We start from the raw sequence: 57,671 nt of genomic DNA, 5'->3' as shown, positions 1-57,671 counted from the left end.
CTACCTGACCCTGGCGGTGGTGTTCATCGCCCACGCCACCGGCACGCCGCTGGCCATCAGCGACCTGCTGACCATCCTGCTGGTGTCGCTGGTAACCTCCAAGGGCGCCCACGGCATCCCCGGCTCGGCCCTGGTGATCCTCGCCGCCACCCTCGCCGCGGTACCGGCCATCCCCGCCGCCGGCCTGGTGCTGGTGCTCTCGGTGGACTGGTTCATGGGCATCGGCCGGGCGCTGACCAACCTGATCGGCAACTGCGTCGCCACCGTGGTCATCGCCCGCTGGGAAAACGACATCGACCTGCAACGCACCCGGGCGGTACTGACTGGCGAACCCGGCGCCACCCAGAATGCGACGCCCGCCTCGAGCAAGGGCGAACTGCGCGGCTGACCACAGCCGCCACGCGTACCGCGCCCCTGGGTGCGGTGCGCAATGGTGGGGCCGGATGGGCCCCTCCTACTTACTGCCTCAGGAGTCACCATGTTTTCCTCATCCAAGCTGGTCAATTCAGTGGTTCAGAAACTGCTAGACACCATCGAACAGGGGCGCTGGGCGGCCGGCCAGATGCTGCCGGGCCAGCGCGAACTGGCCGAGCAGCTGGAAATCAGCCGGCCGAGCCTGCGCGAAGCCATCACCGTGCTGGAGACCCTCGGCGTGGTCCGTTCGCTGCCCGGCAAGGGGGTGATGGTGCTGGAGCGCGAGGAAGGCGCCCTGCGCGAGATCCGCGCCCCGGCCACCGCCACCCTGGAGGACGTGCTGCAACTGCGCTACGCCCTGGAGCCCTTCATCGCCGGGCTGGTGGCGCAGAGCATCGACAGCGATTCCCTCGGCCGCCTGCGCCTGCTGCTGCTGGACATGCGCGAAGCGGTGGAGGACGGCCGCACCGCCGCCCTGGTCGAGGCCTACAACGCCTTCCACCGCAAGCTGGTGGCGCTGACCTCCAACCCGATCTTCCTCAGCGTCTCGCAGCAGATCGGCGGCGCCCTGGAGCAGAGCGACCACCTCATCCAGCGCAACGCCGCCCACGCCGAGGAACTGCTGGCCGAGCACGAGGCCATCGTCCGCGCCATCCGCCAGCACGACAGCGAAGGCGCCAGCCAGGCCATGCGCCAGCACATTCTCAACGAAGGCCTGCGCCTGAACCTGGTGCTGCGCGTGCCGGAAGCGGGGACGGGGCGATGAACGGCGAAACGGGCCCGCGCCGCCGGGGCCAGGCCCAGCGGATCTACGAGGACCTGCACGCGGCCATCCTCTCGCGGCGCCTGCGCCCCGCCGCGCCGCTCAGCCAGGAAACCCTCGGGCGGATCTTCCATGCCGGCCCCAGCAGCGTGCGCCGCGCCCTGCAGCGCCTGGCCCGGGAAGGCGCGGTGGAACTGGCGCCACGGCGCATCGCCAGCGTCGCCCGCCCCGACCCGCAGCACCTGCGGCAACTGCTGGAAACCCGCCTGCTGCTGGAAAGCGACATGCTCCGGCGCCTGGCCGGGAACCTGGACGGCGAGCGCCTGGCGGAACTGCGCGACCTGCTCGCCGCCCAGCGCCGGTGCCTGGCCGCAGGCGACGCGCTGGGCGCGCAGGACCTGGCCCAGCACCTGCACCTGCGCCTGGCGCAGCTGTCCGCCAACCCCCTGCTGCCCGACCTGCTGGGCCCACTGCTGGAGCGCCTGGCGGTGAGCATCGCCCTCGGTCGCGGCCAGGCCCACACCCTGGACAGCTGCCGGCAACAGGGGGAAATGCTCGAAGCCCTCGGCGAAGGTGATGCACAGCGCGCCTGTGCCTGCCTGGAGAGTTACCTGCGCGGCATGGGCGAGCGCCTGCGCTTCGCCCCGCCGCCGACCACCGACCTGCGCGCGGCCTTCGCCGGGAAGCTGGCTACTCCTTGACCACCGCGAAGTTCGGCAGGGTGCCCACCGGCTGGGCGAAGTCGTAGGGGATGGATTCCAGCGCCAGGCCGACGTTGCGCTGCACCACGAAGTGCAGGTGCGGGCCGCTGCTGTTGCCGGTGTTGCCCGAGCGCGCCAGGGGCGTGCCGACGCCGACGCGCTGGCCCTCGCTGACCAGCACCGAGCCACGCATCAGGTGCAGGTAGACGCCCATGGTGCCGTCATCGTGGAGGATGCGCACGAAGTTGCCGGAGGGGTTGTTGCCACGGCCGCTCTGGGCGTTCTCCACCTTCACCACGGTACCGCCGCGGGCGGCCACGATGGGCGTGCCCTCGGGCATGGCGATGTCCAGCGCGTAGCGGCTCTTGGGGGTGAAGTGGCTGTACTTGCCATTGGCGCCCTGGCTCAGGCGGAAGGGCCCGCCGCGCCAGGGCAGCGGATAGTCGTAGGGCACCGGCTGCAAGCGCGGGTCGCCCAGGGCGTAACGCAGCCTGGGCTTGTACTGCATCGGCCGCGACGCATCGCGCGGGCTCAGCGTGGCCAGGCGGATGGCGCTGCGCGGCGCCAGCACCCAGCGGATCGGCCGCTCCGGCGCGCCCACGGCGTTCTGCGCGGCGTTCACGCTCAGCTCCACCTCCACCGGCGCGTAGAGGTCATTGCGCACCTGCAGGGTCTCGAAGCCGTCGTGCCTGAGCGTCTGCAGCTTCACCTGCTGCTCCAGGTGCTCGACCATGCGGTCGCGGAAGACGAACACCTGCGCACCCGCCACGGCCTTGTCCGTGTAGGTGACCACGCCATTGGCGTCGACGTATTTGTAGATGGTCACGGCCGCAGCCGGCCCCGTGGCCATCCATAGGCCACAAAGGAAGAAAAGGCGCCCTAGCATGTCGACTCTGGTTATAGGTATTCGACGCCAGCAAGACTAGCAGCCGCGCCCGGCAGCGGCGAGCCGCCGGCCGTCGGGCTGTGAAGCAGGCCTCAGGCGCCGGGGACGTAGTGCTTCTGGGTGCTGCCGCGGGCGATCAGCCGCGACAGGTAGTCGAGCTTCTGCGGGTCCTGGTCGACGAAGCGCAGCAACAGCAGCAGCCACTCGCTGTCGGGCTTGGGCTCCAGCGCCGCCACCGAGTGCAGGTAGCCGTTCAGGCGCGCCACCTCGTTGTCTTCCTCAAGGTCCAGCACCGCGGTTTCCAGCACCTGCGGCAGCACCTGGCCGCGCTTCACCACCAGTTGCGCCTCCTTCAGGCTGAGCCCGCGGATCACGCAGGGCAGGCTGGCGTTGGGCAGGCGCAACTGGCCCTGGCCCTTGCCCCGCGCAGAGGCGGCGGCGGCCGGTGCGGCAGCAGGCGCCGGGCGTGCCGGAGCCGGGGCTGCAGCCGGCGCGGCCGTGGGGCGCACCACCTCGGCCTTGCCGCCGGTGAGGGCGGCGAGGGAGTCGTTCGGCGGGCCGCCGGCCAGGCTCCGCTGCGGCGCCGAGGCCAGCAGCGTGTCGAGCTTGCCGCTGCGGCTCAGGGCCTTGCGCACCTTGCTCACCAGCTGGTCGTTGGAGAAGGGCTTGCCGATGTAGTCCGACACCCCGGCCTGGATGGCCTGGACCACGTTCTCCTTGTCGCCGCGGCTGGTCACCATGATGAAGGGCACGTCCTTCAGCGGCGCCTGGGCGCGGCACCAGCCGAGCAGTTCGATGCCGGACATCTCCGGCATCTCCCAGTCGCAGAGGATCAGGTCGACCGCGTGGCGGGCGAGGTGCTGCTGGGCCTTGCGGCCGTTCACCGCCTCCTCTATGCGCAACCCCGGAAAATGGTCGCGCAACCCCTTCTTCACCAGGTCGCGGATGAAGGGTGCATCATCCACCACCAGAACACTGACCTTGCTCATCGTCGACTCCCTGGAACGCCAAGGCGAAGGATAGCCTCGGGCGCTGGCAGGATGCCATGCCGGCGTGACCGGTCGGACACGTCCGTCACTCAATCCAGCGTTCGCCCGGCGGTTTCCGGCGCCATGCGCAACCCGGCCAGGCACAGCAGGATGGCCCCGACCATGTACCAGGCCGGCGCGTTCGGGCTACCGGTCAGGCCGATCAGCCCGGCGGCGAAGAATTGCGCGAAGCCGCCGAACAGCGCCACGCCCACGCAGTAGGTGACCGACAGCCCGGTGGCGCGGATCGCCGCCGGGAACAGCTCGGGCAGGATCGCCAGGGAAGCCACCATGCAGTAGGTCAGCGGGATGTTGAGCAGCCCCACGATCAGCAGCAGCGTAGCGAGGCTCGGGGAGTGGTTGAGCAGCAGGAACGCCGGGTAGATCGCCAGCAGCAGGATCGGCAGCGGCCAGAAGATCGAGCGGCGCCGGCCGATGCGGTCGCTCAGGCGCCCGGCATGGGGCGCCAGCAGCAGCGACGGCAGGCAGCTCACCACCGCCGCCCAGGTAGCGACGCCCAGCGGCATGCCGAGCACGCCGATGGCGTGGTTGGCCAGGTAGAACTGGGTGATGTAGACCGGCACCGAGACGCCGGTCACCAGCAGCACGCCGGTCACCAGTTGGCGCGGGTGCCGGCACAGCAACGCCAGGCCCTGGCTGGCCGGCGCCGGCTGGCGGTCGCCCTGCGCCTGGGCGGGCAGGGTTTCCTCCAGGCGGTGGCGGATGTATTCGCTGATCGGGATGGCCAGGATGCCCACCGCGAAGACCGCCCGCCAGCCCCAGGCGTCCATGGCCTCGGCGCTGAGCAGGTTGCTCAGGGCCAGCACCACCAGTGCGCCCATGAGCACGCCCAGGCTCTGGCTGAACACCTGCCAGCTGCAGTAGAAGGCCCGCGAGCCGGCCCCGGCGTACTCCATCAGGATGGTGGTGGCGGTCCCCACCTGGCCGCCGACGGCGAAGCCCTGCAGCAGCCGCGCGAGTATGACCACCAGCGGCCCGAACAGCCCGGCCTGGGCGTAGGTCGGCGCCACTGTGAACAGCAGCGCGCCCAGGGCCATCAGCCACAGCGTCAGGCGCATCGCCGCCTTGCGCCCGACACGGTCGGCGTACAGGCCGATCACCAGGCCGCCCAGCGGGCGCATGACGAAGCCGGTGCCGAACACCGCGAAGGACAGCAGCAGGGACGTCAGCGGGTTTTCCCCGAAGGGGAAGAACAGCCGCGCCATCAGCGTGGCGAGCAGGCTGTAGACGAGGAAGTCGTAGAACTCCAGGGCGTTGCCCAGGCATACCGCGGCGATGGCGCGGGTGCGCCCGGCGCGGGAGGGTTCGGCACTCACAGCGAAGGAAGTCGTTCTTGTTGTCATGTCGGTATTCCCTGCTCGGCTGGAGGGTTCAGGCCAGGAAGCGCTGCGCCAGGCGCACCCAGAGGGTCGCGCCCAGCGGCAGGATGCGGTCGTTGAAGTCGTACCCGGGGTTGTGCACCGCGCAGCCGCCCTCGCCGTCGCCATTACCGATCATCAGGTAGCAGCCGGGCACCTGCTCCAGCCAGAAGGCGAAGTCCTCGCTGGCATGGATCGGCCGCGGGTCGGGCACCAGGCCGTCCTCGCCGAGCCAGTCGAGGACCAGTTGGCGGACCAGTTCCGCGCACTCGACGTCGTTGACCAGCACCGGGTAGCCGTCCGCCTCGACCTCGATTTCGGCGCGGGCGCCGAAACTGCCCGCCTGCTGCCGCGCCAGCTCGCCGATGCGCCGCAGCAGCAGTTCGCGCACCTGCGGGCTCAGGGCGCGCACGCTCAGGCGCAGCTCGGCGCTGTCGGGGATCACGTTGCTGGCGTCGCCGGCCAGGAAGGCGCCGACGGTGAGCACCGCCGCCTCGGACGGCGGCACGTTGCGCGACACCAGGCTCTGCAGGGCGGTGACCAGCGCCGCGCCGGCCAGGATCGGGTCCACCGTCTGCTGGGGCATGGCGCCGTGGCCGCCGCGGCCGTGGATGAGGATCGTCAGGCTGTCGGCCGAAGCCATGCACGGCCCCGGCATGACCATGAAGCGCCCCTCGGCCAGGCCGGGCAGGTTGTGCATGGCGAACAGGGCGTCGCAGGGGAAGCGCTGCAGCACGCCCTCGTCGAGCATGCGCTTGGCCCCGGAGCCGCCATGGCCTTCCTCGGCGGGCTGGAAGAACAGGTGCAGGGTGCCGCGCCAGCTGCGCTCGCGGGCCAGCTCGCAGGCCGCGGCCAGGAGCATGGCGGTGTGCCCGTCGTGGCCGCAGGCGTGCATCTTGCCGGGCACCTGGCTGCTCCAGGGCAAACCGCTCTGTTCCTGGATGGGCAGCGCGTCCAGCTCCGCGCGCAGGCCCAGCGCCGGGCCGGGGCCGTTGCGCAGGGTGCCGATCACCGCGGTGCCGGCCATCTCGGCCACCTCGTAGCCCCAGGCGCGCAGCCGCTCGATGACCCGCTCGCGGGTGGAGTACTCTTCGAAACCCAGTTCGGGTTCGGCATGGATGGCCCGGCGCAGTTCGACCATTTCCGGGACGATAGCGGCTATGCCCGGCGCGATGCAGGCTTTGTTCATCGGCTCGCTCCTGTTTTCTTGTGGGATTGGACTGGATCGATGCCTGGACCGGCCGGTGCGCTAGGCGTGAATTACCCTAGCGCTGGCGCCCGCTGCGCATAAGCCAAAAAAATGTTGTCGTGACGATCTCCGGTGTTCGGAGGGGGGACCCACCTTGAAACTGCATCAGTTGCAGGCCCTGGTAGCGGTGGCGGACGGCGGCGGCATCCGCGCCGCGGCCCGTGGCCTGGGCCTCAGCCAGGCCGCGGTGACCCGCGCCCTGCGCGAGCTGGAGGAGGAACAGGGGCTGCCGTTGCTGATGCGGCACGCCGGCGGCGCCCGCCTGACCACCGCCGGGCAGGTGCTGCTGCCCCGCGCCCGGCAGATCGCCACCCAGCTGGAAAGCGCCCGCCAGGAGCTGGCCAGCCTGCGCGGCGAAGGCGCGGCGTCGCTCTGCGTCGGCGTCACCCCCTGGTTCGGCCAGACCCTGCTGGGCGAGGCCCTGCAGGCCTTCCGCAAGGACATGCCGCACGTCCAGCTGGAGCTGTACGAGGGGTTGCAGGCGCTGATCCTGCCGCTGCTGCGCACGGGCCGCATGCAGTTCGTCCTGGGCCCGGCGTGCATCCTCCAGGGCGCGGAGTTCGTGCACCAGCCCCTGGCGTACTACCGCATGCAGGTGGTGGCCCGCAACGACCACCCGCTGGTCGCGGCGCGCTCGCTGAAGCAGCTGCTGGACCACGACTGGACGATGAACTTCACCGACGACCGCTACGCCGAGACCACCTACGAGCTCTTCGGCCAGCACGGCCTGCAGATCGCCCGCGAGCGCATCGTCTGCGCCCATTCCTCGGGCATGCTCAGCAGCCTGATCGTGGATGCCGGCCTGCTCGGCTACGCCCCGCAGCCGATGCTGCTCTGCGAACCGTTGCGCAGCGGTGCACGGGCCCTGGAGCTAGAGGAGCCGTTGCCGGATGGGGATATCAGCATCATCCGCCTGCGCGACCAGGGGCTGGACGCGACCTCGCGGCACTTCATCCATTGCCTGCAGCAGGCGCTGAAACACAACAGCCGCGCCCGCGATCCGCAGGGACGGCGGTTGGCGGAGATGCTGACGTTGAATTTCTGAGGCGGCCAAGACTACGGCGCGCTTCGCAGGAGCGGACTCCGTCCGCGATTTCGCGCGCAGAGCGCGCTCCTACAAGGGCCTACCGCGACTACGTTGGCGTTCGGCGAGCACGGCTTTCGTAGGAGCGAGCTTGCTCGCGAATGAGCCCCGCTGCGGAGTCTGTTCGCGAGCAAGCTCGCTCCTACGAAGAGCACCTGGCGCTGCCGGCTAGGCAGTTCCCACCCATACAGCGATGAACACCTCGCCGCCGCCATGGGCGTAGGTGTGGCTCAGCTATCGGACTTGCCCTGCACTTCTTCCTTCATGCGCGTCAGGCCGATGTGGCGGACGTCGGTGCCGCGCACCAGGTAGATCACCAGTTCGGCGATGTTGCGCGCGTGGTCGCCGATGCGCTCCAGCGAGCGCAGGGCCCAGATGACGTTGAGCACGCGGGAGATGGCCCGCGGGTCTTCCATCATGTAGGTCACCAGCTCGCGCAGGGCGGTCTTGTACTCGCGGTCGACGGTCTTGTCGTACTGCGCCACCGACAGCGCCAGGTCGGCGTCGAAACGGGCGAAGGCGTCCAGCGCCTCTTGCACCATCTTGCGCACCTGGCCGCCGATGTGGCGCACCTCGACGTAGCCGCGCGGCGACTCGCCTTCCTCGCACAGCTGGATGGCGCGGCGGGCGATCTTCGAGGCCTCGTCGCCGATGCGCTCGAGGTCGATCACCGACTTGGAGATGCTGATGATCAGGCGCAGGTCGGAGGCCGCCGGCTGGCGGCGGGCGAGGATGCGCAGGCATTCCTCGTCGATGTTGCGCTCCATCTGGTTGATCTGGTCGTCGATCTCGCGCACCTGCTGGGCCAGGCCCGAGTCGGCGTCGATCAGCGCGGTGACCGCGTCGTTGACCTGCTTCTCCACCAGCCCGCCCATGGCGAGCAGGTGGCTGCGCACGTCCTCCAGCTCGGCGTTGAACTGCTGGGAGATGTGATGGCTGAGACTTTCTTTGTTGATCATGTGGTTTCGCTCCGCGAAAGCTGCAGGCTACGCGCCGAAGGTTGCAGATTTATTGCGACCGCCGCCTGGCCCTCAGCCGTAGCGCCCGGTGATGTAGTCCTCGGTCTGCTTCTTCGCCGGGTTGGTGAAGAGCGTGTCGGTGTCGCCGAACTCGATCAGCTTGCCCATGTACATGAACGCCGTGTAGTCGGAGACCCGCGCGGCCTGCTGCATGTTGTGGGTGACTATCACGATGGTGAACTTGGATTTCAGTTCGTAGATCAGTTCCTCGATCTTCAGCGTGGAGATCGGGTCGAGCGCCGAGCAGGGTTCGTCGAGCAGCAGCACTTCCGGCTCCACCGCGATGGTACGGGCGATCACCAGGCGCTGCTGCTGGCCGCCGGACAGGCCCAGGGCCGACTCGTGCAGGCGGTCCTTCACTTCCTCCCACAGGGCTGCACCCTTGAGCGCCCATTCCACGGCCTCGTCGAGGGTGCGCTTCTTGTTCACGCCCTGGATGCGCAAGCCGTAGACCACGTTCTCGTAGATGGTCTTGGGGAAGGGGTTGGGCTTCTGGAACACCATGCCGACGCGGCGGCGCAGCTCGGCCACGTCCACGCCGCGGGCGAAGATGTCGTGGCCGTCGAGGCGGATCTCGCCTTCCACGCGGCAATCGTCGACCAGGTCGTTCATGCGGTTGAAGCAGCGCAGCAGGGTCGACTTGCCGCAGCCGGACGGGCCGATGAAGGCGGTCACGCGCTGCTTGGGGACCTGCATGGCGATGTCGAACAGCGCCTGCTTCTGGCCGTAGAACAGGTTCAGGCCGGGCACTTCCAGGGCCACGGTTTCCTTGTCCAGGCGCAGGCCCTCGCGGATCGGCCGGCCGAGGGCGGCGAGGTCGATGCCATGGCGATGGGGTTCTTGTTGCATCTCGTCTCTCCCGTTGGAGGCTCGGGCCGCCGCCTGCACGGGCGGCGGCCGCGGATCAGTTTTCCAGCGCCTTGTACTTCTCGCGCAGGCGGTTGCGGATGGCGATGGCGGAGAAGTTCAGCAGGGCGATCACCAGCACCAGCAGCAGCGCGGTGGCGTACACCAGCGGCCGCGCGGCCTCGACGTTGGGGCTCTGGAAGCCGACGTCGTAGATGTGGAAGCCCAGGTGCATGATCTTCTGGTCCAGGTGCACGTAGGGGTAGTTGCCGTTCACCGGCAGCGACGGCGCCAGCTTGACCACGCCCACCAGCATCAGCGGCGCCACCTCGCCGGCGGCGCGGGCCACGGCGAGGATCAGGCCGGTCATCATGGCCGGGCTGGCCATGGGCAGGACGATCTTCCACAGCGTCTCGGCCTTGGTCGCGCCCAGGGCCAGGGAGCCCTCGCGGATCGCCCGCGGGATGCGCGACAGGCCTTCCTCGGTGGCCACGATCACCACCGGCACGGCGAGGATCGCCAGGGTCAGCGAGGCCCAGAACAACCCCGGGGTGCCGAAGGTCGGCGCCGGCAGGGCCTCGGGGAAGAACAGCCGGTCGATCGAGCCGCCCAGCACGTAGACGAAGAAGCCCAGGCCGAACACGCCGTAGACGATGGCCGGCACCCCGGCGAGGTTGTTCACGGCGATGCGGATCACCCGCGTCAGCAGGCCCTGGCGCGCGTACTCGCGCAGGTAGACCGCGGCGATGACGCCGAACGGGGTGACGATCACCGCCATCACCAGGGTCATCATCACGGTGCCGAAGATCGCCGGGAAGATGCCGCCCTCGGTGTTGGCCTCGCGCGGGTCCTCGCTGAGGAACTCCCAGAGCTTCTTGAAGTAGAACGCCAGCTTGGCGCCCAAGCCCATGGCGTTGGGCTGGTAGGCGTGGACCAGCTTGCCGAGGCTGATCTCCAGCTCGCGGCCGCCGGCGTCGCGCATCACCACGCTGTCGCGGTTGAACTGCTGGCGCAGCTCCGTCAGCTTCCCTTCGTATTCCTGGTAGCGCCCCTGCAGTTCGGCGCGCGCGGCGGCCAGGTCGGCCTGGGCGGCGGCGTCCAGCCCATCGTGCAACTGCAGGCGGCGCTCCTTCAGGCGCAGGCGCTCCAGTTCGTGGTTGACGCCGCCGATGTCCTTCTTCTCCAGCTGGTAGAGCTGGCCGTACAACCCTTCCACCCGCCGCAGGCGGGCCTGCAGCTCGGGCATGGCGTCGGCGCCCCGGGCCAGCACCTGGCCGTCCTGCTTCACGCTGACCAGGTAGCCGTAGAAGTTGCCCCACTCGCGACGCTCCAGGGTCACCAGCTCCCGCGGCCAGCGCCGCTCGGTGAGCCAGTCGCCGATCACCCAGGAGAAGTCGCTGCCGTAGAGGTCGCGGTTGCCCAGCTTGAGCAGTTCGCGGGTCATGAACTCCGGGCCTTCGGCGGGCACCGGCAGGCCGGCGCCGCGCAGGCGCTCGCGCGGCACTTCCTCGACCTGCACTTCTTCGCCGATCAGCACCTTGGCTTCCTGCCCCGGCACGCTGTAGCGGGCCTCCAGCACGTCGGCCGGCCAGAAATGGCCGAGGCCGCGCACGGCGATGACGGCCAGCAGGCCGAGGGTCATGATCACCGCGATGGAAACCGCGCCGGCGTTCATCCATACCCAGGGAGAACCGCTGGCGAACCAGGCTTTCACCGAATCCTGTTTCTGTTTCACCGAAAAGAGCCTCTTCAGACGCCGGTCAGAGCGACGCGTATTTCTTCCGCAGCCGCTGACGGATCAGCTCGGCTAGGGTGTTCATCACGAAGGTGAAGGTCAGCAGCACCAGCGCCGAGAGGAACAGCACGCGGTAGTGGGTACTGGCCACCGCCGACTCGGGCATTTCCACCGCCACGTTCGCCGCCAGGGTGCGCATGCCCTGGAAGATGTTCATGTCCATCACCGGGGTGTTGCCGGTGGCCATCAGCACGATCATGGTCTCGCCCACCGCGCGGCCCATGCCGATCATCAGCGCCGAGAAGATGCCCGGGCTGGCGGTCAGGATCACCACGCGGGTGAGCGTCTGCCAGGGCGTGGCGCCCAGGGCCAGGGAGCCGTCGGTGAGGCTGCGGGGCACGCTGAAGATGGCGTCCTCGGCGATGGAGAAGATGTTCGGGATCACCGCGAAGCCCATGGCCAGGCCGACGATCAGGGCGTTGCGCTGGTCGTAGGTGATGCCCAGCTCGTGGCTTATCCACAGGCGCATGTCGCCGCCGAAGAAGGCGGTTTCCAGGTGCGGGCTGAGCCACAGGGCGAAGGCGCCGACGCCGAGCACCACGGGGATCAGGATGGCCGCTTCCCAGCCGTCCGGCAGCGCCAGGCGGATGCGTTCGGGCAGGCGGCTCCAGAGCAGGCCGGCGAGCAGGATGCCCAGCGGGGTGAGCAGCAGCAGGCTGAAGATGCCCGGCAGGTGGCCTTCGACGTAGGGCGCGAGGAACAGGCCGGCGAAGAAGCCGAGGATCACCGTCGGCAGCGCTTCCATCAGCTCGATCACCGGCTTGACCTTGCGGCGCATGGCCGGTGCCATGAAGTAGGCGGTGTAGACGGCCGCGGCGATGGCCAGCGGGGCGGCCAGGATCATCGCGTAGAAGGCCGCCTTGAGGGTGCCGAAGGTCAGCGGCGCGAGGCTCAGCTTGGGCTCGAAGTCGGTGGTGGCGGCGGTGGATTGCCAGACGTACTGGGGCTTGTCGTAGTTCTCGTACCAGACCTTGCCCCAGAGCGCGTTCCAGGAGACCTCCGGGTGCGGGTTGCTCAGGTCGAAGCCGTGCAGTTGGCCGCCCTGCTCCAGCAGCAGGCGGTTGGCCCGCGGCGACAGGGCCAGCACGCCGCTGGCCGGTGCCACCTGCTGTTCCAGCAGGGTGCGGTGCGCGGTGCTGTGGAACACGCCGAGCTCGCCGGCGCTGTCCAGGGCGATGAAGCCCTTGCGGCGCTGCTCGGGGACGATGGCGGTGATCGGCTTGCTGCCCAGCTGGAAGTCGCGCACGTGCGCCAGGCGCGGCTCGCCGTCGGTGTCGCGGGCCATGAACCACTGGCTGATGCCGCCGTCGGAATTGCCGATCATCAGCGAGATGCCGCCCAGCAGCTGGGCGCTGGCGGTGACCTCGCGGTTGGCATGGTCGAGCAGCTTGTAGCGGCCGTTGAGCTGGCGGGTGCGCAGGTCGAAGACGTCGGCCTGGGCGCGGCCGTTGATGACGTACAGCCACTGCTTGCGCGGGTCCATGTAGATCGCCTTCACCGGGTCGGAGATCTGCGGCAGGTTCACGGCTTCCCGCTCCAGGCTGGTCTCGCCGGTGAGCATGTTCTCCTGGCTGGTCAGGCTCAGCAGCAACATCTGGCTGCCGGTGGAGGCGGCCAGCAGCAGGCCGTCGTCGTCGGAGGCAAGGGCCACGTGCTCCAGCGCGCGGCCCTGCGGGTCGAGGCTGATGGGCGCCTCGCCGTAGGGGTAGTCGACCTGCGGGGTGATGGTCTTGCGGTTGTCCGGGTAGGTGACCTGGTAGCTGTGCTGGAACACCAGGGCCTGGCCGTTGGACAGGCCGAGCGCCACCATCGGGTGCCCCGGCTGGTCCTCGGCGATGGAGACCACCTGGCTGCCGGCCGGCAGCTTGAGCGCCTGGCGGCTGAGTTCGGCGCCGCTGTCCAGGTCGAAGAACAGCACCTGGCCGTCGGCGGCCACGCGCATGGCGACCTGGTTCTGCTCCTCGATGCTCAGCAGCAGGGGCGCCTGCACGCCCTTCAGCCAAGCCGGGGCCAGGGGGGCGCGGGCATCCAGCTCGGCGCCGCGGAACAGCGGCAGCACCACGTAGGCCAGGTAGAAGAAGATGAGGGTAATGGCCACCAGCACCGACAGCCCGCCGACCAGCACGTACCAGCGCGTCAGGCGGTCCTTGAGGGCGCGCATGCGGCGCTTGCGGCGCAGGGTCGGGGTATTGAAGTCGATCCGCTCGGGGGAAGAGTTGCTCATTGCTGAAGTGGCCAGGTCGTTCATGGGGCGACACGCTTGCGGCAGTCTATGACAGAAACATGACACTGAGATGACGAGACGAAGCCCGTCGGCAGTTGCCTGCCAACGGGCCGGATCACCTACCGCTCAGCCCAGGGACGGCTGGCGGGCCGGCGCTACCTAGAGTCCCAGCTCCTTGACCGCCTTCGCCGCGACCTTGGACGGCAGCGGGATATAGCCGTCCTTGACGACGATTTCCTGGCCGCTCCTGGACAGCACCATCTTCAGGAACTGCGCCTCCAGCGGGTCCAGCGGCTTGTTCGGCGCCTTGTTCACGTAGACGTAGAGGAAGCGGGCCAGCGGGTAGGTGCCGTTCAGCGCGTTCTGCTCGTTGTCCTCGACGTAGGGGTCGCCCTGCTTCTTGGCCAGGGCCACGGTCTTCACGCTGGCGGTCTTGTAGCCGATGCCGGAGTAGCCGATGCCGTTGAGCGACTGGCTGATGGACTGCACCACCGAGGCGGAGCCCGGCTGCTCGTTGACGTTGGGCTTGAAGTCGCCCTTGCACAGGGCCTCTTCCTTGAAATAGCCGTAGGTGCCGGACACCGAGTTGCGGCCGAACAGCTGCACCGGCTTGTTGGCCCAGTCGCCGCCCAGGCCCAGGTCGCTCCAGGTCTTCACGTCCTGCTTGGCGCCGCACAGGCGGGTGGCGGAGAAGATGGCATCGACCTGCTGCATGGTCAGGCCCTTGATGGGGTTGTCCTTGTGCACGAAGACGGCCAGGGCATCGACGGCGACGGGCACGGCGGTGGGCTTGTAGCCGTACTTCTGCTCGAAGGCCTGCAGCTCGACGTCCTTCATCTTGCGGCTCATGGGACCGAGGTTGGCGGTGCCCTCGGTGAGCGCCGGCGGGGCGGTGGAGGAGCCAGCGGCCTGGATCTGCACGTTCACGCTCGGGTACAGGCGCTTGTACTCCTCGGCCCAGAGGGTCATGAGGTTGGCCAGGGTATCCGAGCCCACGCTGGACAGGTTGCCAGAGACGCCGCTGGTCTTCTGGTAGTCCGGCAGCGCCGGGTCGATCGCCGCGAAAGCGCTGGCAGCGCCCACGCCGGCGGCGGCGAAGGTCAGCGCCGCCATCAAACGCTTGAGTTTCATGCCTTGCTCCTTGGGGAAAGGCCGACTGGCTGGAATTCGGCGCCACGCGTTGGGGCGCGAGCAGACTCTATGAAAGCAATGTGACAGCCAGATGAAAACCGACGGGCTCGAAGGAGAAATGTGACGATACTTATTACGGAATATTTCAAACGTAGGGCGAATAACCGTTCGCGGTTATCCGCCGCTGGCCCCAACGGCATCGCCGGCCTGCCGGCTGGATCGCGGACGGAGTCCGCTCCTACGGGTACATGGCGCACAGGGTAACTGTAGGAGCGGGCCCTGCCCGCGATTCGCGCGCAGGGCGCGCGCCTACAGGGGGAGCCAGAGGTGGGCATGGCGTAGGAGCGGACCTTGTCCGCGATTGGTTTTCCCCGCGCCAAAGCAAAACCCCCGACCAGCCAGGCTGATCAGGGGTTTTGGGATAGGTGCTTGACGATGACCTACTCTCACATGGGGAAACCCCACACTACCATCGGCGATGCGTCGTTTCACTACTGAGTTCGGGATGGGATCAGGTGGTTCCAACGCTCTATGGTCGTCAAGCAATTCTTTCGGATGCCCGTGGCTTGCGCACACGCTCATCCCGATTCGGGTATGTGACAGGTATTTGCGGTTCTCACGAACTTTCGGTTCGTCGACTTCACCGTCCAACACACAAATTGTTTGGGTGTTATATGGTCAAGCCTCACGGGCAATTAGTATCGGTTAGCTCAACGCCTCACAGCGCTTACACACCCGACCTATCAACGTCGTAGTCTTCGACGGCCCTTCAGGGGAATCAAGTTCCCAGTGAGATCTCATCTTGAGGCTAGTTTCCCGCTTAGATGCTTTCAGCGGTTATCTATTCCGAACATAGCTACCCGGCAGTGCCACTGGCGTGACAACCGGAACACCAGAGGTTCGTCCACTCCGGTCCTCTCGTACTAGGAGCAGCCCCTCTCAAATCTCAAACGTCCACGGCAGATAGGGACCGAACTGTCTCACGACGTTCTAAACCCAGCTCGCGTACCACTTTAAATGGCGAACAGCCATACCCTTGGGACCGGCTTCAGCCCCAGGATGTGATGAGCCGACATCGAGGTGCCAAACACCGCCGTCGATATGAACTCTTGGGCGGTATCAGCCTGTTATCCCCGGAGTACCTTTTATCCGTTGAGCGATGGCCCTTCCATACAGAACCACCGGATCACTAAGACCTACTTTCGTACCTGCTCGACGTGTCTGTCTCGCAGTCAAGCGCGCTTTTGCCTTTATACTCTACGACCGATTTCCGACCGGTCTGAGCGCACCTTCGTACTCCTCCGTTACTCTTTAGGAGGAGACCGCCCCAGTCAAACTGCCCACCATACACTGTCCTCGATCCGGATAACGGATCAGAGTTAGAACCTCAAGCATGCCAGGGTGGTATTTCAAGGTTGGCTCCACGCGAACTGGCGTCCACGCTTCAAAGCCTCCCACCTATCCTACACAAGCAGGCTCAAAGTCCAGTGCAAAGCTACAGTAAAGGTTCACGGGGTCTTTCCGTCTAGCCGCGGATACACTGCATCTTCACAGCGATTTCAATTTCACTGAGTCTCGGGTGGAGACAGCGCCGCCATCGTTACGCCATTCGTGCAGGTCGGAACTTACCCGACAAGGAATTTCGCTACCTTAGGACCGTTATAGTTACGGCCGCCGTTTACCGGGGCTTCGATCAAGAGCTTCGCTTTCGCTAACCCCATCAATTAACCTTCCGGCACCGGGCAGGCGTCACACCCTATACGTCCACTTTCGTGTTTGCAGAGTGCTGTGTTTTTAATAAACAGTCGCAGCGGCCTGGTATCTTCGACCGGCGTGGGCTTACGCAGTAAATACTTCACCCTCACCGGCGCACCTTCTCCCGAAGTTACGGTGCCATTTTGCCTAGTTCCTTCACCCGAGTTCTCTCAAGCGCCTTGGTATTCTCTACCCGACCACCTGTGTCGGTTTGGGGTACGGTTCCTAGTTACCTGAAGCTTAGAAGCTTTTCCTGGAAGCATGGCATCAACCACTTCGCTCTCTAAAAGAAAGCTCGTCATCAGCTCTCGGCCTTGAACACCCGGATTTGCCTAAGTGTTCGGCCTACCACCTTAAACTTGGACAACCAACGCCAAGCTGGCCTAGCCTTCTCCGTCCCTCCATCGCAGTAACTAGAAGTACAGGAATATTAACCTGTTTCCCATCGACTACGCTCTTCAGCCTCGCCTTAGGGACCGACTAACCCTGCGTCGATTAACGTTGCGCAGGAACCCTTGGTCTTTCGGCGTGGGAGTTTTTCACTCCCATTGTCGTTACTCATGTCAGCATTCGCACTTCTGATACCTCCAGCAAGCTTCTCAACTCACCTTCACAGGCTTACAGAACGCTCCTCTACCGCGCATCTTGCGATGCACCCGTAGCTTCGGTGTATGGTTTGAGCCCCGTTACATCTTCCGCGCAGGCCGACTCGACTAGTGAGCTATTACGCTTTCTTTAAAGGGTGGCTGCTTCTAAGCCAACCTCCTAGCTGTCTAAGCCTTCCCACATCGTTTACCACTTAACCATAACTTTGGGACCTTAGCTGACGGTCTGGGTTGTTTCCCTTTTCACGACGGACGTTAGCACCCGCCGTGTGTCTCCCACGCTGACACTTCCAGGTATTCGGAGTTTGCATCGGTTTGGTAAGTCGGGATGACCCCCTAGCCGAAACAGTGCTCTACCCCCTGGAGTGATACGTGAGGCGCTACCTAAATAGCTTTCGAGGAGAACCAGCTATCTCCGAGCTTGATTAGCCTTTCACTCCGATCCACAAGTCATCCCCTGCCTTTTCAACGGAAGTGGGTTCGGTCCTCCAGTCAGTGTTACCTAACCTTCAACCTGCTCATGGATAGATCGCCCGGTTTCGGGTCTATACCCAGCGACTAAACGCCCTATTAAGACTCGCTTTCGCTACGCCTCCCCTATTCGGTTAAGCTCGCCACTGAATATAAGTCGCTGACCCATTATACAAAAGGTACGCAGTCACCCAACAACGTGGGCTCCCACTGCTTGTACGCATACGGTTTCAGGTTCTATTTCACTCCCCTCTCCGGGGTTCTTTTCGCCTTTCCCTCACGGTACTGGTTCACTATCGGTCAGTCAGTAGTATTTAGCCTTGGAGGATGGTCCCCCCATGTTCAGACAACGTTTCACGTGCGCCGTCCTACTCGATTTCACTTCCTGGAACCTTTCACATACGGGGCTATCACCCACTATGGCCGCACTTTCCAGAGCGTTCTGTTAGATTCCAAGAAGCTTAAGGGCTAGTCCCCGTTCGCTCGCCACTACTAAGGGAATCTCGGTTGATTTCTGTTCCTCAGGGTACTTAGATGTTTCAGTTCCCCTGGTTCGCCTCACACACCTATGGATTCAGTGTGTGATAACCAGCTTGTGCTGGCTGGGTTCCCCCATTCAGAGATCTCCGGATCAAAGTCTGTTTGCCGACTCCCCGAAGCTTATCGCAGGCTACCACGTCTTTCATCGCCTCTGACTGCCAAGGCATCCACCGTATGCGCTTCTTCACTTGACCATATAACCCCAAGCAATCTGGTCATACGTCTCGAACGTGAAGACGACATTCGCCGAAAATTCGCGCTTGAACTCGCAAATTTTACCTTGACTTGAACAATCCCCAGTGAAAGAGATCATTCAGTCTACTTCTATCACATACCCAAATTTTTAAAGAACGGTTCTGGCACAAAGACCAGACATCAATGTTCGTTCAACACCTTGAACATTCATGTCTGAGCTTTCGACGATGCGGAGATGGTGGAGCCAAGGAGGATCGAACTCCTGACCTCCTGCGTGCAAAGCAGGCGCTCTCCCAGCTGAGCTATGGCCCCCTCTTTTCCAACGATTGGTGGGTCTGGGCAGATTCGAACTGCCGACCTCACCCTTATCAGGGGTGCGCTCTAACCGACTGAGCTACAGACCCATATAGGGTTGCCTAACCGTCGCTTACCAGTGAATCAAGCAATTCGTGTGGGAGCTTATGAGAAAGCCGGGATCTTCGATTAAGGAGGTGATCCAGCCGCAGGTTCCCCTACGGCTACCTTGTTACGACTTCACCCCAGTCATGAATCACTCCGTGGTAACCGTCCCCCCGAAGGTTAGACTAGCTACTTCTGGAGCAACCCACTCCCATGGTGTGACGGGCGGTGTGTACAAGGCCCGGGAACGTATTCACCGTGACATTCTGATTCACGATTACTAGCGATTCCGACTTCACGCAGTCGAGTTGCAGACTGCGATCCGGACTACGATCGGTTTTCTGGGATTAGCTCCGCCTCGCGGCTTGGCAACCCTCTGTACCGACCATTGTAGCACGTGTGTAGCCCTGGCCGTAAGGGCCATGATGACTTGACGTCATCCCCACCTTCCTCCGGTTTGTCACCGGCAGTCTCCTTAGAGTGCCCGGCATAACCCGCTGGTAACTAAGGACAAGGGTTGCGCTCGTTACGGGACTTAACCCAACATCTCACGACACGAGCTGACGACAGCCATGCAGCACCTGTGTTCCGATTCCCGAAGGCACTCCCGCATCTCTGCAGGATTCCGGACATGTCAAGGCCAGGTAAGGTTCTTCGCGTTGCTTCGAATTAAACCACATGCTCCACCGCTTGTGCGGGCCCCCGTCAATTCATTTGAGTTTTAACCTTGCGGCCGTACTCCCCAGGCGGTCGACTTATCGCGTTAGCTGCGCCACTAAGATCTCAAGGATCCCAACGGCTAGTCGACATCGTTTACGGCGTGGACTACCAGGGTATCTAATCCTGTTTGCTCCCCACGCTTTCGCACCTCAGTGTCAGTATCAGTCCAGGTGGTCGCCTTCGCCACTGGTGTTCCTTCCTATATCTACGCATTTCACCGCTACACAGGAAATTCCACCACCCTCTACCGTACTCTAGTCAGGCAGTTATGGATGCAGTTCCCAGGTTGAGCCCGGGGATTTCACATCCATCTTACCAAACCACCTACGCGCGCTTTACGCCCAGTAATTCCGATTAACGCTTGCACCCTTCGTATTACCGCGGCTGCTGGCACGAAGTTAGCCGGTGCTTATTCTGTTGGTAACGTCAAAACTACAAGGTATTAACTTGCAGCCCTTCCTCCCAACTTAAAGTGCTTTACAATCCGAAGACCTTCTTCACACACGCGGCATGGCTGGATCAGGCTTTCGCCCATTGTCCAATATTCCCCACTGCTGCCTCCCGTAGGAGTCTGGACCGTGTCTCAGTTCCAGTGTGACTGATCATCCTCTCAGACCAGTTACGGATCGTCGCCTAGGTGAGCCATTACCCCACCTACTAGCTAATCCGACCTAGGCTCATCTGATAGCGTGAGGTCCGAAGATCCCCCACTTTCTCCCGTAGGACGTATGCGGTATTAGCGTCCCTTTCGGAACGTTGTCCCCCACTACCAGGCAGATTCCTAGGCATTACTCACCCGTCCGCCGCTGAATCAGAGAGCAAGCTCCCTTCATCCGCTCGACTTGCATGTGTTAGGCCTGCCGCCAGCGTTCAATCTGAGCCATGATCAAACTCTTCAGTTCAATACTGATCGGGTTTTGAGAAAACCCTAAACTTGGCTCAGCAATCGCAAAAAACTCTCGAATTCACGAGTGTTGCTTGTGATGCTGATAATCTTGCGATCACCAGTCTTAACCCACAAGCACCCACACGAATTGCTTGATTCAACTTGTTAAAGAGCAGTGGTTGATTCTTTCGTCTCAACCGAGGCCGCGCATTCTACGCCAACCTCTTATTCCGTCAAGCGTTATTTTCAGAATTTTTCGTTCCTACTCAACCGCTTGCGCTTTCGATCGGCCTAAGCTTCTCGTCAGCGGGAGGCGCATTCTACAGCGTTCAAACTCGCTGTCAAGCACCTCGGCGATCTTCCTTTTCGGCCCGCTGCCGGAGCAGCTATCGAACCGAAAGGCGGCAAGTGAAGCACCTGCCTGATCACCACCCCAACTTCGAACCTGCTTAAGTGCTTGATTTTCAAGCTCTTTCAGCGCTTCGTCGCTGGGAGTGGTGCGCATTATAGGGACTTCAGAATGCCCGTCAACGACTTTTTGAAACTTTTATTTCGACGGCATTCTTTCCTGCAGCAGCGAGACCAGCGAATCGAAGTCGTTCATCTGATAGAGCGGCAAGTACAGCTTCCTGACCGCGCCCCTGACCTGCCCCGCCGCCCCTATGTCGCCACTGACCACCTTCCTCTTATAGGCGACCTGCTCGTCCTGGTGCCGGTACACGTCTTCCGCCGACATCCAGAACACACCCTTCACGCAGGGCAGGTCGTACCAGTAGACATAGGCGCACTTGTGCACTCCCGGGCCGTTGACCACCAACTCTCGCTGGGCGTCCAGCTTGCCGGCGACGTCCAGCGTCATCGAGTGGGAATAGCACTCGTAGGCCGGGTTGACCTTCTTCGAGATCAGCAGGAAGGGCCGGAATATGACCTTGAACTCCATCAGCAGCAGGACTTCGCCACTTTGCACATGCCGTACCTGGAAATCCGGCATGTGCAGTTCCTGCTGGTCGGCCCTTTCGACCACGAGCCCCGGAACCAGGGTATCCAGGACCTGCTGTAAGTAGGATTCGAACACCGCCTCCAGTTCATTGCCCAGGTCGATGTCCGGGTTCTTGTCTATATGCTTGAGCGTGGAGAGGTGGAAATGCTCGCACTCGCGGCAAACCTTGTCGCCGGGCCTTTTCCGCGCTGGCGCGCCCTGTGCCTGGTCGAGGTACATCGTCTGGTAGTAGTGCCGCGACTCCGGCTGCCAGGCGAGCAGCCTGGAGTGCGCCGCCGGGACGCGGGCGACCAGCCCCGGCGGCAGCGATTCCAGCAGGTTCTGGTACAGGTTGCAGGCCTTCCATGGATTCGACATGCGAACATCAACTCCCTACAATCGACGCCCCTCAGCCATGCTACACGAAGAGATCACACGTTCTTCATGATCAAGCTGCTCAACACCTACGAAGACCGCGACGAGGCGGAAGCCGCCGCCGAGAAGCTGACCGGCCCCAAGCGCCTGGCCAGCGAGCGCGACGACACCACCACCATCTACAACCTCTTCGGCGCCCCGACCTGGGGCAACTTCCTCCGCCTGGGCATGTACAACCTGGAGGAACTCAAGACCCTGCTGGCCAACCGGGAAAGCTGGAACAGCGCACAGCAGGCGCGCCACGCCGAAATCGCCGGGACGCTGGCCATCGTGGCCAAGAACTACGAGATCGAAGTTCCCGCCCACTGGCTGTAGCCCCCGGCCACAGCCTGCCCCCCCCTACCCTATCCTCGCGAACATCTTCTCCAGATAGCCGCCGGCGCCGTCCTCCATGAACAGGATGTGACGGTCTTCCAGCTCCGCCTTCGGGCAGTGCTCCGCGACGTTCAGCAGTTCCGCATAGGGCGTCGGCGACAGCACGAAGGCGTTGAGCACCAGCGCCTGCTCGCCCGGCAGCGTGGCCTGGATCGATTTGACCTCCCTGTACAGCCCCAGCTTCGGATGCGCCAGGTCCAGGTTGCGCAGCCCCTTGGGGTCCACGAAGGTCAGCCACTGCTGCCCCGTCGCGTCATCCACCAGCCAGAGCAGGAAGTCGGGATAGAAGTTGCCCGCGGTGGCGAAGCCCAGCCCCTTGTCCTGGGTGGCGGCGTTGCGCAGCAGGTAAAGGCTGCGCGAGCCGATGGCCTTCCTGCCCGCGGGCGAGCCGTGGAAGGCCTCCAGGTCCCTGACGAACGCCCATTCGCTGGGCGCGTCGAACGCCAGCGGGCGCAGCTTGAACGGAACGGCGTCCTTGTCGTCCAGCGACAGCAGCGGGTAGTACAGGTGACGGTCGAAGCTGATGGCCACCATGTGCGGCGCGCTCCACTGGCCGGCCTGGTCGAGCCGCCCCTGCGCCACCAGCGCCTTCAGCTCTTCCAGCTTGCGGAAGTACTCCAGGCCCTGCTCGCTGCCCTCGATCTCGAAGCGGTAGCCCTTGAGCATCGAGCCATGCCCGCCGTCCAGCTGGACCACGTCGTAGAACTGGCCTTCGTAGCCGCTCTTCAGGGCCTTGTAGAAGCGCTCGGTGTAGTCCACCAGCAGGCGCAGCAGTATGTCTTCCTGCTTGCGCACGTCGGCGTAGCCGGTGATCGCCAGCTCGCTGGCCGGGATCAGCAGCGTGTACCAGTCGGCCGGCCCCTGGCAGAAGTCCACCAGCTTCTGCCGGTCCAGGCGCAGGTTGCTCCAGCCCCGCTGCAGCTTGCAGTTCTGCAGCTCGATATAGATGCGGTCCCAGTCGAACAGGCCGAACAGCGCCGGGTCCAGCTTGCCCCTGTGCCGCGCCTGCGCCGCCGTGCCCGCCGTCGCCGTGGTGCTCAGCGCCTCGATGCGCGGATACAGGTCCAGCGTCACATGGGGCAGCTTGACCTTGCCGGCGAATGCCGCGGGCACTTCGTACAGCCAGGGGAAATGGGTGCGCTTGAAGCCTTTCTTCTGGTTGTCCTTGTAGCCGTCCTTGAGCGCCAGGGTCCTCAGCTTGCCCTGCGGCAGGTTGGCCCGGGTGGGGAGGTCCAGCTCGATCAGCTCGTCGCTGGGGGTGATCCCCTCCTCCTTCAGGTAGTCCTTGAAGGCCGCGATGTAGTTGGCGCGCACCCCGAAGATGTTCAGGGTTTCCAGCTTGTCCAGGTGCAGGCCCTTGGGGCGCTCCTGGGGGCTGGTGCGCTTCAGCGAGAAGCCCTCGCCCTTCAGCCGCACGCCGCGGCCGAACAGCTGGATGATCTGCGAACCCTCGCCCTGGCCCATGTTGAGCAGGCCCATGGTGGATACGCGCCAGCTGCTCCAGCCCTCGGTGAACTTGCGCGAACCGACCAGCACGTTCAGCCGGCTGTCCTTGTGGTTCAGGGTGCCGAAGAGCGCGCCGCTGAAGTCGTCCGCCTCGCTGTCGAAGGCCGCGCAGGCCTCGGCCTGGCGGAAGAAGCCGGAGTCGTCGCCGATGTTGATCAGCGCGAAGGGTTCGCCATCGCCCACCCGCAGGGCCAGCTCGCCCTTGCTGTTGCGGATGTTGACCAGCTTCAGTCGCTGGCGGGCCGGGGCGTTGAACACCCGCTGGAGGATGTCGGCGTACAGCTCGTCGATCCTGTCGCTGTAGCCCAGCAGCGGGGCGAAGCGCCCCTGGAAGATGTTGTTGCCCTTGGCATCCAGCAGCTGCGCCTTGTCGTTCACCAGGTCCGCCAGCCAGGCCTTGATCTGCGCCTCGCGGTTGAGGAACTCGGCGAGGAAGGTCACCACCTCGAGGATGTCCGAATCCTCGTCCGCCACCTTGTTGCCGACGAACACCCACAGCGGCTTCTCGATGTTGAAGTCCTGCAGTTGCTCGCGATGGCGGCTCCACAGCCAGGACTGCTGGTAGAAGGCCAGCAGGCAGGCGGCGAAATACTTGTAGGCGTTGTCGCCCTCGGCGTAGGCCTCGCCGTTCATGTTCAGGATCAGCGAGTCCTTGCCGTAGCCATCCTCGTAGAAGAACTTGTACGAGTAGTCGAAGAGGATGCACTTGGCGTAGACCTCGCGGGTCGCGGTGATGCGCGCCTGGCGCAGCTCTTCCGCGGACAGCGCCAGCTGCGCCAGTTGCGCCTCGTCCAGCTTCTTCAGGCTGGCGGTCTGGAACAGCATCCTGGCGCGCTTCTTCTTCAGCTCGTCCTCCGCCGCGTCGACGGTCAGCCCCTTGGCCACCGCCTGGCCGAAGGTGGCCGAATACTCGAAGGCGAAGCCGCCGCGCACCAGGGCGTCGCGCCGGCTCATCCAGGCCCCCGCGGCGGTTCCGGTGCCGCGGTGGCCTTCGTCCACCAGCACCAGGTTGTTGCCTTCGAAGGCCTCCACCGCCACGGTCTTGTCGCCCATCTCGTCGCCGAGCTTGTTGATGTCGATGATCTCGATGGTGCCGCGCGGCGGCGTCTGGCTCTTGTTGAAGTACTGGGCGAAGCCGAATCCGGACAGGTGCAGCTCTTCCAGGTGCTGGCGCGACAGGCCCTCGTTGGGCGTGAGCAGGATGACCTTGCTCGGGTAGCGGTCGGCGTTGCCGGCCTGGAAGTAATGCAGGTACTGCAGGATGTTGACGTGCAGCAGCAGGGTCTTGCCGCTGCCGGTGGCGTTCCAGAAGGCGATCTTGTTCAGGTCGTCGGCGTCGAAGTCGCGGAACGGATCGGCGCCGGCCTCCCCGCGGTAGGCCGCCAGGGTCTGGTTCAGGCCATCGAGCAGCGCCTCGCGGCGGTTGAAGTACCAGTCCAGGTAGATCTCGGTGAACAGCAGCGACAGGTACTGGAAGTACTTCATCTGCAGTTCGTGGCCTTCGCGCTTGTTGCGCTGGGCGGTGATGCGCTGCCAGTGTGCGACTATGTTCAGGTCGTAGCGGCGCAGCTCCGCCTCGCCGATGCGCTGCGGCTCGAAGAGGTTGCCGGCGAGCTCGTGGAAGAACAGCGTCTGGCCGTCGTCGTCGATGCCCTCGTGGCGGTCGTCGCCCAGGCGCAGCTTCAGCGCCCCCAGGCTGCCGCCCTTGAAGAAGCCCAGCATCCAGCGGTTGAGCACCAGCTCCTGGTGGAAGCTGCGCTTGCCGGACACGCCCCGTGGTGCACGCGCCATCAGAGCGCCTCCACGACGAACATGCGTTCGAGGAATTCCGGTTCGATCTGGCGCAGCCTGAGCTCGCGGGTGGCGCCGCCCTCCGCCGCGGTCTGGGTGAGCACCGTGGGAATGTTGTGGTCGCCGTTGAGGTAGATGACGTCGAAGCGGCTGTCCGCCGGGTCGATCGCCAGTTCCTCGCAGAGCCGGCTGACGCCTTCGTAGTCCAGGACCTCGCAGTCACGCCAGAGCACCAGGCAGCGCTCCCCGCCCGGCAGCGTGCCGGTGACCTTGACGAAGCCGCGCTCCAGCTGCGCATCGACCTGGCCGACGCGCAGGCCGAGGAGGTAGTTGAAGGTCTCGACCAGGTCCACCGGGCGCCGCTCGAAGGCGCCGGCGGAGTCCACCGCGATGTCCATGGCGTAGTCGAACGGCTTGCGGAAGTCGCCGATCGACAGCAACGAGGCGCGGCTCTCGACGTTCAGCATGTAGCGCAGCAGGTAGTCGTCCCGCGCGTGGTCCGGGAGGAAGCCGAACAGGTCGCCCACCGCCGGCGGCCGGGCGAGCTGGATGTTGTTCAGGGCGTCCTCGTAGCTCTCCAGCTTGAGCACCTTGAAGCAGCCGGACAGCCCGGTCTGCGGCGCCGTGGGCTCGCCGTCCTTCCATTGCGCGGAATAGATGGCCTTGATCGCCCGCGGCTTGGTCACGCTTTCGAAGTACTCGCCCTGCTCCACCAGGATGAAGCCGAGCCTGGGCTCCAGGCCGGCGGCCCGGGCCTCGCGCCGCAGCTCGACCACGGCGTGGGCGGTGGTGCCGCTGCCGCCGAAGTAGTCGAGCACCAGGGCCTGCTCGTCGGCCTGGACCGCTAGGGAGATGCACTTCTTCACCAGGTGGATCGACTTCGGGAAATCGAAGCGCTTCTCGCCGAGCATGTCGATGAGCAGGCTGTTGCCGTACTTGCCGGCATCGAATTCGCCGCCGCTCCAGACGGTCTTGGGCACGGTCTGCTCGTGGGTGACGAACAGGTCCCAGTCGTCGCCGACCTTGCGCGCGGCGATGCGCTCGAGGTTCTGGCGGATGGAGTCGAGGCCGAAGTTCCAGCGCCGCTCGACACCGTCCTGGTCGATCGGCCACACCTCGACGCGCCCGTCCGCCAGCAGGACGTTCCTGCCGGCCGGGTGGAAGTCGTCGTCCGGCACCGTGCCGACGTCGACGACGCGGCCGTCCAGGACGTAGATCGGGTAGAACGACGGCCGCCGGTCGACGCGCCGGGAGTTCTCGCCCCAGCGCCGCATCTTGCGCGGGGTGTCGTTCTCTTCCAGGGTCCTGGCGATGCTCGACAGCCCGTCGCGGGTGAGGAACAGGGCGTACTCGTGGGTGCGGTTGAAGTTGCGGGTGATCGAGCCCTTGGGGTTGTGCACCACGGTGACGCGGGACAGCGTGTGCTCCGGCGCCACCTGCTCCATCACCTTGGACAGGTTGACCATCTCGGAGTCGTCGATCGCCACCGTCTTCACGCCATCGTAGCGCAGCAGGCCCATGCCCTTGACCAGGCGGTCCTGCATCAGGCTCATCCAGGATGAGTGCTTGTACTCGTTCTTGTAGAGGATGGGCGTGGAGTTGGTGTTGTAGGGCGGGTCTATATAGATGTACTTGACCTGCTCGCGGTAGCGCTCCTGCAGGAAGCTCAGGGCCTGGAAGTTGTCGCTGTGGACGAAGATGCCGTCGACGCTGCCGTCCAGGTCGGAAAGGGAAGCCAGTAGCCGCGCCTTGAAGGCGGCGTCGTAGAGGCTGGTGTCGAGCATCCGGAAGGGGGCGTTGCGCAGGTCCTGCTCGGTGCCGTTCGCCGCGCCCGTCCAGAGCCCCAGCTGGCGCCACTGCTCCCACTGCCGGGGGTTGGCGGCTATCGCCGGGTACAGCGCTTCCGGCACCCGGTCCAGGGTGATGCAGTAGTGGCTGGAGACCACGAACTTCTTCTTCAGCCACAGCTTCTTCTGGAATTCCTCCAGCTGCGCCAGGAAGTCGATCAGCTCCTGGGCGATGGCCCGCAGGCACTGCGTCATGCGCAGGCTCTTCTCGATGTCGGCGATGGCCGTGGCGTTCTGCAGGTCGTCCAGGTGCAGGACTTCGTTCTTGATGTAGAAGTCCAGCTCGCCGCGCAGGAAGCGGGCCAGGTCCTTGTGGATGAAATAGTCGGCGGTGTTCTTGCTGGTGTAGTCGGTGAGGTTCTTCTCCAGCAGCGTGCGCTGCGGGTTCTTCTCGGTCGGCTCGCGCCTGGCCAGCTCGGCCCAGCGCGCCTTGACCGCCGCGTCACCCAGCACGGTCTCCACGGCCTTGCCGATCAGCGTCTCCTGCCTGGTGCCCTTGGCCACCGGCCGGTACTCGAAGCGCAGCATCAGCAGCGGCTGGCCGTCGGCCCCGTCGCTTTCCTCGATGGGGCGCAGCGCTTCGTCGTACGTGTGGCCATGCTCGTCGGTGCGGCTCACCGTCATGGGCTCGATCAGCGCGAAGCGGCGCTCCTTGTCGTTGTCCTTGCGATTGTCCTTGGCGGTGTCGGCGGCCACCAGGCGGAAGTGCACGGTACGGCCGTCTTCCAGGCGGAAGCTGTAGTTGGCGAAGTTCTCGCCGCTCTTGGTGTAGTACTGGTCCTTGTTGGCCCAGTGCAGCATGACTTCCTCGCCGGCGTAGGGGATGGCGTAGGTGTCCCCCTTGTAGCGGCGCTGGCTGACGAAGTCGCCGTTGTTGTAGTAGCGGCCGAAGAAGGTCAGCAGGTGGCTGAAGACGGCGTTCTCGTGCTCGGAGGCGCCGGCGCCTGCCTCTTTCAGCCGGGCCCGCAACGCCTGCACCCGCGGTACGCGTTCCGGGCTCACGCCGAGCTGCTGGGCACTTTTTTCCGCCTCGCGCAACTCGTTTTCCAGCTGCTGCAGGCTGGCGGCGCTGCCGGCCGCCAGGCTCGCCTGGATCTTGCCCGGCAGGCGCCGCTCCAGGTAGTCGTTGATCTCGCCGGCACGGGCATTGAGGATGCGGTAGACGCCGAAGTCCAGCTCCGGGCGGTCGATCTGGAAGATCTCGCGCAGCTTGGCGACCAGGGCCTGGTGCTTGGGGTTACGGATGTCGCTCATGACTTGGCCTTTTTCAATACCGCTGTATCTGTCCGGGTTCACCGCCGGGGAAACGCACACCACGCCCGCTGCCGGGTTCGGCGGTGCGGGCGCTGACTATGCTCGGGAGGCACGCACCCGCAGGCCCGCGCCGCGGTGGCGAGGCACTTCGGCGGCATGACGACCGGGGTGGCAGGCGGAAATCGGGATTCAGCTCCCTCTGCGATCCGGCAGGCAGTGAATCTCAACTGACTTGCGATTGGCAACCTGGGCAGCGCCCTGCCAATCCAAACCGTTGATCTTACAAGAGAAGCGCAGCGTTCGCGACCGCTGGCGGGCGGCTGCCGCAGCGGGTACGGGCGCGGGCCCCGCCGTACCGGCATTGCGCCGGCCATGCCGGCGGACGAGCGGCCGGGGCGCCCGCCGGCCTGGCCATGAGGGGCCGAGGTTCAGGACTCCTGGGTACCCAGGGTGTCGCGGATGCTGTCGATCACGCCGCCGTCCTTGATCACGTCGCGCAGCCAGGCGTCCAGGGGCATGCCGCCCCACTTGATGGCGCGCTCCACCAGGTAGGGGATCGGGCTGTGCGGCTCGTGCTGGCGGAAGTACTGGGCGACGTTGCCCAGCAGCGCCAGGGCCTCCTCGCGGCTGCGCGGCATGCCGTTGACGGCAGGGGCGGCGGCCGGCGTTTCGGCGGATGCGGGCCGGGCGGCCGGCGCGGCTTCGGGCTCGGCAGCCGGGGCGGGATTGGCGCTGATGTCCACGTTGCGCTCCTTGAGCAGGCGCTCCAGCAGTTGCTGGCAGCGGTGCAGCACGTCGTCGAGGTTGCGGAAGGAAGGCGCTTCCTGGCCGAACAGGCTGTCGGCCCTGGCGCCGAGGCCCTGCAAGGCGACGAGGCAGGCGCCGATCTGGGCATGCTGGGCCTGCAGGTGCGCGGTGTCGGTCAGCACCACGGCGCGCTGGAAGATCTCTGCATTGATCTTGCCGTCGGCCAGCGCGGCGCTGGCGGCATCGGCGTTCTGCCGGGCCAGGTTCTCCACCTGGCGCGACTCCTCGTAGGCCAGCAGGCTGTACGCCTGGCCCTGGGTCAGCGGCAGCTGGCTGGCCACCTCGGCCAGGGTGCTGTCGAGCCAGCCCAGGCGCGTGGCGCGCTGCTCGATGCCCTCTTCCAGCTCGGGGAAGAGGCTGTCCCAATACGCCTCCAGCAACCGCGTGGCCAGCGCCAGGCCGTGCTCCACGCCGGCGAAGCCATGGCGCCGGGCCAGGCCCTCGGCCAGCCAGGCGACCAGCATCAGGTCCTTGCTGCGGCGGGCGATGCCCTCCCCGGCCAGTTCGATGACCTGCTCCCAGTCCGCCTGCTTGAGGTCGGTCTGCCAGTCGCCCTGGGACAGGTACTGCGGGTCGGCGCGGCGCGCTTCCTTGATCTGATCGAACAGCTCGGAAAAGCTCAGGTCCTCGCCGGCACCACCGTCGATGGGGGCAGCCAGGACGTCAATGGCGGGCAAAGGGGACAAGATAGGCATCGATGAGTATCACTCCGAGTTATTTTTTTTCGTAAACCTAGGCCCCTTCCCATTAAGAACAAGCCCCAAAATTGAAACAGCCAAAATTATTAAGAACGCATATCTACCCGAAACCTGGAAGAACAAGTGAGCCAATCCAGCAATTACTAGCGCCAGAATCAGAAATCCAATATTCTTCATACATACCCCGCACCGAATAAAGACTTAGAAAAGTACAAGCGCCGATTAGCCTGCCCTGTATCAAAGACCTCTGGATGCTGGATATAAAAATCCTTCCACCCTACAAAAGCAAGCCCTGGAGTAGCATGAACAAATGCGACCATATCCGCCATGCTTGTGCCACAACCCAACGACTTACCAGAAGCCACAGCAATACTTCCTATAACGGCTCCAACATAGTAGGCCGCCCCCATACTCGCACCGAGAACAAGTAACTCAGCGCAATTTGTGGCTCCTGCCAACTCGGCTAAGGTTGCACTCCGCCCAAGCGTCTGCAATGCACTCACGAGTGCCGACGCAGTAGCCATAGCCTTATCATAACTCTCAAACAATGAGCTTGGAACACCAAGACCAAGAGACTCCATATTCTCAGTAAAATACTTTGAAAAATCTCCCGAATTATAGCAAGCCATACAATTCCTCCCTGATAACTTCAGCAACGCCCCAATGAAAGTGACTTCATTGGGGCGTGGGCTAACCTATTACGAATAGACCTTGTTCATCGAGCGGTCCCAGCCGCCGGCGACGTTGCCGCCGCCCGCGCCGTCGGCGCGCTTCTGCTGGGTGTAGGTGGTCTTGATGCGAGCGAAGTTGAAGGTCACCACTTCGGTCGGCAGGTCGCCGGACTCGGCGTCGTTGGCGGCGCCGGTGTGGTTGATCGAGGACACCACCACTTCCTCCAGGGTGATCTGGTAGTAGGTGACCTTGTCACCGCCGGCGCGGTTGACGTTCAGCACCACCTGCTTGAGGTGCTGGCCCTTGCAGCAGGCTTCGAAGAGCTTGGCCGAGGCCTTGTCGACGAACTTGCGCACGGTGAAGTCGCTCAGGTTGACGCGCTCGGAGGAGGCGCCGCCGGCGGAGCTGGCGGTGGCCGAGGTGGCCTGGGTGGCGCCGTAGTTGTAGCCGAGCACCTCGATCCAGTCCTTGTGCTTGTCGTCCAGGGCCTCACCCGGAATGCCGTCGATCTTCAGGAAAGCATCAAATGCCATGTCGCATATCTCCATATCTAAGTGAATCGGGCTTCCATCGAACTGCTCAGATCGTCGCCCTACGTTGAAACCCCTATCCGTAGAGAGGCTCCGTCGGCACCGCGGCCATGCCCCGGGGCACGGCCATCGGCATTTCTTCCCGCCCGCCGTGGCGGCCCGGCTCAGTTGAGCGCACGGACCTCGATCTCCACGCGGCGGTTGGGTTCAAGACACTCGATCAGCCGCGCCCGCGGCATCTGCATGTCGCACTTCACCAGCGGCTTGGCGCTGCCCTCGCCCACCGCTTCCATGAGTTCCCCGGGCACGCCCTTGCCGGCCAGGTAGGTCTTGATGGTCTGGGCGCGCTGCAGCGAGACCTTCTGGTTGGAGTCCGGGTCGCCCAGCTGGTCGGCATGCCCGGCGATCACGATCTTGCCCACGTTGGGCGTGCTCAGGAGCTTGCCGGCGATGGCGTTGAGCTGCCGCTGGCCGCCGGCCTTGAGGCTCTGGAAGTCGGCGCGGGCGAAGGCGAACAGGGTGTCGGACTCCAGGGTGATGGTCTCGATGGCGCGCAGCGACTGCGAGCGCAGGCTGTTGATGTAGTTGCGCGAGCTGGACACCAGGAAGGCGTTGTCGAGGATCCGCGGCACGTCCGGCTGGCGGATCTGCTCGGCGTAGAAGTCGATCTGCCGGCTGGCGTACTGGTAGTCGGGCGCCTCGCGGTCGCTGCCGCCGACCTGCGCGGCGATGGCCGGGTACCAGTAGTCCGGCAGGTGCGCCTTGAGGAAGGCCGGCTCGGCCTTCTCGCGCTGGGAGCGCGAGAGCATCACGTAGGTGTCCAGCGCGGCCTCGCCGAAGTCGGCGATGGACTGGGCGCGGTTGTCCGCCGGCAGCGCGCGCGGCTCGACGCTGTCGACGCCGCTGACCGGCGCCAGCTCGCGGGCGTTGCGCTGGTAGACCTTGATGCCGGTGAGCAGGTACAGGGTGCGCGTCAGGTTCTGCGCGGTGGGCTCGAGCATCACGCTTTCCAGGCGGGCGAAGTAGCGCTCGCGCAGCAGCGGCTCCACGGCATGGCCCTGGTACAACCCCAGGCGCATGGACAGCGGCACGCCGTCGTCGTGGTGCCGGTTGAAGTAGTGCGCGGTCCACTGGCGCAGGCCGTCCAGGCTGCGCCACTGGGTGAAGCGCCCGGCGTCGTTGCGGTCGGCCTCGGCGGCGCTGGCCAGCTCGCTACCGATGTCGCGCAGCTGGGCGTGGTTGTTCCAGTACGACCAGCCCCAGGCGCCGCACAGCAATGCCGCCAGCGAGGCGGCCACGCCGACGCCGATGGCCTTGCGCCGGCGCTCGCGGCGGTTGCTGGTGTACAGCGCCACCAGGTGCTGGTCGGGAATGATCACCTTCTGGAACAGGCTCGGGATGAACAACGCCTGCGGCCGCGCCGTGGCGCCGCCGGGCTCGCCGTCGGCCTGCAGGGCGAAGCGCGCGGTAACCGCGCCGGCATGCACGCCATGACGCAGCTCGCGGCTGTCCAGCGCCGAGGTGAAGTAGAAGCCGCGCAGCAGCTCGGCGCTCTGGTAGGGGTTGGCGCGCAGCAGGGTGGCGACGAAGGCCTGCAGGCGCGGGCGCAGCGCTTCCAGTTCCAGCGGCAGGCGGTACACCGACGGGTCCTCGCGGGTGAGGCGGATGTCCTGCTCCACCAGTTGCTGGTGCGCCACCTGCTTCCAGTACTGCACCAGGGTCGCCATGGCGTCGTCGAAGCGCCGGCCCCAGTCGGACTGCTCGAAGCCCTGGTGGGCGAAGGTCTTGCCCATCACTTCCTCGCGCCGCGCCGGGTCCAGGCGCTGGTGGAACTCGCTGAAGCCCGGCAGCAGGTCGCACTTGGTGAACACCAGGTAGATCGGCAGGCGCGCCTCCAGCAGCTGGTGCGCTTCCTGTATGCGTTCGCGCAGGCGCTTGGCCAGTTGCTCGCGGTCGTCGTCGCCACCCTGCAGCAGGTCCTCGATGCTCACGGTCACGATCAGGCCGTTCAGCGGCCGGCGCTGGCGGTACTTGCGCAGCAGGGCCAGGAAGCCGCGCCACTTGCCGGCCTCCTCGGGGTTGTGCATGTAGCGCCCGGCGGTATCCAGCAGCACCGCCTCGGAGGCGAAGAACCAGTCGCAGTTGCGCGTGCCGCCCAGGCCGGCGACGCGCACGCCCTCGCGGTCGGCATAGGGGAAGTTCAGCCCGGACTGCGCCAGCATGCTGCTCTTGCCCGCCGCCGGCTGGCCGATCACCAGGTACCAGGGCAGCGCGTAGAGCGCGTCGCGGCTGCGCCGGCCGCGGCCCTTGGCGCCGAGGCGCTCCAGGCTCTGCAGCAGGCGCTCGCGCAACAGGCCGATCTCCTCGCGGTCCTGCGGGCTGGCCGCCAGCACGGCCTGGTCGGCGTCGTCGCGCAGCAAGGCCTCCAGGTCATGGGACGGCGCCGCCACGCCGCGGTACAGCAGCAGCACGTAGAGCGCCGAGAGCACCAGGAACAGGGCGATGCCGGCGAGCAGGCTGGGCAGCGAGGCGAAGCCCAGCAGCAGGCCCAGGCGCCAGACCAGGAAGATGGCCAGGAAGAAGGCCACGCCAAGGACGTAGGGTTGGTACTTGAGGAAGTAGTAGCGGATCTTGTTCATACCGGTTGCGCCTCCTCGGCCGGGGCGAAGCGCGCCAGGTAGTCGCGCAGCGCCAGGCCTTCGTCGGGCAGCTCCAGGGCTCGGTGGTGTTCGTTGAAGTCGGCGAAGCTCTCGAGCAGGTCGTAGCGCTCCTCGCGCCCGGCCACGCCGGTGAGCAGGCGGTACAGGGCGTCTTCGCCGCGGCCGGTGAAGCACAGCAGCTCCGGGCGCATGAAGTCGTCGACCAGCAGGCTGGCCACGGGGATGGCACCGCCGGCGAAGCGCGCCAGCCAGGTGCACCAGAGGTCGGCCACCGGGCGCTTGAGCCAGCGTTCGGCCGGCAGCGGCAGGCGCAGCACCAGCGCCCGGCCCTCGGCCAGGGGTGCGCGCAGGGCATGCAGGCGGTGCAGCAGCGCGCTGGCGACGAATTCCGGGTAGGTGTTGGCCAGCGCGGCGGCGATGTCGCGCAGGTTGAAGTCGGCGAGGAATTTCTCGTGCACCCGGCGGTACAGCGCCAGGTCCTGCTCGCCCCAGGGCCGCAGCGCCTCGATGCGGGCGAACAGCTGCTGCGCCTCCACGCCCTGGCGCGCCTGGTTGAGAAGGGGCGTGACCTGCCCGGCGAACAGTTCGCCCAGGGTGTGCGGGGCGACGAAGCCCTGGGCGTGGCCGCCGCGGATGCCCTGGAAGACCAGGAGCGGGTAGCGCCGGCCGCTGGCGTCGCACGAGCTGGCCAGGCCGCCGAACAGCCAGTTGCCCGAGCGGGCACGGAAGCAGAAATGGCACAGCGGCAGGCGGTCGAAGCGCTCGCGCCAGTCTTCCACGCCCTGCAGGCGACCCAGGCCGGCCTGCAGCCAGGCGTCGAACTCGCGCACCTCTTCCGCCGCACCGTGCAGGCTGACGAAATCGGCCGCCGCCGGCAGCTTGCCGAAACAGCCGATCATGGGCGCGCCCCCTCGCCCGCCATGGCCGGGCCCCTCACAGGCGCCCCGCCTGGCCCAGCGAGCCGAGGGCCTTGACGTTGGCCAGGTCGGTCATCTTCACCCCGCCGTAGTTGCGCACCAGCAGGCTGACGTTGCCGGCGCCGGTGCTCCAGGTGAAGCGCTGCTGCACCTCGTCGACGTTGCTCACGCGGGCGCTCTCGCTCATCTTCAGCAGGCCCCAGCGGCCCGGGTAGTCGAACACCGTCAGGCGCTGTCCGGAGAGGGTCACCACGTCCAGGCGCGCGCCCGGGGTGCTGGTGCTGCCCGGCCAGGCGAAGCGGCTCCAGCTGCTGCGGCCGTTGCGGTAGTGCTGCTCCTGGCCGTCCAGGGTGAAGACGATGTCGGTGAAGGCGCCGGAGGGTTCGAGCATCACCTCGAAGCCGTTGTCGCGGTCGGACAGGCTGGCGATCACCTCGCCCAGCGAGCTGGCGCGGTCGATGCCGCTGACCAGGCGCGGGTCCACCAGCGGCGCCTGCTGGCCGTTGCCCATGCCCAGGCCTTCGCCGCCGGAGAGGTTGCCGATCTCGTTGCGCTTGAAGGCCGGCAGCAGGCCGCTCTGCGGGTCGACGAAGCGCTGCAGGTCCTTGACCGAGGCCTCGTTGGCGCTGCCCGGGGCGATCGGGTAGCGGTGCGCCAGCACCTGGTTCCAGGGCCGCGCGATCTGCTGCGTCCAGGCCTGGGCGATCTGCTCGCCGGCCGGCTCGCGCAGGCTGTCCCAGCTGTACTGCAGCGGCGCGATGAAGAGCTTCTGCAGCGAGGCGGACAGGCCGCCCTGGCTGGTGTCGATGCTGGTCTCCACGTAGTTGCGCGCACCGGCGAACTCCGAGGGCCCGCCCTCGAGGGTCTCGCTGATCAGCGCCTTGCTGCTCTTGCCCACGTCCTGGGAGCGCTGGACGTTGGCCAGGCGCACCTTGAGCCGGCGCAGGGAGGCCAGGTAGCGGTCCATGACGGTGCTGTCGGCGCCTTCGGGGTTCTCCCGGGCGAACAGCCGCGCCACCGGCTCGAAGCGCTTGGCCAGGCTGCCGTCGTCGACCTTGGGCAGCGGCGTGCTCATCTGCTTGGCGGCGGCCTCGGCGTCATCGCCGAACACGCCCTTCACCCGCGTCCAGAAGCTGTCCTCGACGGCGCTGGCGACCTTCTGCGCCGGCTTTTCCGGCTGGTCCCAGCTGGTGTTGCGGTCCACCGCCGCGAGCAGCAGCTTGAGCGGCGAGTTCTGTACGTCGCTGTACAGCGACAACTGGCGGGTAGCGCCCTGCATGTCGCCGAACTGGCGTACCCCGGTGCCGGCCAGGAAGCGCATCCAGACCTCGGCGTAGTCGGCCTTGTAGCGGGCCATCAGCTCGCGCATGAAGTTGGCCTTCTGCACCAGGCCGTCGCTGCCCTCGCCGTCGAGCACCCAGTCGGATTCGTTGCGCAGGTCGCCGGAAAGCAGCTTGATCAGCTCCGGGCGCAGGAACTGCTCCCAGCCCTGGCGGCTGTAGAGCGCCGGGATCGCCTCGCTGGAATACAGCAGGTTGCGCCCGGGCAGCGGCACCAGGTCGTTGAGGGTCAGCGCGGGGAACTGGCGGTCGGCTTCCAACTGCAGGCGCAGGTATTCGCGGTCCACCAGCGAGCTGGCGCGCATGAAGGACTTGAGGTTCTGCCGCGCCTCGGCCACCAGCTCCTCGTTGCGGCGCAGCGCCGGCGCCTCGCCGGCGCGCAGGTAGCGCACGTACATGGCGCTGTTGGCGCGCACCACCGCGGGGTCGAGCTTGTCGCCACCCTCCCCGGCCTGGGCGCGCTCCCAGGCCCGCGGCAGCGCGGCGGCGACGAAGTCGGCGTCGGCGTGCTGTTCCGGGCGGGTGAGGATGAGGTAGAGCTTGAGCGCGTCGTAGGCCTCGATCAGCGAAGCCACCTGGTGTTCGTCGAGACGGTCGAGGACGTCCTCGGACAGGCTCAGGCCCGCAGCGGCGGCGCGCTCGCCGGAGGCGTCCGCGGCCTTGCCGGCGGCCAGCTCGGCCAGGGCGCCGCGGCGCGCATCGCGGGCGGCTTCGCGCAGGCGGCTGCCCGCTTCGCCACGCAGGCGCGAGCCCAGGTCGCCGACGCTGCGCGGCACACCGCCCAGGCTCGGGGCCGCAGCGGCATTGCCCTGGCGCGCCTGGCGCAGCGCCGCGGCGGCGGCATCGCTGCCACGGCCCTGGTCCTTCCCGGCCCTGCCGGCTTCGGCCGGCACGCTGGCGGTGGCGCCCAGGCTCTGGGCGAAGTCGTCGAGGTTGCGCAGGCGCCGTTGCAGTTCCCGGCCCACCGGTTCCAGGGCCTGGCGCTGCAGTTGCTCCAGGTAGGCCCGTTGCAGCGGCGCGCGCAGGTCGTCGCCGGCATACAGGCCCGCACCCTGGCGCAGGGGCACGCCGTTCTGCCGCTGGTTGTCGACCTCGGCCAGGCGGGTGCGCAGCAGCTCCAGGTCCTGGGCCGGGTCCTGGCCGGCGCCGCCCAGCTGGGCGCGCAGGCCGTCGAGCCAGGCGCGGTTGTTGGCGAACGACCAGCCCTGCCAGGCGGCCAATGCCACCCCTGCCAGCACGGCGACGGCCAGCAGGCTCGGCGCCAGCGCCTTGCGCTTGCCCAGGCGCGAGTAATAGAGGCTGAGGTCGCGGTCGGGGAAGATCACCCGGCGGAAGGTGTCGGTGATGAAGTAGCTGCGCTCGCCGATGCGCCGCGCCAGGCTCTCGTCCGGGCGCTCGGCGGCGTCGGCGTCCAGGGCGAAGTGCTCGGCCACTACTTCCTCCAGCAGCGGCGGCAGCACCTGGTCGGTCTGCAGGGCGCTGGTGAAGTACAGGCCGCGCAGCACCGCCGGGGTGCGCTGGCGCGCGGCGCTTTCGAAGCTCTCGAGGAAGTCGCCGAGCAGCCCGGACAGTTCGCCCAGGTAGCGCGGGAACTGCAGCAGGCTGGCATCGGCGCGCCCGCCCAGGCCGTCGATCTGCGCGCCGACGTGCCGTTCCAGGCTGGCCAGCAGCGCGCCGAACTTGTCCTGCAGGGCGCCGCGCAGGCCGCGCTGGCGCAGTTCGCCGAGGCCGAAGGTGATGCCCAGCGGCTGCTGGCGGGCGCTGGCGTCCAGGGCGTCGAAGGCCTGGGAGAAACCGGGCAGCAGGTCGACCTTGCTGAGCATCAGGTAGATCGGCGGGTTCACCCCCAGGCACTGGCTGTAGGTCTGGATGCGCTGTGCCAGGCGCTCGGCCAGCTCGCCACGCTCGTCATGGGAGGCGGCCAGCAGGCCCGGCAGGCTGACCACCAGCACCAGGCCGTTGATCGCCGGCTTGCGGCGCTGGCGGCGCAGTAGCTTGAGGAAGTCGGCGAACTCCTGGGCCGACTGGTCGTCGGTGAGGTAGCGGCCGGCGGTGTCGATCAGCACCGCTTCCGGGCTGAAGTACCAGTCGCAATGCTGGGTGCCGCTTTGCGCCGCGCTCTGCCCGGCGATGCTGGCCGACAGGCCGGAGCGCGTCAGCAGCGAGGTCTTGCCCGAGGCGGACATGCCCACCACCAGGTACCAGGGCAGGTCGTACAGCGCCGCCTTGCCGCCGCCTCCGGCCGCGCGGGAGGCGCGCAGCAGGGCGATGGTGTGCTTCAGGCGCTGCTGCAGCACCTGGGAGTCGCGGAACTCGCCGCCGGCGCCGGCGCTGCGGTCCACCTCGAGCTGCACCAGGTTCTCGATGTTGCGCTCGGCGCGGATGCGCCGGTACTGGCGCAGCACCACCAGCAGCAGGCAGAAGGCGCTGAATAGCGCCATGGCCGCCAGCACGCTCTCGCGCTGCGGCAGCCAGCGCGGCAGCACGAACCAGCACAGCAGCATGCCGACGAGCCACAGCAGCGGCAGGGCGAACCAGAAACTCTTGAGTGCGCGGAATATGACTTTCATGTCTTCCTGACCTGATCGATGAAGGCGGCGCTCACTGGCCGAACAGCGCGTCCAGTTGCCCGGCGAGCGTCGCCACGTCCTTGCCCAGCAGCCAATCGAGGGTGAAGTAGAGGGCCGCGCAGAACAGCGCGATCAACCCGACGTACACCCACAGCGGCACCTCGTAGCGGATCATCTGCGAGACCTGGTCCGGCAGCGTCCAGTCCGGCGCCAGGGCGCGCGGGGCCTTGCGGTAGCGGGCAATGTCCTGGCCCAGGGTGTTGGCGATGTAGCGCAGCTGGTCCTTCTGCTCGAGGCTGAACTTGCCCTCGAAGCCCAGCGCCAGGCACAGGTGGTAGATCTCCAGCACGTCGAGGTTGGCCTTGACGTCGGCACGCAGCGCCTCGAGCTTGTCGAAGAAGCCCTCTCCGGCCAGGTGCACGCCGAAGTACTTGAACTGCAGCGGGTGCAGTTCGACGTGGCTGCGGATGTTGCTCTGGCCGGCGTTGAGCACGCTTTCGTCGAGGAAGGCGCACAGCGCGTACTGGGTGTCGCGCACCTGCTCGACGCTGTAGCCGGCGGCGCGGGCGTTGCGCTCAAGGCCGGCGAAGAAGTCGTCGACGCTGGCCAGGAAGCGCTCGACGCTCTGCGCCTGGCGACCACGGCGAATCATCAGGGCCATGGACAGGAAGTCCCTGGCCAGGTCCTTGAGCGTGGGTTTCTCGCCCTGCTGCAGCAGGGTCGCGGGCATCACGGCTTCGTTCATTTGAGCACCGCCATCAGTTCGAGCTTGAGGTTGGCGAACGCGCTGGGCACGTAGAAGGCGATGGCCTGGGCGTCCATCATGCGCTGGTAGACGCGGCCGTGCGGTTCGATGGAGAAGTAGTGGTTGTCCAGGCGCACCGGAATGGCGCTGGGCAGGCGCGTGGCGTGGTTGAGGGTGGCGCCGGGCATGGCGGTGTTGACCACCACCTCGATGTCTTCCGGCGAGCCCACCTTGAAGGCCCGCGGCACCAGCTCCAGCAGGCTGGCGCCGGGCATGTCGGCGTGCACCGAGATGTAGAAGTCGGCCTCGGCCAGGCGCACGTCGTGCAGGCGGCCGACGTAGTAGGACGGCTTGGTCTGCTCCACGGCGATGGGCACGTACTGGTTGGGCACCACGTTGTCCAGCAGCTCGCGCAGCAGGGCGTCCAGGCGCAGCAGCGAGGCGGCCGGGTCGTCGTGGTCGTAGGGCGGGATGTCCTTGAGCTGGATGCTCAGCGAGAAGGTCAGCAGGCTGCCGGCCAGTTCGGCGAGGAAGCGGTAGAGCTGCTCGGGGTGCAGCCGCGGGTGCTGCAGCAGGTGCGCCAGCGCCGGGTAGGCGCGGTTGACCGTGAACAGCAGCCAGAACAGGGTGACGTCGCTGGAGCCGAACTCGGCGATCTGGTCGGCGCGTTCGCGGCGCCGCCCCGACAGCGCCTCGCTCTTGGCCTGGAGTACGCCGAGCAGGCGCCGGGCGATGCCCAGCAGGGTGTCGTGGGCGCCCAGGTGCAGGCTGGGGTGGACGAAGTGGCTGTCGAGGTTGAAGCCGCCGGCGTTGTTGCGCACCAGTTTGGCCAGCGGGCAATAGCTGAAGCCGTCGAGGTCGTCGCCCTCGATCAGCAGCACCACGTTCAGGCGCAGGCTGGTGATCTCGTTCTCCAGGTCGCCCTCGTTGAGGTCCGGCAGGGTATCGAACTGCTTGCGGAAGCGCCGCGCCCCCTGTTCGGTGGCGCCGTCCTCGACGTAGTTCAGACCATAGGGCTCGGGCCGGCGCAGCGCCGCGTAGACCTTCAGATCGCTTTCGCGCAGCAGGCCCTTGAGGTCGCGAGCGGCCGGCAGCGGGTCCTGCTGCGGGGCGTCGTAGAGGGTGCCATCCGGGAACACCAGCTTCAGCCGCGACAGTTGCAGCACGCCGCCGGCCAGCGCTTCCTCGTCCAGTTCCAGCAGCTGCACGCCCCAGTGAAAGGGCGTGCCGCGCAGGGTGGCCTGGGCCAGCTGGTGCTGGTGGAACTCGTCCTGGTACTGGAAATGCTGCGGCAGGAGGAACATGCCCTCCGACCACATCACCCGACTGCTCTTGCTCATAGACTGCCTTCCAGGGCTGAGTTGACCTTGCTTTCCAGCGCATCGCGCGCGCCGTTCTCGACACTTTCGCCGGCGGCGCGCAGGGCGCTGTCGCCGGCCTTCTGCAGCAGTTGCGCGGTGGCGCCCTGCGGCTCCACCGGGGCGCCGGCGGCCAGCTGGCGCGCCGCCGGGTCGTCGAGCACGTCGGTGCCCCGGGCCACGGCCACGCGGCTGCCGTCGAGGTAGATGCGCGCCCCGTCGCCGGAAGAGAACAGCACGCTCTCCTTGCGCATGGAGTCGGCGGCCACGGCCACCTTCCAGCGCGTCTGGCGGGTCTCGCGGAAGAAGGCGGCAACGCCGATGTAGCGGGCCTCCAGGGCCATGGGCCACTGTTCCACCTGGCCCATGCCGGGCAGCAGCGTCAGCTCGCGGGCGTCCAGCAGGGTGTTGCCCAGCGCCACCTTGGGCTGGTCCCACAGGGCATCGGCATCGGCGCTCAGGAAGCGCTCCAGGGAGTTCAGCTGGTACACCCGCACCACCACCGACAGCGGCTTGCCGTCCGGACCGGGGTTGAGGTCGTTGCCGCCGTCGACGGTGAGAGTCACCTTGTCGCGGTCGCTGAACAGCATGTCGCCGGCCCAGGTGTCGTCCATGCGCTTGCCCACGCGGTCCATCACCCCGCAGGCGGAGAGACTGGCGGCGAGCAGCAGCAGGCCGGCGAGGCGCAGGTTTCGGGAAGCGTTAAAAGTCATGGTGGCGGCCCTCAGCGGATGCGGTAGGCGAAATCGCCATCCTTGCCCAGGCGCACGGACAGGCTCTGCAGGGGCTTGCCCTGGGCCATCCGCTCGAGGACGCGCTGGGCCAGTTCCGGCATCAGCGTCCCGGACAGGATGTTGTCGATGTTGCGCGCGCCGCTATCGACCTCGGTGCAGCGGGCGGCGATGGCCGGGACCAGCTCGGCGTCGAAGTTCAGGCTGGCCTGGTGGTTGCGCTCGAAGCGCTGGCGCAGGCGTTCCAGCTTGAGCGCGACGATGCGCTGCAGCACGACGTCCTGCACCGGGTAGTAGGGCACGATGTTCAGGCGGCCGAGGAAGGCCGGCTTGAACACCTGGTTGAGCGTGTCGCGCAGGCCCTCGACGATCTCCGCCGGCGCGGGGGCGGCCTCGGTACCCAGGCACCACTGCATGATGCGTTCGGTGCCGACGTTGGAGGTGAGGATGATCACCGTGTTGCGGAAGTTGATCTCGCGGCCCTCGCCGTCGTCCAGCACGCCCTTGTCGAAGACCTGGAAGAACAGCTCCAGCACGTCCGGGTGGGCCTTCTCCACCTCGTCCAGCAGCACCACGCTGTAGGGCTTGCGGCGCACCGCCTCGGTCAGCACGCCGCCCTCGCCGTAGCCGACGTAGCCCGGCGGCGAGCCCTTGAGGCTGGAGACGGTGTGCGCCTCCTGGTACTCGGACATGTTGATGGTGATCAGGTTGCGCTCGCCGCCGTAGAGGATGTCCGCCAGGGCCAGGGCGCTCTCGGTCTTGCCGACGCCGCTGGGGCCAAGCAGGAGGAACACGCCGATGGGCTTGTTTGGCTCCTCCAGGCGTGCGCGGGAGATGCGGATGCGCTTGCCGATCTCTTCCAGGGCGTGGTCCTGGCCCAGCACGCGCTCGCCGAGCAGGGCCGGCAGGCGCTGCACGGTGTCGATCTCGTCGCGCAGCATCTTGCCCAGGGGGATGCCGGTCCAGGCGGAGATCACCTCGCCGATGGTCCCGCCGTCGACGCGGGCGTGGACCAGCGGCGTCTCGCCCTGCACCTCGGCCAGCTCGGCGCGCAGTGCCGCCAGGTCCGCCCGCAGCGCCTCGCCCTCCCCCGCCTCGGCGCGGGTTTCCAGTTCGTGCAGGCGCTTGACCAGCTCCAGTTCGCGCTGCCACTGCGCCTTCAGCACTTCCTCGCGCTGGTGCGCCTGCTCCAGCGCGGCCTTCAGTTCGGCCAGGCGCGCGGTATGGTCGGCGCCGCTGGCGCTCTCCTTCTCCAGTACGGCGATCTCGGCGCGCAGGTTGTCGCCTTCGCGCAGGCAGTCTTCCAGCGCGCCGGGCTGCGCCGCCTGCGCCAGGGCCACGCGGGCGCAGGCGGTGTCGAGCACGCTCACCGCCTTGTCCGGCAGCTGGCGGCCGCTGAGGTAGCGGCTGGACAGGCGCACGGCCTGAACGATGGCGTCGTCCAGCACGGCCACGCGGTGGTGCGCCTGCATCTTCTCCAGCAGGCCGCGGAGCATGTGGATGGCGCTGTCCTCGTCCGGCTCCTCCACCTTGACCACCTGGAAGCGGCGGGCCAGGGCGGCGTCCTTCTCGAAGTACTTCTTGTACTCGGCCCAGGTGGTGGCGGCGATGGTGCGCAGCTCGCCGCGGGCCAGCGCCGGCTTGAGCAGGTTGGCCGCGTCGTTCTGCCCGGCCTGGCCGCCGGAGCCGATCAGGGTGTGGGCCTCGTCGATGAACAGGATGATCGGGTGCAGGCTGCGCTTGACCTCTTCGATCACCTGCTTGAGGCGGTTCTCGAACTCGCCCTTGACCCCGGCGCCGGCCTGCAGCAGGCCCAGGTCGAGGGTGTGGATGGCCACGCCCTGCAGCGGCGGCGGCACCTCGCCCTGGGCGATGCGCAGGGCCAGGCCCTCCACCACCGCGGTCTTGCCGACGCCGGCCTCGCCGGTGAGGATCGGGTTGTTCTGCCGGCGGCGGGTGAGGATGTCGACCATCTGCCGCACTTCCGCCTCGCGGCCCAGCACCGGGTCGATGCGGCCTTCGCGGGCGTTGCGGGTCAGGTCGATGGTGTACTGGTCCAGCGCCGGCGTCTTGCCGCGCGACGCGCCCGGAGCGGCGCCGGCCGCGCCCTGCTGCGGCGCCGCCTGGGACTGCAGCGCCTCGCCGCTGGCCTCGGTCAGCGCCACCAGGTTCAGGCGCAGGTCGTCGGGGTTGATTTTCTCCAGCTCGGGCGCGGAGCCCAGCGCCACCCGGCGCAGTTCGGCGTCGTCGAGCAACGCCTGGAACAGGTGGCCGCTGCGGATCTGCGCCTCGCCGTACTCGATGGACGCCAGCACCCAGGCGCGCTCGATCAGCCGGGTGATGTGCGGCGACAGCGCCGGGGTACGGGCGTTGCCGGTCTTGAACCCGGCCAGCGCCTGTTGCAGCTGGGCCTGCAGGCGGTCGGGGCGCACCTCGTAGTGGCGCAGGATGGCCTGCAGGTCGTTGCCCTCGGCGTCCAGCAGTTGCAGCAGCAAGTGCTCGATGTCGACGTCGTAGTGACGCTCGGCGAGGCAGAGCCCGGCCGCCCCTTCGGTGGCGCTGCGGCAGCTGTCGTCGAGCTTGGCGAACAGGGATTTCAGGTTCACAGGCGGACCCCATCGTAAGGAATGCGGAACAGTGCGCAGCGCGAGGGTTCGGCGTGCGCGCCGGGACGTTTCAGCCAGCCGAGCCGGCCCAGGGACAGCTCCCCGCCACGCCCCAGGGTGGCCAGGGGCACCGCCTCGCGGCGCAGGCGCGGGGCGATCTCGAAATCCAGCTCGGCGCCCAGGTAGAAGCGCACCAGGTCCACCAGGCGCTGGTGGTCGGCGTGGCCGGGCAGGAAGCGCCGGTAGTCCTCCAGCGCCAGCGGGCCCAGCTCGATGCGCACGCAGGACTGGTAGTCCCAGGTGCGCCGGCCGGTCACCGCGCTCTGCCCGAGCACGGCGTTGGCGCGGCCCAGGCGCGTGCGCTGCGCCGGCTCGATGTCCAGCCAGCGGCCGTTGAAGGGGCGCACGCGGATCGGCAGGGCGAAGTAGAACCCGAGCATGGCCTCCAGGTTCAGCGGGTTGCGCGGGCGCTGGGCGAACAGGCCGGAGAAGTAGCTGAACAGCGACTGGCGCAGCGGCTGCCCCTCGCTGAACCTGCGCGCCCGGGCCCGCGGGCCGAAGCCCACCAGCGCCAGCAGGTAGCGTTCGAAGTCGGCGGCGCCCTTGCGCTCGTACTCGATGTGAAAGCGGTACTTCTGCCAGGCCTCGTAGAACAGCGCGGTCATGCGGTGCGAGAAGATGTCGAGGAAGGCGTGGGCGGCATCGTCGCGGTGCTGCACGTGGCGCTCGATGAGCAGCTCGGTGTAGGGCTGCGGCAGCACGCCCGACGGCCCCACCAGGCCCATGAAGGTGACCTGCACGTCGGTCAGCGGCTGGTCGTTGGCCGAGCGCCGGCCTTCGCGCTCGAACTGCAGGTCGCTGACCTCGCTGGCGGGGAAGCACAGCGACAGCTGCGAGCGGAAGCGCAACGGGTCGTCGTGCGGCCGCGCTTCCGGGTCGATGCGCCCGGCGCGGCTGTAGTGCAGGCGCAGCAACCGCACGAGCTGGAAGAACTCGAAACGGTACGGCTCGGCCCGCGCCTGGTCGATCAGACCAGGGCTTGCGCGCCAGTTCTGGGAGGCCATTGCACGACTCGCTTCTCGCGCTGGCGGCTGCGCAGCGTGAGTTGAGTGAAGCTGTTGATGGAGCAGTACTGGCCGAAGAAGTGGTCCAGCACCATGCCGAACAGGAAGATGCCGCTGCCGATGAACTGCTGTTCGTCCAGTTCCAGGGTGATGCCCACGCCGCGCACGAAGCTCGGGCGGGGGTGGCCGATGCGTGCCACCACCGGCTCGCTGCGGACGGCAGCGATGCCGTTGATCTGCTTGCGCACCGCCGAGGCGTTGCTGTAGTCGTACAGCGCCAGCATTTCCAGCAGCGCCTCGCGGCCCTGGGACACCAGCGACATGTGGTTCAGCCCCAGGTGCGCCACCAGGCGCCAGATCAGCCCGTTGCCCAGGGGCGGCCGCGCGCTGGCGGTGGGCTTGCGCAGGCAGCGGATGCTCTGCACCACCGGGTTGCGGTCGAGGCTGAAGTCGCCCTGGGCGCCGCCGTAGGGCAGCAGCATCGGCAGGTCGCGGTTGCTGCAGGTGAGGGTCATGCTCAGGGTGTCGGCGCTGGCGTCGATCAGTTCCAGCTCGCGGTCCACCAGGCGGATGAACATGTCGCTGCCGGCGTCCTGGCTGCGCTGCGACGGCCGGCGCCGGCCGATCCAGTAGGTGGCGCGGCTGTCCAGCTCGCCGCGCGGCTCGAAGAACGGGTGGCAGGCGCTCACCTGGTCCAGGTTGCCGACCTTGCGCACCCGCCGCACGCGGTCGATGGACACCACTTCCACCGCGGTCTGCTGGCGCACGTCCGGCACCACCGGGTACTCGTGGCGGGCGTGGGTCAGTTTGATCGGCTCGGCCTGCTGACGGAACAGGTTGATCACCGGCGTGCAGCCGAGCTTGAAGTGGTTGCGGTTGATGGTCTGCGCCAGCCGCGCCAGGCGTTCGCCGAGGTCGTAGTCGGCGAAGTAGAAGTTGACCTCCACCGCGTGCAGCGGCTTGCCGGCCAGCACCCGGCCCAGCCCTTCGAGGTCGAAGAACATGAACTTGTCGGGGAAGGTGAAGTACTCGTGCAGTAGGCGGTAGCCGAGGAAGGAGCGCTCGGAGTAGTCCACCAGCCCCTCGTCCAGGGCATAGCCCACCGGCTTGAGCGCCCCCGCCGGCAGCGCCACCTCGCGACGGCGGCCGTCTTCCTCGAAGGCCAGGGTGACCTTCGCCAGGTTGTTGAACAGCAGTTCGTAGAGCGGCAGCATCAGGGTGCTTTCGCCGTCCAGGAAGAAGCGCAGGCGCTCGATGGCCAGCTTGCCGAAGGGCACTTCGGTGGTGCACTGCAGTCCGATGCGCAGGCGCGCCACCAGGTCGGCGCTGTGGCCGTTGAAGGCCGAGCGCTCCAGCTCGGCGAAAGTGGCCTCGCGCACCGCGATGGGCCATAGGTCCACCGGGTAGCAGGTCCTGAACTTGCAGGTCTGCCCGTCCACCACCCGCGAGTTGAGCTGGCTGTGCCGCTCGATGCGGTAGTGGCCGGTGATGGGGCTGCGCTCGCCGGCGCTGAACTCGACGATCGACAGCGAAGGCGTGGGCCGCAGATAGTGCGGGTACAGCACCTCGAGGAAGGCCTCGACTATCTCGGGGAACTCGTCGTCCAGTTTCTTGTGCACCCGCGCAGCGAGGAACGCGAACGCCTCGATCAGGCGCTCGGTGTGCGGGTCCTCGCAGTTGTCCCCCTCGATCAGCAGGCGCGAGGCGATCTTCGGATACTGCCGCGCGAACTCCTGGCCGAGGAAACGCAGATGCGACAGTTCCTTCTCGTAGTAGGGAAGCAGGTCGTCGAGCATCAGTTGAGGTTCTGCACTTTGTATTCCTGGGTATTCACCTGCAGCACCGCGTCGAACGAGACCTGCCGCGTGGCGTCGTGCAGGCGCAGCAGGGCGTCGACGCGGAAGGTCAGCATGCGCTGGCTGAGCTGCTGGTTGAGCAGTTGCACGCGGACATTGCGGAAACGCCGGTCGCCGATCTCGATGGCCCGTTCCAGCTGGCGCTGGATCTGCAGGCGGTCCTCGGGGTTGAGCACGCCCTTGCTGGTGAAGTCCGGCATGCCGTACTCGAGGATCGAGCCGCGCAGTTGCGGGAACGCCTCCAGGCCGCCGGCCAGCAGGCATTGCCGGGTGTTCACCAGGATCTCCAGGTCGCGCACCACCCGCGCCTTGTACTCGGCGAGCGAGTAGAGGCGCTGGTCGAGGGCTTCCCGCGGTTGCTGGGGCTGGTCGTCGAGCAACCGGTCCAGCAGGGTCGGTATCAGCTTGTGCGAGCTGCTCATGCTGCCACTCCTTGGCAAGGGCTCGCGGTCAGCCGCGGGAGGACTGCGGCAGTTCGGCGACCAGGCGCAGCGACGCGGTCAGTTCGTCGAGCTGGTAGTGCGGGCGCAGGAAGGTCACCGCCTTGTACACCCCCGGCTTGCCTGGGACCTCGGCCACCTCGGCCTGGGCCTCGCGCAGCGGGAACTTGGCCTTGGCCTCCTGGCTGGCCGTGTCGTCCAGCAGCACGTAGCTGGCCAGCCAGTTGTTGAGGAAGGTTTCCACGTCCTTGCGCGAGGCGAAGCTGCCGATCTTGTCGCGCATGATCGCCTTCATGTAGTGGGCGATGCGCGAGGTGGCGAAGATGTACTGCAGTTGCGCCGACAGCCGCGCGTTGGCATTGGCGATGTCGGTGTTGTACTGCTTCTGCTTCTGCGCCGACTGGGTGCCGAAGAAGGCCGCGTAGTCGGTGCCCTTGCAGTGCACCAGCGGGATGAAGCCGAGGTCCGACAGCTCCTTCTCGCGGCGGTCGGTGATGGCGATCTCGGTCGGGCACTTCAGGGCGATCTCGCCGTCGTCGGTGCGGAAGGTGTGGGTCGGCAGGCCTTCCACCAGGCCACCGCCCTCCACGCCACGGATGGCCACGCACCAGCCGTAGCGGGCGAAGGCGTCGGTGATGCGGGTGCCCAGGGCGTAGGCGGCGTTCATCCACAGGTACTTGTTGTGGTCGCGGCCGTCGACGTTCTCGACGAAGTTGAACTCTTCCACCGGCGCGGTATCCGGGCCGTAGGGCAAGCGCCCGAGCACGTGGGGCACGGTCAGGCCGACGTAGCGGGAATCCTCGGAACTGCGGAAGGACTTCCACTTGGCGTACTCGACAGTATCGAAGATCTTCGCCAGGTCGCGCGGGCCGGCCATGTCGGTGAAGGAGTCCCAGCCGAACAGCTCCGGCGAGGCCGCCGAGATGAAGGGCGCGTGGGCCGCGGCGGCGACGTGGGAAGCCTCCTCCAGCAGGTACATGTCCTCGGGGCTGCGGGTGAACTCGTAGTCGCCCAGCAGCATGCCGAAGGGAGCGCCGCCGAAGGTGCCGTACTCTTCCTCGTAGACCTTTTTGAACAGCGCGCTCTGGTCGAATTCCGAGGCCGACTTGAAGTCGCGCACCAGGTCCTTCTTGGTGGCGTTGAGCATCTGGATCTTCAGGTGGGTGCCGGTCTCGGTCTGGTCCACCAGGTACTTCAGGCCGCGCCAGGAGGCTTCCAGCTGCTGGAACTCGCGGGCATGCATGATCTCGTTCATCTGCTCGGAGAGCATCGAGTCGATCTCGGCGATGCGCGCGTCGAGCACCGCGATCAGGTCCTTGCTGGGGGTCATCTCCCCTTCCAGCACCTGGGAGACCAGCTCGCCGATCAGGTCGCGGGTACGCGAGCGCTCGGACTCCGAGCGGGCCACGCGGCTTTCCGAGATGATGCTGTCGAGCAGCGAGGCCTGCGGTGCGAAGGCCTCGACGTCCTCGACGGCGCTGGTGCGCTGGGCCGCGGTTTGTTGGTCGGTCATGTTCGAACTCCTGGTCAGGCCTGTTTGCCGTCGTCGCTGGGCAGCGCGGCCTCGCGGCCGAATTCCTTGCCGAGGGTCTTGAGCTTCTCGGTGTTCTGCAGCACGTCCATGAGCAGTTCCTCGAGCTTGTCGTTGCCGCCCATCTTGTTGCGCAGGTCGGCCAGCTTGTTGCGCACTTCCAGCAGCTTGCGCAGCGGCTCCACCTGCCTGACCACGTTCTGCGGCTCGAAGTCTTCCAGAGCGTTGAAGTTCAGCTCGACGCCGAGCTGGGTGCCGTCCTTGGCCAGGGTGTTGTCCACCCGGTAGGTCAGGCGCGGGCGCACGCCCTTGAGCACGCTGTTGAAGTTGTCGCGATCGATGAACACGAACTTGCGGTCCTTCAGCCGCGGCAGCGGTTCCAGCGGGTTGCCGGAGTAGTCGCCGAGCACGCCGACGACGAAGGGCAGTTCCTTCTTCTCGATGGCGTCGCCGACGTCCACGTCGTAGGTGATGTGCACACGCGGCGCGCGGACGCGGTCGAGCTTGTGCTGGGTGCTTTCCTTCTTCGCCATGGCTGATTCCTCTCCGAATCCTGTCGCTGTCACTACGGCCGGGCGGCGGTCGCCGGGCCTTTTCCTCACAAGCCTTCGACGGTCTGCAGCAGTCGTTGGCGGATGTCGTCCTGCATGCCGAGGATGTCTTCCCGGCTCACCAGCTCCTCGAAGGTGGCGTTGCCGGAAATCTCGGTGGCGCTGCGGATCACCGACTCGTCCGGCAGGCTCGAGCGCACCGGCGAGCTGATCACGCAGAACGGCAGGTCGCCGAACTCCTTCAGGCGCTCGAAGCTCACCGGGAAACGCAGCCCCAGCAGCAGGCGGCCCAGGCCGCCGGACTTGCTGAAGCAGTAGAAGAGCACCAGGTAGTGGATGACGAACCGGTAGAGTTCGGCGTTGCTGCGGTTCGGGTCCTTGATGACCTTGCGGAAGCGCTCCAGCTCGAACGACTGGAAGCCCACCACCCAGCGCGTCGGGCTGGTCACCCGTACCGTGCGCCCGGCCAGCGGCAGGTCGTATTCCAGGGCGTACAGCTCGGGGGTGGTGTTGAGCAGGTTGAGGGGCACCTCCAGCTCGTGGATCAGGCTGAAGGGCGCACCGGAACCGATACGGTCGTACAGTTCCTTGAATTCCTTGAAGTGATGCTGGGTCTCGCGGCCGCTGCTGCGCGGCGCGCCCTGCAGGTATTCGCCGAACAGGTGCTGCGGCCGCACCAGCATGGCGAGGGTGGCCAGGTAGTCGGCGGCCTGCGAACGCAAGGCATCGGAAATCGCCCGGGTCTGCTTGCGCAGGCGGATCAACGCCTCGATGTCGAGTCCCTGGCTCATGCGAATGCCTTCCCGTCCCTGTTTCGCGGCGCCCTTGGCGGGCTGCCCGCTGATGCTCGTCTACGCAAAGCAGCCGCTCGAGAGCGGCTGTATCGATGGTGTGAAACCCGCCGGGGCTGCCCCGGGTGCCGTCACTGAGGGTGACGTTCCAGGGTGGGGCCGGGCGAATGACTACATGCGAATTATTCTTCGCAGCATCCCGGGAAGGCGGCAATGATGGCCACAAGACGCCCTTTTGACATCAATCACCCTGCCACGACCAACGCCGCCAATGGCCAGAACCCTTGGAGAATGCGGGCTGCGCTGCAATAGTAATTTTCATGATAGTGATCCACTCCACACTTTCCCGCCATTGGAATGGATCATCGCTGATACACCGAATAGCGAATTTCCTACACGCATTTGCGAGATAAGCGGCGGAAGCGGAAGGAACTAACCGCTGTGCGGCCCGTCTTAGGTCATACCGCCAAACCCTTTCAGGACGGGCCTTACAGCCGAAAAGAAAGGGAAGCCGGCAAAGCAAAATGCCACTACCCACGGTTATCAGCTGCCGCTTGACAGTTCGTTTCGATCGGTTTTTCCTTCGCACCCCATGAGTGGGGAAAGCTTTCTGCAGGATGCGCAACATGAATTCATTTCATGAATACGAAACGGAATCCGGAATCCCACCTGGAATGCCCCGTCACCACCGCAACGACGCGCCCCTTCAGGGGCCCGCAGGTGGCCGCCCATGAGCGGGCTGTTCTACCCCTGCACCCGCGAAGACCCCATGGGCCTCGGGCCGCAGGGCCTGCTCGGCGAGGGCGAACTGCCGTGGCCGGAAGTGGTGGCGGCGCGGGCCATGCCCTCGCGGATCAACATCGGCGGGGAGTACGCCACCGATGACTACAGCGGTGCGATGTTCCTCGCCGGCGAACTGGCCTCCGCGGACAGCGACATGTCCGAGGAAGAGGCCGAGGAATCGCTGGCGTTGCTGGTATTCCTCTTCGGCAAGCTGAAGCAGGCCGGCAAGACCTCGGCGAAGGAAATGGAGGCGCTGCGCAAGCAGGCCGAGGCGATCCCCGTGGTGGGGCCGCTGTTGTTCTCGGCAAGCAACCTGCCGGGCACCGTGGCCAACGTCGCCGGCATGATGCACGCGGGCCTGAAGACCAAACGCGTGGTCGACCTGCTGGACATCCCCGACAAGCTCAAGAAGGAACTGGCCACCTGGGCCAGCACACGCGGCCGCAGCGGCAGCCGTTCCGCGCGCAAGACCTTCCACCGGCGGATCAGGCTGGTCCATGTGGAGGGCAATCTCAAGTTCAGGATTCCGGCGACGGAAACGGCCAGGCTTTACCGCGTTGGAGGAGAGGTGGTTGGGGACCTGCTGCAAGTTCCGGCCTACGACACCTTGAAAGACCTGCGCAGCAGAACCTACATCGACGCCAAGGCCTATGGAACCCGCGGCTTCGGCAAAGTACTCAGCAGCAATGCGGTGGGTGCCGCCCTTAGCTTTGGCCCCCAGGCCTATATCGACGCGAGCAATTCACACAGCGTCGGCGAGTTCCTGGAAAAATCGGCGTACAGCCAGGTTGGTAACGTCGCCGCCTTCACCGCAGGCTTCGTAGTAGCCTCGCTGGTCGCAGGCCCGGCCGTCATCGTTATCGGTATATCGCTGATCGCAGGCGCCGGTGCGCAATTTACCGTCGAAAGATTCGGAGCCGATAAGGCTATAGGCGATTTCCTGACGGGAAAGAAGTAAAGGCTCACCTGAGGAGGCCCTGCTACAGCATGATCCTGACGACCCGATCCTACTTTTTCAAATCCACCTTTGCAGGACTACTTGCCAGCCTGCTTTTCCTTGGGTTCGTCGTCATCGGATACCCCATCCTGCTGCTGCCGTTCTGTGCCTACATGCTCATCCTGACCTGGATACGTTGCCGCTGCGTCTATGCCAGCGAAAGCTTTACCGACTATGCAGGGCTGTTCTTGTATTTCAACCTGAGCATCGCGCCCATGATCGCGGCCGGCGTAATCGCTGCCACTGTTCATGACCAGTGGCCTGCGACAACGGGAATCGCAGCCAGCCTCAGCCCCTTCCTGCTCATTGGCGCCGGTTACTTACTCTTGCGCTCACAACCGCCAAAGCCGGAAGTCTTCCGCATCAGGGCAGACCGGGTCGAGGTCACAAGAGTACCCCCGCAAAGCTCCAAGTGGGCCGGCCTGATCGGCGGCTTCGCAGCGCTGGGCGGTGCCGCGCTGGCGAAGGGAGAGCACGCCGGCCTGCTGATCGCGGGCAGCGCAGTGCTGATCGGTCTCTACATGCTCTTCTACTACCGGCATGCCATCTCCGGATTACGCTGGCTCAAACAACAGGAACGCAGCGGCAAGCGCTATACCTTCGCGAACATCGAGGACATCCGGCAATGGCGGACCCAATCGTGGGCCGCGAATCTGTTCGTCTATCTGGGTAATGCCCTGGGTAGAGGCAAGGAGCGCTGAATGCCTATTCCTGCCTCATACCTTCTGCCGGCAATCACCGGGAGGCGGGCGCAGAGATGATCGCGTCAAGTACCCATTCGCTTTTCTCCGTTACACGGCAATGGCTACTGCTGCTGGTATTTCTGCTCGGCATGCTTTGCATGATCCAGCCGGTGCTGACGTGGCTGGCTGTAGCGGCATTCGCCCTCGCCTGCGGCTGGCGGGGATATCACGCCTACCAGAACGAAAGCTACAGCGCCTATTGCGCGCTGATGCTGTTCCAGGCCTTGTCCATGATGCCATCCTTCGCCTTGCTGCTGATGGTCCTGCTCGGTACCAAGCTCGGCTGGCCGCTACCCGTATGCCTGGCACTCGGTAGCCTGCCTGCGCTTCTGACGTTTGCGGTCTACCGGCTCGTTCGTGCAGGCATGGTGAAACAGACGCCCTATAAGATTCGCGGCAACCGAGTGTACCCGAGCGTGAAGGAACGCAAGGTCAACCTCGTCTGGCTGGGGGCTGGCCTCGGCATCACAAGCCTTCTGATGCCTCAAATCCGAGACGTGCTTGCCAGCCCCATAGTGATGCTAATTCTCACCTCCGCACTTTCCGTCGTCACCGTGATATCCATACGAGGCACGATCGCCGCGCTTCGGCAACTCAAGGAAACCGAGCGTCAGAACGGGTATCGCTATAGCTTTCCCAACCTGGAAGAAATCCAGGCGCTGCGTTCTCGTTCCTGGCCCGCCAGGACCTTCATCGCCTTCAGCAACAAACTGAAGGAGCGCTGAATGCCCATGGTCATTCCAACCTCTCCGAGCCAACCGCGTACGAACCTGCTGGCCGGCTTCACTCTCCAGGCCATCTTCGCAGGGGCTCTGGCGACCGCCATTCCCCCCCTGCGGCTCTTGTACATCCTGGGCATGTCCCTCCTGCTCATCCGCCTGACGGCAGCAGCATTGGGGGCCACCATATTGCAACACCATACCGAACGCCTGGTGGGAGCTAGCGCAGCTGTGACCGGTACAGCGTCATGGGACGAGGGGAATTTTCCCTATGTCCTATTTCTGCTCTGCCTTGGCCTCGCGCTATACGCCACTTATCACTATCGCTGCGCCCTTTTCGACCTGAGAACGCTCTGCGCTCTCGAGCGGCGCGGGAAGACCAACTTCGTTTTGCCCAACCTCACGGAAATCCGCCAGTGGCGCGCCCGTTCGCCACTGGCCCGACTATTCGCCCGACTGGCGCCGCCACCCCATTGAAAGGATGCCGCCGCACCGTTCCCGGCGCGGCCCCAGTGTTACGCAGGAGAACGACATGCTGATGGATCTCGCCGCCCTCTTCATCCCGCAGAACCGACGCCTGGTGAAACTGACCACGCCGCTGCAGTCCAGCCAGGAACTGCTGCTCGACCAGTTCGCCGGCAGCGAAGGCTTGTCCCGGCTGTTCAGCTTCGACATGGCGCTGATCAGCCAGGACGCCCACATCGAGCTGAAGTCGCTGATCGGCAAGCCGGCGCTGCTGGAGATCGAACTGGCCGACGGCGGCACGCGACCGATCCACGGCTACATCACGCGCTTCGCCAGCAATGGCAGCGACGGCGGCCTGGCCCGCTATTCGGCGACCCTCAGCCCCTGGCTGTGGATGCTCGGCCGGCGCTTCGACTCGCGCATCTTCCAGGACCAGACCGTGGAGCAGGTGATCACCCAGGTGTTCTCCCCCTACGGCGCGCTGCCCAAGTTCGAGTTCCGCCTGAGCAAGGCGCTCAAGCCGCACAGCTACATCACCCAGTACCGCGAGAGCGACCTCAACTTCGTCCAGCGCCTGCTGGATAACGAAGGCCTGTTCTACTACTTCGAGCACACCAACGAGCAGCACACCCTGGTGGTGATGGACGACTCCACCCTGCTCAAACCGCTGCCGGCGCAGCCGCGGATCCGCTACCACAGCGCCGCGGTCACCGAGAGTGCCGACTCCATCACCGGCTGGAGCGGTCAGCGCCAGTTGCAGTCCGGCCGCGTGGCGATGCAGACCTTCGACTACAAGCAGCCGGGCAACCTGCTGCAGGTGGGCCTGGACAGCGTCAACCAGCAGGGCGACGTCGAGGCCTTCGAGATCTTCGACTTCCCCGGCCAGTACACCCACGGCACCCACGACGACGGCGAGGCGCTGGTGCGCAACCGCCTGGAGGCGCTGGAGGTGCAGGCCAAGCTGTTCTACGGCGCGAGCAACTGCCGCGGCATGAGCCCCGGATACACCTTCGAGCTGCTGCAGCACTACGGCCATGACAACGATAGCGCCGACGACCGCCAGTTCCTCCTGCTCGGCGTGCAGCACGGCGGCAGCAACAACTACCTCACCGGCGACGAGGCGCACTACGCCAACGAGTTCACCTGTATCCGCCGCAAGATCCCCTACCGCCCGACGCTCTCCGCCGAACGCCCGCGCATCTCCGGCCCGCAGACCGCCATCGTCGTCGGCCCGCCCGGCGAGGAGATCTTCACCGACAGCCTCGGCCGGGTGAAGCTGCAGTTCCACTGGGACCGCTACGGCCAGCGCGACGACAAGAGCTCCTGCTGGGTGCGGGTGGCCCAGGCCTGGGCCAGCGGCGGCTTCGGCAGCATCCAGATCCCGCGGGTGGGCGACGAGGTGGTGGTCTCCTTCCTCGACGGCAACCCGGACCGCCCGCTGGTCACCGGCAGCCTCTACAACAGCCAGAACATGCCGCCCTGGTCGCTGCCGGAGAACAAGACGCAGAGCGGCTTCCTCACCCGCTCGACCAAGAGCGGCGCGGCCGCGGCCAACTTCATCCGCTTCGAGGACAAGCAGGGCGCCGAGCAGGTGATCATCCACGCCGAGCGCTTCATGGACACCGAGGTGGAGCTGGACGAGACCCACAGCGTCGGCAACAACCGCAGCATAACCGTGGGCGGCACCCATACCGAGACCATCAAGAAGGACACCCTGGTCAACGTCCAGGAAGGCGCCTACACCCTGGTGGTCGGCCAGCAGCACATTCAGATCGAGGCCAAGACCCACATCATCCTGCGCGTGGGCAACAGCAGCATCACCCTCACACCCGAGGCCATCGAGATCCAGGCCGACGCCATTCACACCCTGAGCAAGGGCGAGACCTTCGTCGAAGGCCAGCCGGTACGGATCAACAAGTGAGGGCACGTCCATGAGAAGCAGCAGCATCTACGACCGCCTGGCGCAGCGCCGGCAAACGCCTGAGCCCGCGCCGGAACAGCCGCCCCAGGCTCCCGAGGCCGCACCTCCCTGCCCTGCTCCGGCCGCCGAGCCGCTGCGTGAAGGCGCCAACGGCGTGACCCTCGCCGGCTTGCTGGTGGCCTTGCCCGAGGCCTATGGAGTGCGCGGCATCGAGGTGACCCTGGAGCGCAACAGCCGGCCGCTGGCCCTGGGCCTGAAGAAGCGCCCCGCCCCGGAACAGCTCGGCCTCGACCAGGCCATGGACAGCCTGTTGGCCAGCCTGGAGAAGCGCCATGCCGACCTGCGCATCGTGCGCCGCGCTCCCCGCCAGCTCGCCGGCCACCCTGCGCAGCAGGTCGACTACCTCTACCGCGACGGCCAGCAGGCGCGCCATGGCCGCGTGGTCGGCGCGCTGCTGCCGCTGGCCGGCGGCCCGCGCCAGTGGCTGAGCCTGTCCACCGTGCTCGATCCGAACCAGGCCGAACTGGCCGAGTGGCTGATCGACTTCGACGCCATGCTCGACGAACTGCGCCTGGCCTGACCTCCTCACCGTTTCACGACAGGAACACCCCATGGATTACCAACTCCAGGAAGGACAGATCACCCTCCCCGAAGGCTACCAGGACCGCAGCGTGAACATGTTCGTGCTCGGCAACAGCGTGCCGGCGCCATTGAGCATCACCGTCTCGCGCGACAACCTGCTGCCCGACGAAACCCTCAAGCCCTACGTCGAACGCCAGGTCAAGCTGATCGGCGCCAAGCTGCGCGGTTACACCCTGCTCGGCAAGAAACCGGCCAGCCTGGGCGAGCCGGCGCTAGAAGGCATCCAGGTGGACGCCTACTACCTCAACGACGGCCGCCCGCTGTACCAGCGCCAGGCCGCCTTCGAGATCGAGCCGGGCCGTGCTCTGGTGTTCTCCACCACCAGCCAGGGCGACTTCAGCACCTCGCAGAGCCAGGCCTGGCTCGACCTGCTGGCCAGCTTCCGCCTACGCCAGGCGCCTCCCCTCCCGGAAGACGCCGCCAGCGACACGGAGTGAGCCGCCATGTACGAAGCCGCTCGCCTGCATGACGAGATCGCCCATACCAGCGCGCTGGCGGGCTTTCTCATCGGCGCCGCGCTGGGGATAGCGCTGGTCGCCACGGTGGCCATCGCCACCTTCACCTGTGGATTCGGCGTGGCCCTCCTGGCCGGTATTCTCGCAGGCGTCGGAGGTAGCCTGCTCACCGCCGCCGGCGAAGCCATAGGGCGGATGTTCACCTCGCCAGCGGGGATGATCGACAAGGGCTCGCCCAACGTCTACATCAACCAGCGCAACGCCGCCCACGTCGAACGCAGCACAGCCATCTGCGACAAGCACCCGCCGCTGATCCAGGTGGCCGAAGGCTCCAGCAACGTCTTCATCAACGACGTCGCCGCCGCGCGCAAGGGCGACAAGCTCACCTGCGGCGCCAAGATCGATGGCGGTTCCTCCGACGTCTTCATCGGCGGCGGCACCGTGCAGTACCTGCCGGTGGACGACGAAGTCCCCGGCTGGCTGCGCACCACCGTGGACATCCTCATGGCCGTGGCCGGCGCCGCCGGCGGCATCGCCCAGCTGATCAAGGCCGGCACCCAGGCCGGGATGAAGGCGATCATGCCCTGCGTGCTGAAATTCACCGCCGGCTTCGTCGCCGGCGAGGTGGCCAGCCGCTACGTTCTCGGTCCGGCGATCAACCGTGCGGTGGGCGGCCTGTTCGGCAACCCGGTGGACGCCACCACGGGGCGCAAGCTGCTCACCGAGGCAGGCGAAACCGACTTCAGCCTGCCCGGGCTGATGCCCATCCAGTGGTCGCGCTTCTACGCCAGCGACCTGGACC

At 66.2% G+C, this 57,671-nt stretch carries 41 protein-coding genes, 2 tRNA genes and 3 rRNA genes (1 of these 46 only partly in view); 13 read left to right on the top strand and 33 right to left on the bottom strand.

Going from position 1 to position 57,671, the window contains the following annotated elements:
- The 3 genes from DK254_RS32005 to DK254_RS31995 form a co-directional block, all read left to right on the top strand.
- On the top strand, positions 1-388 hold the final stretch of the coding sequence (locus DK254_RS32005) for a C4-dicarboxylate transporter DctA (RefSeq protein WP_109937057.1). 926 nt of this gene lie to the left of the window's left edge; the window shows 388 of its 1,314 coding nt (coding positions 927-1,314); the start codon falls outside the window, past its left edge; it ends in the stop codon at positions 386-388.
- A gap of 90 nt (positions 389-478) precedes the next feature.
- The gene (locus tag DK254_RS32000) at positions 479-1,180 is read left to right on the top strand and encodes a FadR/GntR family transcriptional regulator (protein WP_089390718.1); all 702 of its coding nucleotides are present in this window, start codon (positions 479-481) and stop codon (positions 1,178-1,180) included.
- A complete protein-coding gene (locus DK254_RS31995) occupies positions 1,177-1,878 on the top strand; it encodes a GntR family transcriptional regulator (RefSeq protein WP_109937056.1) in 702 nt (233 codons plus the stop codon). The genes DK254_RS32000 and DK254_RS31995 overlap by 4 nt, the downstream gene beginning before the upstream one ends.
- Here DK254_RS31995 and DK254_RS31990 read toward each other — a convergent pair.
- From DK254_RS31990 to DK254_RS31975, 4 genes are all read right to left on the bottom strand, one after another.
- Positions 1,868-2,764 (bottom strand): peptidoglycan DD-metalloendopeptidase family protein, encoded by an 897-nt coding sequence (locus DK254_RS31990; protein ID WP_089390716.1) that lies wholly within the window; start codon positions 2,762-2,764, stop codon positions 1,868-1,870. The two genes, DK254_RS31995 and DK254_RS31990, sit on opposite strands and share 11 nt — an antisense overlap.
- 92 nt (positions 2,765-2,856) lie before the next feature.
- Positions 2,857-3,753 carry a response regulator gene (locus DK254_RS31985; protein ID WP_109937055.1) on the bottom strand — a complete coding sequence of 299 codons (897 nt, stop codon included), beginning with the start codon at positions 3,751-3,753 and terminating at the stop codon, positions 2,857-2,859.
- An 89-nt stretch (positions 3,754-3,842) separates the two neighbouring features.
- Positions 3,843-5,156 carry an MFS transporter gene (locus DK254_RS31980; RefSeq protein WP_109937054.1) on the bottom strand — a complete coding sequence of 438 codons (1,314 nt, stop codon included), beginning with the start codon at positions 5,154-5,156 and terminating at the stop codon, positions 3,843-3,845.
- A gap of 28 nt (positions 5,157-5,184) precedes the next feature.
- Positions 5,185-6,360: a M20 aminoacylase family protein gene (locus tag DK254_RS31975; RefSeq protein WP_109937053.1), complete on the bottom strand. Its 1,176-nt coding sequence runs from the start codon at positions 6,358-6,360 to the stop codon at positions 5,185-5,187.
- A 154-nt stretch (positions 6,361-6,514) separates the two neighbouring features.
- On the opposite strand from DK254_RS31975, the gene DK254_RS31970 reads away from it, so the two are divergent.
- Complete coding sequence (locus DK254_RS31970) at positions 6,515-7,465, top strand: LysR family transcriptional regulator (protein ID WP_109937052.1); 951 nt, start codon at positions 6,515-6,517, stop codon at positions 7,463-7,465.
- Positions 7,466-7,734: 269 nt separating this feature from the next.
- On the opposite strand, the gene phoU is transcribed toward DK254_RS31970, so the two are convergent.
- From phoU to DK254_RS31915, 11 genes are all read right to left on the bottom strand, one after another.
- Positions 7,735-8,463 carry a phosphate signaling complex protein PhoU gene (phoU, locus tag DK254_RS31965; protein ID WP_009614205.1) on the bottom strand — a complete coding sequence of 243 codons (729 nt, stop codon included), beginning with the start codon at positions 8,461-8,463 and terminating at the stop codon, positions 7,735-7,737.
- Positions 8,464-8,535: 72 nt separating this feature from the next.
- Positions 8,536-9,372: a phosphate ABC transporter ATP-binding protein PstB gene (pstB, locus tag DK254_RS31960; RefSeq protein ID WP_109937051.1), complete on the bottom strand. Its 837-nt coding sequence runs from the start codon at positions 9,370-9,372 to the stop codon at positions 8,536-8,538.
- A 55-nt stretch (positions 9,373-9,427) separates the two neighbouring features.
- Entirely contained in the window at positions 9,428-11,104 is a 1,677-nt protein-coding gene (gene pstA, locus DK254_RS31955) for a phosphate ABC transporter permease PstA (RefSeq protein WP_109937050.1), read from the bottom strand.
- A gap of 25 nt (positions 11,105-11,129) precedes the next feature.
- Positions 11,130-13,106, bottom strand: a complete 1,977-nt coding sequence (locus tag DK254_RS31950) for an ABC transporter permease subunit (protein WP_371921204.1) — start codon at positions 13,104-13,106, stop codon at positions 11,130-11,132.
- Positions 13,107-13,547: 441 nt separating this feature from the next.
- On the bottom strand, positions 13,548-14,519 hold the full coding sequence (locus DK254_RS31945; RefSeq protein WP_109937048.1) for a phosphate ABC transporter substrate-binding protein PstS: 972 nt from the start codon (positions 14,517-14,519) through the stop codon (positions 13,548-13,550).
- 427 nt (positions 14,520-14,946) lie between these two features.
- Positions 14,947-15,062: ribosomal RNA gene (rrf, locus tag DK254_RS31940) — 5S ribosomal RNA — on the bottom strand.
- A gap of 131 nt (positions 15,063-15,193) precedes the next feature.
- Positions 15,194-18,084, bottom strand: a 23S ribosomal RNA gene (locus DK254_RS31935).
- A 237-nt stretch (positions 18,085-18,321) separates the two neighbouring features.
- Positions 18,322-18,397: transfer RNA gene (locus DK254_RS31930), tRNA-Ala, on the bottom strand.
- Positions 18,398-18,412: 15 nt separating this feature from the next.
- A tRNA-Ile gene (locus DK254_RS31925) sits at positions 18,413-18,489 on the bottom strand.
- Between the two features lie 80 nt (positions 18,490-18,569).
- Positions 18,570-20,106 (bottom strand): 16S ribosomal RNA (locus tag DK254_RS31920).
- The 16S, 23S and 5S rRNA genes sit together here with 2 tRNA genes alongside, the layout of an rRNA operon.
- A 531-nt stretch (positions 20,107-20,637) precedes the next feature.
- Positions 20,638-21,447 (bottom strand): hypothetical protein, encoded by an 810-nt coding sequence (locus tag DK254_RS31915; RefSeq protein WP_109937047.1) that lies wholly within the window; start codon positions 21,445-21,447, stop codon positions 20,638-20,640.
- A 66-nt stretch (positions 21,448-21,513) separates the two neighbouring features.
- On the opposite strand from DK254_RS31915, the gene DK254_RS31910 reads away from it, so the two are divergent.
- The gene (locus DK254_RS31910; RefSeq protein ID WP_371921192.1) at positions 21,514-21,819 is read left to right on the top strand and encodes a hypothetical protein; all 306 of its coding nucleotides are present in this window, start codon (positions 21,514-21,516) and stop codon (positions 21,817-21,819) included.
- Between the two features lie 24 nt (positions 21,820-21,843).
- Here the strand turns inward: DK254_RS31910 and DK254_RS31905 are convergent, their stop codons facing one another.
- From DK254_RS31905 to DK254_RS31825, 18 genes are all read right to left on the bottom strand, one after another.
- Positions 21,844-25,176 carry a DEAD/DEAH box helicase family protein gene (locus DK254_RS31905; RefSeq protein ID WP_109937046.1) on the bottom strand — a complete coding sequence of 1,111 codons (3,333 nt, stop codon included), beginning with the start codon at positions 25,174-25,176 and terminating at the stop codon, positions 21,844-21,846.
- On the bottom strand, positions 25,176-28,277 hold the full coding sequence (locus DK254_RS31900; RefSeq protein WP_109937045.1) for a DNA methyltransferase: 3,102 nt from the start codon (positions 28,275-28,277) through the stop codon (positions 25,176-25,178). Before DK254_RS31900 ends, DK254_RS31905 begins: the two co-directional genes overlap by 1 nt.
- A gap of 428 nt (positions 28,278-28,705) precedes the next feature.
- Entirely contained in the window at positions 28,706-29,779 is a 1,074-nt protein-coding gene (gene tssA / locus DK254_RS31895) for a type VI secretion system protein TssA (RefSeq protein ID WP_109937044.1), read from the bottom strand.
- A gap of 176 nt (positions 29,780-29,955) precedes the next feature.
- Positions 29,956-30,411 (bottom strand): hypothetical protein, encoded by a 456-nt coding sequence (locus DK254_RS33985; protein WP_146219669.1) that lies wholly within the window; start codon positions 30,409-30,411, stop codon positions 29,956-29,958.
- Between the two features lie 69 nt (positions 30,412-30,480).
- Positions 30,481-30,987, bottom strand: coding sequence for a type VI secretion system tube protein Hcp (locus tag DK254_RS31890; RefSeq protein WP_089394267.1), 507 nt, complete (start codon positions 30,985-30,987; stop codon positions 30,481-30,483).
- A 161-nt stretch (positions 30,988-31,148) separates the two neighbouring features.
- A complete protein-coding gene (gene tssM / locus DK254_RS31885; protein ID WP_109937043.1) occupies positions 31,149-33,623 on the bottom strand; it encodes a type VI secretion system membrane subunit TssM in 2,475 nt (824 codons plus the stop codon).
- Positions 33,620-34,543, bottom strand: a complete 924-nt coding sequence (tagF, locus tag DK254_RS31880) for a type VI secretion system-associated protein TagF (RefSeq protein ID WP_109937042.1) — start codon at positions 34,541-34,543, stop codon at positions 33,620-33,622. The genes tssM and tagF overlap by 4 nt, the downstream gene beginning before the upstream one ends.
- Positions 34,544-34,577: 34 nt before the next feature.
- Positions 34,578-38,471 carry a type VI secretion protein IcmF/TssM N-terminal domain-containing protein gene (locus DK254_RS31875; protein WP_109937041.1) on the bottom strand — a complete coding sequence of 1,298 codons (3,894 nt, stop codon included), beginning with the start codon at positions 38,469-38,471 and terminating at the stop codon, positions 34,578-34,580.
- A 31-nt stretch (positions 38,472-38,502) separates the two neighbouring features.
- Positions 38,503-39,216 (bottom strand): type IVB secretion system protein IcmH/DotU, encoded by a 714-nt coding sequence (gene icmH, locus DK254_RS31870; RefSeq protein WP_109937040.1) that lies wholly within the window; start codon positions 39,214-39,216, stop codon positions 38,503-38,505.
- Positions 39,213-40,556 (bottom strand): type VI secretion system baseplate subunit TssK, encoded by a 1,344-nt coding sequence (gene tssK, locus DK254_RS31865; RefSeq protein WP_109937039.1) that lies wholly within the window; start codon positions 40,554-40,556, stop codon positions 39,213-39,215. Before tssK ends, icmH begins: the two co-directional genes overlap by 4 nt.
- The gene (gene tssJ, locus DK254_RS31860) at positions 40,553-41,287 is read right to left on the bottom strand and encodes a type VI secretion system lipoprotein TssJ (RefSeq protein ID WP_109937038.1); all 735 of its coding nucleotides are present in this window, start codon (positions 41,285-41,287) and stop codon (positions 40,553-40,555) included. The genes tssK and tssJ overlap by 4 nt, the downstream gene beginning before the upstream one ends.
- 11 nt (positions 41,288-41,298) lie before the next feature.
- Positions 41,299-43,911, bottom strand: a complete 2,613-nt coding sequence (gene tssH, locus DK254_RS31855) for a type VI secretion system ATPase TssH (RefSeq protein ID WP_109937037.1) — start codon at positions 43,909-43,911, stop codon at positions 41,299-41,301.
- Positions 43,908-44,975, bottom strand: coding sequence for a type VI secretion system baseplate subunit TssG (tssG, locus tag DK254_RS31850; RefSeq protein ID WP_089394260.1), 1,068 nt, complete (start codon positions 44,973-44,975; stop codon positions 43,908-43,910). The genes tssH and tssG overlap by 4 nt, the downstream gene beginning before the upstream one ends.
- On the bottom strand, positions 44,939-46,771 hold the full coding sequence (gene tssF, locus DK254_RS31845) for a type VI secretion system baseplate subunit TssF (protein WP_109937036.1): 1,833 nt from the start codon (positions 46,769-46,771) through the stop codon (positions 44,939-44,941). The genes tssG and tssF overlap by 37 nt, the downstream gene beginning before the upstream one ends.
- A complete protein-coding gene (gene tssE, locus DK254_RS31840; RefSeq protein WP_089394258.1) occupies positions 46,771-47,253 on the bottom strand; it encodes a type VI secretion system baseplate subunit TssE in 483 nt (160 codons plus the stop codon). The genes tssF and tssE overlap by 1 nt, the downstream gene beginning before the upstream one ends.
- A gap of 28 nt (positions 47,254-47,281) precedes the next feature.
- On the bottom strand, positions 47,282-48,784 hold the full coding sequence (tssC, locus tag DK254_RS31835) for a type VI secretion system contractile sheath large subunit (RefSeq protein ID WP_109937035.1): 1,503 nt from the start codon (positions 48,782-48,784) through the stop codon (positions 47,282-47,284).
- A 14-nt stretch (positions 48,785-48,798) separates the two neighbouring features.
- On the bottom strand, positions 48,799-49,335 hold the full coding sequence (gene tssB, locus DK254_RS31830; RefSeq protein ID WP_109937034.1) for a type VI secretion system contractile sheath small subunit: 537 nt from the start codon (positions 49,333-49,335) through the stop codon (positions 48,799-48,801).
- A gap of 65 nt (positions 49,336-49,400) precedes the next feature.
- Entirely contained in the window at positions 49,401-50,144 is a 744-nt protein-coding gene (locus DK254_RS31825) for a hypothetical protein (protein ID WP_109937033.1), read from the bottom strand.
- Positions 50,145-50,874: 730 nt separating this feature from the next.
- On the opposite strand from DK254_RS31825, the gene DK254_RS31820 reads away from it, so the two are divergent.
- The 8 genes from DK254_RS31820 to DK254_RS31785 form a co-directional block, all read left to right on the top strand.
- Positions 50,875-51,885 carry a hypothetical protein gene (locus DK254_RS31820; protein WP_109937032.1) on the top strand — a complete coding sequence of 337 codons (1,011 nt, stop codon included), beginning with the start codon at positions 50,875-50,877 and terminating at the stop codon, positions 51,883-51,885.
- Positions 51,886-51,914: 29 nt separating this feature from the next.
- Positions 51,915-52,625, top strand: a complete 711-nt coding sequence (locus tag DK254_RS31815; RefSeq protein WP_109937031.1) for a hypothetical protein — start codon at positions 51,915-51,917, stop codon at positions 52,623-52,625.
- 56 nt (positions 52,626-52,681) lie between these two features.
- Positions 52,682-53,392: a hypothetical protein gene (locus tag DK254_RS31810; RefSeq protein ID WP_109937030.1), complete on the top strand. Its 711-nt coding sequence runs from the start codon at positions 52,682-52,684 to the stop codon at positions 53,390-53,392.
- Positions 53,393-53,863 (top strand): hypothetical protein, encoded by a 471-nt coding sequence (locus DK254_RS31805; protein WP_109937029.1) that lies wholly within the window; start codon positions 53,393-53,395, stop codon positions 53,861-53,863.
- Between the two features lie 55 nt (positions 53,864-53,918).
- Complete coding sequence (gene tssI, locus DK254_RS31800; protein WP_109937028.1) at positions 53,919-55,772, top strand: type VI secretion system tip protein TssI/VgrG; 1,854 nt, start codon at positions 53,919-53,921, stop codon at positions 55,770-55,772.
- A gap of 10 nt (positions 55,773-55,782) precedes the next feature.
- The gene (locus DK254_RS31795) at positions 55,783-56,352 is read left to right on the top strand and encodes a DcrB-related protein (protein ID WP_109937027.1); all 570 of its coding nucleotides are present in this window, start codon (positions 55,783-55,785) and stop codon (positions 56,350-56,352) included.
- A 31-nt stretch (positions 56,353-56,383) separates the two neighbouring features.
- Positions 56,384-56,851, top strand: a complete 468-nt coding sequence (locus DK254_RS31790; RefSeq protein WP_109937026.1) for a DcrB-related protein — start codon at positions 56,384-56,386, stop codon at positions 56,849-56,851.
- A 6-nt stretch (positions 56,852-56,857) separates the two neighbouring features.
- The coding region (locus DK254_RS31785) for a PAAR domain-containing protein (RefSeq protein WP_177412140.1) at positions 56,858-57,671 on the top strand (814 nt) is incomplete at its 3' end.

It is taken from the genome of Pseudomonas sp. RW407 (assembly GCF_003176655.1).
Classification (GTDB): Bacteria; Pseudomonadota; Gammaproteobacteria; order Pseudomonadales; family Pseudomonadaceae; genus Pseudomonas; species Pseudomonas delhiensis.
Note: the sequence above shows the minus strand (reverse complement) of the source record. Positions and strands in the feature narration are given on the sequence as shown.

Bases quoted from the DNA above. Each gene is read 5' to 3' on its own strand.
- tssB (WP_109937034.1), bottom strand. From the start codon at position 49,335: ATGGCGAAGAAGGAAAGCACCCAGCACAAGCTCGACCGCGTCCGCGCG.
- DK254_RS31985 (WP_109937055.1), bottom strand. From the start codon at position 3,753: ATGAGCAAGGTCAGTGTTCTGGTGGTGGATGATGCACCCTTCATCCGC.
- DK254_RS33985 (WP_146219669.1), bottom strand. From the start codon at position 30,411: ATGGCTTGCTATAATTCGGGAGATTTTTCAAAGTATTTTACTGAGAAT.
- DK254_RS31915 (WP_109937047.1), bottom strand. From the start codon at position 21,447: ATGTCGAATCCATGGAAGGCCTGCAACCTGTACCAGAACCTGCTGGAA.
- DK254_RS31990 (WP_089390716.1), bottom strand. From the start codon at position 2,764: ATGCTAGGGCGCCTTTTCTTCCTTTGTGGCCTATGGATGGCCACGGGG.
- DK254_RS31905 (WP_109937046.1), bottom strand. From the start codon at position 25,176: ATGGCGCGTGCACCACGGGGCGTGTCCGGCAAGCGCAGCTTCCACCAG.
- DK254_RS31945 (WP_109937048.1), bottom strand. From the start codon at position 14,519: ATGAAACTCAAGCGTTTGATGGCGGCGCTGACCTTCGCCGCCGCCGGC.
- tssM (WP_109937043.1), bottom strand. From the start codon at position 33,623: ATGAACAAGATCCGCTACTACTTCCTCAAGTACCAACCCTACGTCCTT.
- tssA (WP_109937044.1), bottom strand. From the start codon at position 29,779: ATGCCTATCTTGTCCCCTTTGCCCGCCATTGACGTCCTGGCTGCCCCC.
- tssF (WP_109937036.1), bottom strand. From the start codon at position 46,771: ATGCTCGACGACCTGCTTCCCTACTACGAGAAGGAACTGTCGCATCTG.
- icmH (WP_109937040.1), bottom strand. From the start codon at position 39,216: ATGAACGAAGCCGTGATGCCCGCGACCCTGCTGCAGCAGGGCGAGAAA.
- tssI (WP_109937028.1), top strand. From the start codon at position 53,919: ATGCTGATGGATCTCGCCGCCCTCTTCATCCCGCAGAACCGACGCCTG.
- pstB (WP_109937051.1), bottom strand. From the start codon at position 9,372: ATGCAACAAGAACCCCATCGCCATGGCATCGACCTCGCCGCCCTCGGC.
- DK254_RS31825 (WP_109937033.1), bottom strand. From the start codon at position 50,144: ATGAGCCAGGGACTCGACATCGAGGCGTTGATCCGCCTGCGCAAGCAG.
- tssE (WP_089394258.1), bottom strand. From the start codon at position 47,253: ATGAGCAGCTCGCACAAGCTGATACCGACCCTGCTGGACCGGTTGCTC.
- DK254_RS31790 (WP_109937026.1), top strand. From the start codon at position 56,384: ATGGATTACCAACTCCAGGAAGGACAGATCACCCTCCCCGAAGGCTAC.
- DK254_RS31815 (WP_109937031.1), top strand. From the start codon at position 51,915: ATGATCCTGACGACCCGATCCTACTTTTTCAAATCCACCTTTGCAGGA.
- phoU (WP_009614205.1), bottom strand. From the start codon at position 8,463: ATGATCAACAAAGAAAGTCTCAGCCATCACATCTCCCAGCAGTTCAAC.
- tssC (WP_109937035.1), bottom strand. From the start codon at position 48,784: ATGACCGACCAACAAACCGCGGCCCAGCGCACCAGCGCCGTCGAGGAC.
- DK254_RS31950 (WP_371921204.1), bottom strand. From the start codon at position 13,106: ATGCGCGTGGCCGCCGACGGCCAGGTGCTGTTCTTCGACCTGGACAGC.
- tssJ (WP_109937038.1), bottom strand. From the start codon at position 41,287: ATGACTTTTAACGCTTCCCGAAACCTGCGCCTCGCCGGCCTGCTGCTG.
- DK254_RS31795 (WP_109937027.1), top strand. From the start codon at position 55,783: ATGAGAAGCAGCAGCATCTACGACCGCCTGGCGCAGCGCCGGCAAACG.
- DK254_RS31875 (WP_109937041.1), bottom strand. From the start codon at position 38,471: ATGAAAGTCATATTCCGCGCACTCAAGAGTTTCTGGTTCGCCCTGCCG.
- DK254_RS31810 (WP_109937030.1), top strand. From the start codon at position 52,682: ATGATCGCGTCAAGTACCCATTCGCTTTTCTCCGTTACACGGCAATGG.
- DK254_RS31995 (WP_109937056.1), top strand. From the start codon at position 1,177: ATGAACGGCGAAACGGGCCCGCGCCGCCGGGGCCAGGCCCAGCGGATC.
- DK254_RS31890 (WP_089394267.1), bottom strand. From the start codon at position 30,987: ATGGCATTTGATGCTTTCCTGAAGATCGACGGCATTCCGGGTGAGGCC.
- DK254_RS31820 (WP_109937032.1), top strand. From the start codon at position 50,875: ATGAGCGGGCTGTTCTACCCCTGCACCCGCGAAGACCCCATGGGCCTC.
- DK254_RS31910 (WP_371921192.1), top strand. From the start codon at position 21,514: ATGATCAAGCTGCTCAACACCTACGAAGACCGCGACGAGGCGGAAGCC.
- DK254_RS31900 (WP_109937045.1), bottom strand. From the start codon at position 28,277: ATGAGCGACATCCGTAACCCCAAGCACCAGGCCCTGGTCGCCAAGCTG.
- tssK (WP_109937039.1), bottom strand. From the start codon at position 40,556: ATGAGCAAGAGCAGTCGGGTGATGTGGTCGGAGGGCATGTTCCTCCTG.
- DK254_RS32000 (WP_089390718.1), top strand. From the start codon at position 479: ATGTTTTCCTCATCCAAGCTGGTCAATTCAGTGGTTCAGAAACTGCTA.
- DK254_RS31980 (WP_109937054.1), bottom strand. From the start codon at position 5,156: ATGACAACAAGAACGACTTCCTTCGCTGTGAGTGCCGAACCCTCCCGC.
- DK254_RS31805 (WP_109937029.1), top strand. From the start codon at position 53,393: ATGCCCATGGTCATTCCAACCTCTCCGAGCCAACCGCGTACGAACCTG.
- DK254_RS31975 (WP_109937053.1), bottom strand. From the start codon at position 6,360: ATGAACAAAGCCTGCATCGCGCCGGGCATAGCCGCTATCGTCCCGGAA.
- tssG (WP_089394260.1), bottom strand. From the start codon at position 44,975: ATGGCCTCCCAGAACTGGCGCGCAAGCCCTGGTCTGATCGACCAGGCG.
- tagF (WP_109937042.1), bottom strand. From the start codon at position 34,543: ATGATCGGCTGTTTCGGCAAGCTGCCGGCGGCGGCCGATTTCGTCAGC.